At 69.2% G+C, this 57671-nt stretch carries 48 protein-coding genes and 4 tRNA genes (2 of these 52 cut by a window edge); 19 read left to right on the forward strand and 33 right to left on the reverse strand.

Annotation, left to right across the window (positions count from 1 at the left end):
* Positions 1 to 468 carry the start of a DUF2637 domain-containing protein gene (locus ABIA32_RS07465; protein WP_370093058.1) on the reverse strand. It extends 816 nt beyond the left edge of the window, so 468 of the gene's 1284 nt are visible here — the first part of the coding sequence; it begins with the start codon at positions 466 to 468; its stop codon lies beyond the left edge, outside the window.
* A 248-nt stretch (positions 469 to 716) separates the two neighbouring features.
* On the opposite strand from ABIA32_RS07465, the gene ABIA32_RS07470 reads away from it, so the two are divergent.
* The gene (locus ABIA32_RS07470) at positions 717 to 2078 is read left to right on the forward strand and encodes a DUF2786 domain-containing protein (RefSeq protein WP_370093059.1); all 1362 of its coding nucleotides are present in this window, start codon (positions 717 to 719) and stop codon (positions 2076 to 2078) included.
* A 195-nt stretch (positions 2079 to 2273) separates the two neighbouring features.
* Here the strand turns inward: ABIA32_RS07470 and ABIA32_RS07475 are convergent, their stop codons facing one another.
* The 10 genes from ABIA32_RS07475 to ABIA32_RS07520 form a co-directional block, all read right to left on the reverse strand.
* Positions 2274 to 6173 (reverse strand): DNA-directed RNA polymerase subunit beta', encoded by a 3900-nt coding sequence (locus ABIA32_RS07475; RefSeq protein ID WP_370093060.1) that lies wholly within the window; start codon positions 6171 to 6173, stop codon positions 2274 to 2276.
* Positions 6174 to 6282: 109 nt separating this feature from the next.
* Positions 6283 to 9756, reverse strand: coding sequence for a DNA-directed RNA polymerase subunit beta (gene rpoB, locus ABIA32_RS07480; protein ID WP_370093061.1), 3474 nt, complete (start codon positions 9754 to 9756; stop codon positions 6283 to 6285).
* Between the two features lie 683 nt (positions 9757 to 10439).
* Positions 10440 to 10823, reverse strand: coding sequence for a 50S ribosomal protein L7/L12 (rplL, locus tag ABIA32_RS07485; protein WP_370093062.1), 384 nt, complete (start codon positions 10821 to 10823; stop codon positions 10440 to 10442).
* A 79-nt stretch (positions 10824 to 10902) separates the two neighbouring features.
* Positions 10903 to 11475 carry a 50S ribosomal protein L10 gene (gene rplJ, locus ABIA32_RS07490; protein ID WP_370093063.1) on the reverse strand — a complete coding sequence of 191 codons (573 nt, stop codon included), beginning with the start codon at positions 11473 to 11475 and terminating at the stop codon, positions 10903 to 10905.
* A gap of 371 nt (positions 11476 to 11846) precedes the next feature.
* Complete coding sequence (locus ABIA32_RS07495) at positions 11847 to 12692, reverse strand: hypothetical protein (protein ID WP_370093064.1); 846 nt, start codon at positions 12690 to 12692, stop codon at positions 11847 to 11849.
* Between the two features lie 158 nt (positions 12693 to 12850).
* Positions 12851 to 13573: a 50S ribosomal protein L1 gene (gene rplA / locus ABIA32_RS07500; protein WP_370093065.1), complete on the reverse strand. Its 723-nt coding sequence runs from the start codon at positions 13571 to 13573 to the stop codon at positions 12851 to 12853.
* A gap of 95 nt (positions 13574 to 13668) precedes the next feature.
* Positions 13669 to 14103: a 50S ribosomal protein L11 gene (rplK, locus tag ABIA32_RS07505; protein WP_042451720.1), complete on the reverse strand. Its 435-nt coding sequence runs from the start codon at positions 14101 to 14103 to the stop codon at positions 13669 to 13671.
* 320 nt (positions 14104 to 14423) lie between these two features.
* Positions 14424 to 15281 carry a transcription termination/antitermination protein NusG gene (gene nusG, locus ABIA32_RS07510; protein WP_370093066.1) on the reverse strand — a complete coding sequence of 286 codons (858 nt, stop codon included), beginning with the start codon at positions 15279 to 15281 and terminating at the stop codon, positions 14424 to 14426.
* 368 nt (positions 15282 to 15649) lie between these two features.
* Entirely contained in the window at positions 15650 to 15982 is a 333-nt protein-coding gene (secE, locus tag ABIA32_RS07515) for a preprotein translocase subunit SecE (RefSeq protein WP_370093067.1), read from the reverse strand.
* Positions 15983 to 16094: 112 nt separating this feature from the next.
* Positions 16095 to 16167 (reverse strand) — tRNA-Trp (locus ABIA32_RS07520).
* A 211-nt stretch (positions 16168 to 16378) separates the two neighbouring features.
* Here ABIA32_RS07520 and ABIA32_RS07525 point away from each other — a divergent pair.
* Together ABIA32_RS07525 and ABIA32_RS07530 are read left to right on the forward strand one after the other, a co-directional pair.
* The gene (locus ABIA32_RS07525; RefSeq protein ID WP_370093068.1) at positions 16379 to 17623 is read left to right on the forward strand and encodes a pyridoxal phosphate-dependent aminotransferase; all 1245 of its coding nucleotides are present in this window, start codon (positions 16379 to 16381) and stop codon (positions 17621 to 17623) included.
* Between the two features lie 206 nt (positions 17624 to 17829).
* On the forward strand, positions 17830 to 18897 hold the full coding sequence (locus ABIA32_RS07530; RefSeq protein ID WP_370093069.1) for an adenosine deaminase: 1068 nt from the start codon (positions 17830 to 17832) through the stop codon (positions 18895 to 18897).
* A gap of 117 nt (positions 18898 to 19014) precedes the next feature.
* Here the strand turns inward: ABIA32_RS07530 and ABIA32_RS07535 are convergent, their stop codons facing one another.
* From ABIA32_RS07535 to ABIA32_RS07570, 8 genes are all read right to left on the reverse strand, one after another.
* Positions 19015 to 20073 (reverse strand): UDP-N-acetylmuramate dehydrogenase, encoded by a 1059-nt coding sequence (locus tag ABIA32_RS07535; RefSeq protein WP_370093070.1) that lies wholly within the window; start codon positions 20071 to 20073, stop codon positions 19015 to 19017.
* Between the two features lie 192 nt (positions 20074 to 20265).
* Positions 20266 to 21723, reverse strand: coding sequence for a DHA2 family efflux MFS transporter permease subunit (locus ABIA32_RS07540; protein WP_370093071.1), 1458 nt, complete (start codon positions 21721 to 21723; stop codon positions 20266 to 20268).
* An 84-nt stretch (positions 21724 to 21807) separates the two neighbouring features.
* Positions 21808 to 22368, reverse strand: a complete 561-nt coding sequence (locus ABIA32_RS07545) for a TetR/AcrR family transcriptional regulator (RefSeq protein ID WP_370093072.1) — start codon at positions 22366 to 22368, stop codon at positions 21808 to 21810.
* A gap of 56 nt (positions 22369 to 22424) precedes the next feature.
* Positions 22425 to 22853: a MaoC family dehydratase gene (locus ABIA32_RS07550; RefSeq protein ID WP_370093073.1), complete on the reverse strand. Its 429-nt coding sequence runs from the start codon at positions 22851 to 22853 to the stop codon at positions 22425 to 22427.
* Positions 22854 to 22860: 7 nt separating this feature from the next.
* On the reverse strand, positions 22861 to 23331 hold the full coding sequence (locus ABIA32_RS07555; RefSeq protein ID WP_370093074.1) for a MaoC family dehydratase N-terminal domain-containing protein: 471 nt from the start codon (positions 23329 to 23331) through the stop codon (positions 22861 to 22863).
* Positions 23332 to 23477: 146 nt separating this feature from the next.
* Positions 23478 to 23642 carry a 50S ribosomal protein L33 gene (gene rpmG / locus ABIA32_RS07560; protein ID WP_004571794.1) on the reverse strand — a complete coding sequence of 55 codons (165 nt, stop codon included), beginning with the start codon at positions 23640 to 23642 and terminating at the stop codon, positions 23478 to 23480.
* 84 nt (positions 23643 to 23726) lie between these two features.
* A tRNA-Met gene (locus ABIA32_RS07565) sits at positions 23727 to 23802 on the reverse strand.
* 46 nt (positions 23803 to 23848) lie between these two features.
* Positions 23849 to 23921 (reverse strand) — tRNA-Thr (locus tag ABIA32_RS07570).
* 180 nt (positions 23922 to 24101) lie between these two features.
* Between ABIA32_RS07570 and ABIA32_RS07575 the strand changes: the two genes are divergently transcribed.
* Complete coding sequence (locus ABIA32_RS07575; protein ID WP_370093075.1) at positions 24102 to 25286, forward strand: hydrolase; 1185 nt, start codon at positions 24102 to 24104, stop codon at positions 25284 to 25286.
* A 135-nt stretch (positions 25287 to 25421) separates the two neighbouring features.
* Here the strand turns inward: ABIA32_RS07575 and ABIA32_RS07580 are convergent, their stop codons facing one another.
* Entirely contained in the window at positions 25422 to 25940 is a 519-nt protein-coding gene (locus ABIA32_RS07580) for a GNAT family N-acetyltransferase (RefSeq protein WP_370093076.1), read from the reverse strand.
* A 181-nt stretch (positions 25941 to 26121) separates the two neighbouring features.
* Here ABIA32_RS07580 and ABIA32_RS07585 point away from each other — a divergent pair, with 181 nt between their 5' ends.
* Positions 26122 to 26742: a PadR family transcriptional regulator gene (locus ABIA32_RS07585; RefSeq protein ID WP_370093077.1), complete on the forward strand. Its 621-nt coding sequence runs from the start codon at positions 26122 to 26124 to the stop codon at positions 26740 to 26742.
* Between the two features lie 122 nt (positions 26743 to 26864).
* On the forward strand, positions 26865 to 27473 hold the full coding sequence (locus ABIA32_RS07590) for a DNA-binding response regulator (protein WP_370093078.1): 609 nt from the start codon (positions 26865 to 26867) through the stop codon (positions 27471 to 27473).
* Positions 27474 to 27490: 17 nt separating this feature from the next.
* Here ABIA32_RS07590 and ABIA32_RS07595 read toward each other — a convergent pair whose 3' ends face one another.
* From ABIA32_RS07595 to ABIA32_RS07610, 4 genes are all read right to left on the reverse strand, one after another.
* The gene (locus ABIA32_RS07595; RefSeq protein ID WP_370093080.1) at positions 27491 to 28729 is read right to left on the reverse strand and encodes a sensor histidine kinase; all 1239 of its coding nucleotides are present in this window, start codon (positions 28727 to 28729) and stop codon (positions 27491 to 27493) included.
* A 144-nt stretch (positions 28730 to 28873) separates the two neighbouring features.
* Entirely contained in the window at positions 28874 to 31372 is a 2499-nt protein-coding gene (locus ABIA32_RS07600) for a TOMM precursor leader peptide-binding protein (RefSeq protein ID WP_370093081.1), read from the reverse strand.
* Positions 31369 to 31638: a hypothetical protein gene (locus ABIA32_RS07605; protein WP_370093083.1), complete on the reverse strand. Its 270-nt coding sequence runs from the start codon at positions 31636 to 31638 to the stop codon at positions 31369 to 31371. The genes ABIA32_RS07600 and ABIA32_RS07605 overlap by 4 nt, the downstream gene beginning before the upstream one ends.
* Before the next feature lie 133 nt (positions 31639 to 31771).
* Positions 31772 to 32668, reverse strand: coding sequence for a BTAD domain-containing putative transcriptional regulator (locus ABIA32_RS07610; RefSeq protein ID WP_370093084.1), 897 nt, complete (start codon positions 32666 to 32668; stop codon positions 31772 to 31774).
* 286 nt (positions 32669 to 32954) lie between these two features.
* Between ABIA32_RS07610 and ABIA32_RS07615 the strand changes: the two genes are divergently transcribed.
* On the forward strand, positions 32955 to 34106 hold the full coding sequence (locus ABIA32_RS07615) for an acyltransferase family protein (protein WP_370093085.1): 1152 nt from the start codon (positions 32955 to 32957) through the stop codon (positions 34104 to 34106).
* 137 nt (positions 34107 to 34243) lie between these two features.
* On the opposite strand, the gene ABIA32_RS07620 is transcribed toward ABIA32_RS07615, so the two are convergent.
* Positions 34244 to 34324 (reverse strand) — tRNA-Tyr (locus ABIA32_RS07620).
* A 174-nt stretch (positions 34325 to 34498) separates the two neighbouring features.
* Between ABIA32_RS07620 and ABIA32_RS07625 the strand changes: the two genes are divergently transcribed.
* Entirely contained in the window at positions 34499 to 34987 is a 489-nt protein-coding gene (locus ABIA32_RS07625) for a YajQ family cyclic di-GMP-binding protein (RefSeq protein WP_370093086.1), read from the forward strand.
* 31 nt (positions 34988 to 35018) lie between these two features.
* Here the strand turns inward: ABIA32_RS07625 and ABIA32_RS07630 are convergent, their stop codons facing one another.
* Positions 35019 to 36326 (reverse strand): tyrosine-type recombinase/integrase, encoded by a 1308-nt coding sequence (locus tag ABIA32_RS07630; RefSeq protein WP_370093087.1) that lies wholly within the window; start codon positions 36324 to 36326, stop codon positions 35019 to 35021.
* A 436-nt stretch (positions 36327 to 36762) separates the two neighbouring features.
* Between ABIA32_RS07630 and ABIA32_RS07635 the strand changes: the two genes are divergently transcribed.
* The 7 genes from ABIA32_RS07635 to ABIA32_RS07665 all read left to right on the forward strand — a co-directional run bounded on the left by ABIA32_RS07635 (position 36763) and on the right by ABIA32_RS07665 (position 43371).
* Positions 36763 to 36963 carry a helix-turn-helix transcriptional regulator gene (locus ABIA32_RS07635; protein WP_370093088.1) on the forward strand — a complete coding sequence of 67 codons (201 nt, stop codon included), beginning with the start codon at positions 36763 to 36765 and terminating at the stop codon, positions 36961 to 36963.
* Positions 36964 to 37382: 419 nt separating this feature from the next.
* Positions 37383 to 37610 carry a helix-turn-helix transcriptional regulator gene (locus tag ABIA32_RS07640; RefSeq protein ID WP_370093089.1) on the forward strand — a complete coding sequence of 76 codons (228 nt, stop codon included), beginning with the start codon at positions 37383 to 37385 and terminating at the stop codon, positions 37608 to 37610.
* A 214-nt stretch (positions 37611 to 37824) separates the two neighbouring features.
* Positions 37825 to 38316: a DnaB-like helicase N-terminal domain-containing protein gene (locus ABIA32_RS07645; protein WP_370093090.1), complete on the forward strand. Its 492-nt coding sequence runs from the start codon at positions 37825 to 37827 to the stop codon at positions 38314 to 38316.
* Positions 38317 to 38485: 169 nt separating this feature from the next.
* Positions 38486 to 40021, forward strand: coding sequence for a DUF3631 domain-containing protein (locus tag ABIA32_RS07650; RefSeq protein ID WP_370093091.1), 1536 nt, complete (start codon positions 38486 to 38488; stop codon positions 40019 to 40021).
* Between the two features lie 278 nt (positions 40022 to 40299).
* On the forward strand, positions 40300 to 40971 hold the full coding sequence (locus tag ABIA32_RS07655) for a hypothetical protein (RefSeq protein WP_370093092.1): 672 nt from the start codon (positions 40300 to 40302) through the stop codon (positions 40969 to 40971).
* 14 nt (positions 40972 to 40985) lie between these two features.
* A complete protein-coding gene (locus ABIA32_RS07660) occupies positions 40986 to 42659 on the forward strand; it encodes a mobilization protein (protein WP_370093093.1) in 1674 nt (557 codons plus the stop codon).
* 91 nt (positions 42660 to 42750) lie between these two features.
* Positions 42751 to 43371, forward strand: coding sequence for a hypothetical protein (locus ABIA32_RS07665; RefSeq protein ID WP_370093094.1), 621 nt, complete (start codon positions 42751 to 42753; stop codon positions 43369 to 43371).
* Between the two features lie 165 nt (positions 43372 to 43536).
* Here ABIA32_RS07665 and ABIA32_RS07670 read toward each other — a convergent pair whose 3' ends face one another.
* Entirely contained in the window at positions 43537 to 44670 is a 1134-nt protein-coding gene (locus ABIA32_RS07670; RefSeq protein ID WP_370093095.1) for a hypothetical protein, read from the reverse strand.
* An 850-nt stretch (positions 44671 to 45520) separates the two neighbouring features.
* On the opposite strand from ABIA32_RS07670, the gene ABIA32_RS07675 reads away from it, so the two are divergent.
* From ABIA32_RS07675 to ABIA32_RS07685, 3 genes are all read left to right on the forward strand, one after another.
* Positions 45521 to 51844 carry an RHS repeat-associated core domain-containing protein gene (locus ABIA32_RS07675; protein ID WP_370093096.1) on the forward strand — a complete coding sequence of 2108 codons (6324 nt, stop codon included), beginning with the start codon at positions 45521 to 45523 and terminating at the stop codon, positions 51842 to 51844.
* 76 nt (positions 51845 to 51920) lie between these two features.
* Positions 51921 to 52145, forward strand: a complete 225-nt coding sequence (locus ABIA32_RS07680; RefSeq protein ID WP_370093097.1) for a hypothetical protein — start codon at positions 51921 to 51923, stop codon at positions 52143 to 52145.
* A gap of 21 nt (positions 52146 to 52166) precedes the next feature.
* Positions 52167 to 52511, forward strand: coding sequence for a hypothetical protein (locus ABIA32_RS07685; RefSeq protein ID WP_370093099.1), 345 nt, complete (start codon positions 52167 to 52169; stop codon positions 52509 to 52511).
* A 406-nt stretch (positions 52512 to 52917) separates the two neighbouring features.
* Here the strand turns inward: ABIA32_RS07685 and ABIA32_RS07690 are convergent, their stop codons facing one another.
* The 6 genes from ABIA32_RS07690 to ABIA32_RS07715 form a co-directional block, all read right to left on the reverse strand.
* Complete coding sequence (locus ABIA32_RS07690) at positions 52918 to 53619, reverse strand: hypothetical protein (protein WP_370093101.1); 702 nt, start codon at positions 53617 to 53619, stop codon at positions 52918 to 52920.
* A gap of 53 nt (positions 53620 to 53672) precedes the next feature.
* A complete protein-coding gene (locus tag ABIA32_RS07695) occupies positions 53673 to 54527 on the reverse strand; it encodes a hypothetical protein (protein WP_370093103.1) in 855 nt (284 codons plus the stop codon).
* On the reverse strand, positions 54511 to 55407 hold the full coding sequence (locus ABIA32_RS07700; RefSeq protein WP_370093105.1) for an aldo/keto reductase: 897 nt from the start codon (positions 55405 to 55407) through the stop codon (positions 54511 to 54513). Before ABIA32_RS07700 ends, ABIA32_RS07695 begins: the two co-directional genes overlap by 17 nt.
* Positions 55404 to 56591: a cupin domain-containing protein gene (locus ABIA32_RS07705; protein ID WP_370093107.1), complete on the reverse strand. Its 1188-nt coding sequence runs from the start codon at positions 56589 to 56591 to the stop codon at positions 55404 to 55406. Before ABIA32_RS07705 ends, ABIA32_RS07700 begins: the two co-directional genes overlap by 4 nt.
* Positions 56592 to 56602: 11 nt before the next feature.
* A complete protein-coding gene (locus ABIA32_RS07710) occupies positions 56603 to 56743 on the reverse strand; it encodes a hypothetical protein (protein WP_370093109.1) in 141 nt (46 codons plus the stop codon).
* A 173-nt stretch (positions 56744 to 56916) separates the two neighbouring features.
* The gene (locus ABIA32_RS07715) at positions 56917 to 57411 is read right to left on the reverse strand and encodes an ATP-binding protein (protein WP_370093111.1); all 495 of its coding nucleotides are present in this window, start codon (positions 57409 to 57411) and stop codon (positions 56917 to 56919) included.
* Positions 57412 to 57615: 204 nt separating this feature from the next.
* Here ABIA32_RS07715 and ABIA32_RS07720 point away from each other — a divergent pair, with 204 nt between their 5' ends.
* Positions 57616 to 57671, forward strand: the start of a protein-coding gene (locus ABIA32_RS07720; RefSeq protein ID WP_370093113.1) for a helix-turn-helix transcriptional regulator. The gene runs 1246 nt beyond the window's last position; 56 of the gene's 1302 nt are visible here — the first part of the coding sequence; the start codon lies at positions 57616 to 57618; its stop codon lies beyond the right edge, outside the window.

Raw genomic sequence — 57671 nt, forward strand, 5'->3', positions numbered from 1 at the left:
GAAGGTCGGCAACGGGGAGAGGATCCAGCGCAGCAGGCGGACCGACTCCATGTAGCGGTCCGCGGTGATGTCCGCGATCCGTCCCACCGCATGCCGGGCCGCCTCGACCACCACGATGAAGAGCAGCGGGATGATCGCGTGCATCCCCATCGCGAGCGGGTCGCCCCAGGACGACGCGGCGTTGAAGACGATCGTGCCCGCCGTGAGCAGCCAGGCCGACTGGCGCAGCAGCGGGAACGGGATGCGCAACCAGGTGAGCACCAGGTCCAGCGCCAGCAGCACCGCGATGCCGACGTCGACCCCGATCGGGAAGACGTAGGCGAACATCCCGAAGCCCTTGCGGGCGGCGAGGTCGCGTACGGCGGAGTAGGAACCGGCGAAGCCGATTCCGGCGATGATGAACGCACCGGTGGCCACCGCGCCAAGGAGAACGCGGTGGGCCTTGGTTATCACGGGGCGGTCGGCCATGGGGCGTGCTCGCTTCGTGGTGATCGTGCTGACCGTGGGACCCCGGGGGTTCGGGGCGGGGACAGCTTGCCACAAAGGTGTGTCGGACAAGTGATCAACTTGGGCGTGATCGGCAACGAGCGGTCCATGTGTGCGAATTGTGACCTGCAGCGCTCCTTTCGGGCACATTCGCGAGGGCTTCGCCGAGCGGCTGGGACACTTGACGGGACGGTCACTGCGACGGTCGCCACCGAGCGTGAGGCAGCACGATGAGCAAGAGCAACCAGCAGCGCCGTGCGCGGAAGAAGCACGAGCGCGCGGCCCACGAGCGCCGCGCCGCGCAGCACGCCGGGGCCTCCTCGGCCGCGCCGCCGCCGCAGGGGGCGCCGGTGGCCGCCCTGGTCTCCCTCGCCGTGCACGAGGCCGCGGCCGCGCATCAGGAGAGCGCAGAGGTGGTCATCGAGGACTGGGCCTCCCGGCTGGCCGCGCGCGAGACCGAGCGCGGCCAGGTCGACCGCGAGCTGCTGAACCGAGGCGAGGAGCTGCTCTCGACGCTGTGGGTGCGAGCGTTCTGGCGTCCGGCGGATCTGGTCCGGCTGACGCGCCGCCAGCTCAAGCCCTCCCATGTCGCCCTGGCCGTCGATCTGATCGCGGCCGAGGCCCGGCGCTACTCCCCCGCCTCCTTCGACCGCCGCTGGGCCGACCAGCTGCGCGAGATCGAGGCCGTCGTGCGCTGGGAGCGCGACGAGGCCTGGCTGGACGAGGCCGCCGTGCGGCTGCGGCTGGACCGCTTCTCGGTGCTGAACTGCCTGCTGGAGCTGCTGCGGGTCTGGTCCCACGCCTCGGTGCTGACCCAGGTCGGCCCGGTGCCCGGCCGCTCCGCCGCGCCCCGGACGGCCCTGACCGAGCCGGTGGCCGGCGAGCCCAAGCTGCTGGCGCGCATCCGCGCCCTGCTGGCCAAGGCCGAGTCGACGGAGTACGCCGAGGAGGCGGAGGCGTTCACCTCCAAGGCACAGGAGTTGATGACCCGTCACAGCATCGACGAGGCCCTGCTCGCGGCCCGCAGCGGCCGCGCGGACGCGCCGGGCGCCTGCCGGATCGGCATCGACAACCCCTACGAGAACGCCAAGGCGCTGCTGCTCGACGCGGTGGCGCAGGCGAACCGGGCCCGGTCGATCTGGGACAAGCAGAACGGCTTCTGCACGGTCGTGGGCTTCGAGAGCGACCTGGACGCGATCGAGCTGCTCTTCACCTCACTGCTGGTGCAGGCGGTCGCCGCGATGAACAGCAGCGAGGTGCAGCGCACCGGCCGCAGCCGCTCGTTCCGGCAGTCCTTCCTGGTGGCCTACGCCTCCCGGATCCGCGAACGACTCAACGCCGCGACGGCCAAGGCCACCGCCGAGGCCACCACCCCGGTCGCCGACGCCGAGGTCACCGCCGCCGCAGGCGAGCTCCTCCCGGTCCTGGCCGCCCGCGAGGAGGCCGTCGAGCAGCAGACGGCCACCCTCTTCCCCCGGATCACCACCGGCCGCGCGATCCGCGCCACCGACTGGGAGGGCTGGCAGCAGGGCCAGGCCGCCGCCGACCGCGCCCGCCTCCACGGCCACGAGCCGGCGCTGGAGCGGTTTTAAGGGGCGCGGGGAACTGCGCGAGAAACCATCCTGTGCGGATGGCTCTGCGCGTTGAGGACCATCCGCATGCCGGTGGCCTGTCGGGCAGTTCCCCGCGCCCTGGAGGTGCAACCTCGGATAGTGCAGAAAGCGCCGCAGGGCGGCTGCTCTCCCCCGGGAAGGGGATCGCAGCCGCCCTGCGGCGTTGGAGCGCTATCAGCCCGTGTAGGGGCCGTAGTCGTAGTCGTCCAGCGGGACGGCCTGGCCGGAGCCGGCGCCGAAGGGCGAGTAGTCCATGTCGTCGTAGCCGACGGCGGAGTACATCGCAGCCTTCGCCTCCTCCGTGGGCTCCACCCGGATGTTGCGGTAGCGGGGCAGACCCGTACCGGCCGGGATGAGCTTTCCGAGGATGACGTTCTCCTTGAGGCCCAGCAGCGGGTCGGACTTGGCGTGGATCGCCGCGTCCGTCAGGACCCTGGTCGTCTCCTGGAAGGAGGCGGCCGACAGCCAGGACTCGGTGGCCAGCGAGGCCTTGGTGATACCCATCAGCTGCGGACGGCCGGAGGCGGGGTGACCGCCCTCGGAGACCACACGACGGTTCTCGACCTCGAAGCGACCGCGCTCGACGAGCTCGCCCGGGAGCAGCTCGGCGTCGCCCGACTCGATGATCGTCACGCGGCGGAGCATCTGCCGGATGATGATCTCGATGTGCTTGTCGTGGATCGACACACCCTGGTTGTTGTAGACCTTCTGGACTTCTTCGACCAGGTGCACCTGCACGGCGCGCTGACCCATGATGCGCAGCACGTCGTGCGGGTTGATCGTGCCCGCGGTCATCTTCTCGCCGACGGCGACCGCGGAGCCCTCCTCGACCAGCAGCTTGACGCGCTTGGAGACGGGGTACGCGATCTCGTCAGTGCCGTCGTCCGGCGTGATGACGATCTTGCGGGTCTTCTCGGTGTCCTCGATGCGGACGCGACCGCCCGCCTCGCTGATCGGGGCCACACCACGCGGGTTTCGGGCCTCGAAGAGCTCGACGACACGGGGCAGACCCTGGGTGATGTCGTCACCGGCCACACCACCGGTGTGGAAGGTACGCATCGTCAGCTGGGTGCCGGGCTCACCGATGGACTGGGCGGCGATGATGCCGACCGCCTCACCGATGTCGACCAGCTTGCCGGTGGCCAGCGAACGGCCGTAGCACATGGCGCAGGTGCCGACGGCGGACTCACAGGTCAGGATCGAACGGATCTTGACCTCGGAGACGCCGACGCGGACCAGCTCGTCGATGAGCACGTCGCCCAGGTCGACCCCGGCGGGGGCGACGACAGAGCCGTCCACCACGATGTCCTCGGACAGCGTGCGGGCGTAGACGCTGGTCTCGACGTTGTCGACCTTGCGGAGGACGCCGTCGGCGCCCACCGTGGCGATCGGCAGCTTGAGACCGCGCTCCGTCTGGCAGTCCTCCTCGCGAATGATGACGTCCTGGGAGACGTCGACCAGACGACGGGTGAGGTAGCCGGAGTCGGCGGTACGCAGGGCGGTGTCGGCGAGACCCTTACGGGCACCGTGGGTGGAGATGAAGTACTCCAGCACGGACAGACCCTCACGGAACGACGCCTTGATGGGACGGGCGATCGTCTCGTTCTTGGCGTTCGACACCAGACCACGCATACCGGCGATCTGACGCATCTGCATCATGTTTCCACGAGCACCCGAGTCGACCATCATGAAGATGGGGTTCGTCTTCGGGAAGTTCGCGTTCATGGCCTCGGCAACCTCGTTGGTCGCCTTGGTCCAGATGGCGACGAGCTCCTGCTGACGCTCGTCACGGGTGATCAGACCGCGCTCGTACTGCTTCTGGACCTTCTCGGCCTGGGCCTCGTAGCCCTCCAGGATCTGCGGCTTCGACGGCGGAACGACGACGTCCGAGATCGAGACGGTGACACCCGAGCGCGTGGCCCAGTGGAAACCGGCAGCCTTGAGGTTGTCCAGGGTCGCCGCGACGACGACCTTGGGGTAGCGCTCGGCCAGGTCGTTGACGATCGCCGAGAGCTGCTTCTTGCCGACCTCGTAGTCGACGAACGGGTAGTCCTCGGGCAGCAGCTCGTTGAAGAGCGCGCGGCCCAGGGTCGTCCGCAGACGCAGCGGCTCGCCGTCCGTCCAGGTCGGCTTGCCGTCCTCGTCGACCGGCGGGGTCCAGCCACGGGGCGGGACGGTGCCGACCGGCAGGCGCAGGTCGATCGGGGCCTGGAGGTCGAGCTCCTTGGAGTCGAAGGCCATGACGGCCTCCGCGGTCGCGCCGAAGGCACGGCCGACGCCACGGAGCGTGTCCAGCTCGCGGTCCGAGGTCAGGAAGAACAGACCCAGCACCATGTCCTGGGTCGGCATCGTGACCGGGCGACCGTCGGCCGGCTTGAGGATGTTGTTCGAGGACAGCATCAGGATGCGGGCCTCGGCCTGCGCCTCCGCGGAGAGCGGCAGGTGGACGGCCATCTGGTCACCGTCGAAGTCCGCGTTGAACGCGGTGCAGACGAGCGGGTGGATCTGGATGGCCTTGCCCTCGACCAGCTGCGGCTCGAAGGCCTGGATGCCGAGGCGGTGCAGCGTGGGCGCACGGTTCAGCAGAACCGGGTGCTCAGCGATGACCTCTTCGAGGACGTCCCACACGACCGGGCGGGCACGCTCGACCATGCGCTTGGCCGACTTGATGTTCTGCGCGTGGTTCAGGTCGACCAGGCGCTTCATCACGAACGGCTTGAAGAGCTCCAGCGCCATGGCCTTCGGCAGACCACACTGGTGCAGCTTCAGCTGCGGGCCGACGACGATGACCGAACGGGCCGAGTAGTCGACGCGCTTGCCGAGCAGGTTCTGACGGAAACGACCCTGCTTGCCCTTGAGCATGTCGCTCAGGGACTTCAGCGGACGGTTACCCGGACCGGTGACCGGACGGCCACGACGGCCGTTGTCGAAGAGCGAGTCCACGGCCTCCTGGAGCATGCGCTTCTCGTTGTTCACGATGATCTCGGGCGCGCCGAGGTCGAGAAGCCGCTTCAGGCGGTTGTTGCGGTTGATGACGCGGCGGTACAGGTCGTTCAGGTCGGAGGTCGCGAAGCGGCCACCGTCCAGCTGCACCATCGGACGCAGGTCCGGCGGGATGACCGGGACGCAGTCCAGGACCATGCCGGCCGGCTTGTTGTTCGTCTGCAGGAAGGCGGAGACCACCTTGAGACGCTTCAGGGCGCGGGTCTTCTTCTGGCCCTTGCCCGTCTTGATGATCTCGCGGAGGCGCTCGGCCTCCTCCTCCAGGTCGAAGGACTCCAGGCGCTTCTGCAGCGCGGCAGCGCCCATCGAGCCCATGAAGTAGGTGCCGAAGCGGTCGCGCAGCTCGCGGTAGAGCAGCTCGTCACCCTCGAGGTCCTGGACCTTGAGGGACTTGAAGCGCGCCCACACCTCGTCGAGGCGGTCCAGCTCACGCTGGTTGCGGTCGCGCAGCTGCTTCATCTCGCGCTCGGCGCCCTCGCGCACCTTGCGGCGCACGTCGGCCTTGGCACCCTCGGCCTCGAGCTCGGCCAGGTCGGCCTCGAGCTTCTTGGCGCGGGCCTCCAGGTCGGAGTCACGGCGCTGCTCGATCTGCTGACGCTCCACGGAGACGTGCGCCTCCAGGGACGGCAGGTCGCGCGTGCGGCGCTCCTCGTCCACCCACGTGATCATGTAGGCGGCGAAGTAGATGACCTTCTCGAGGTCCTTGGGGGCAAGGTCCAGGAGGTAGCCGAGGCGTGACGGCACGCCCTTGAAGTACCAGATGTGCGTGACGGGCGCGGCCAGCTCGATGTGGCCCATCCGCTCACGACGCACCTTGGCGCGAGTGACCTCGACGCCGCAGCGCTCGCAGATGATGCCCTTGAAACGGACACGCTTGTACTTACCGCAGTAGCACTCCCAGTCCCGGGTCGGACCGAAGATCTTCTCGCAGAAGAGTCCGTCCTTTTCGGGCTTGAGGGTGCGGTAGTTGATGGTCTCGGGCTTCTTGACCTCGCCGTGGGACCACTGACGGATGTCGTCAGCGGTCGCCAGGCCGATTCGCAGCTCATCGAAGAAGTTGACGTCGAGCACGGGTCGTCAATCCCACCTTCGGGGTCGAAGTCTTACTGGTGGTCTGAGTAGGGGGTCCGGGGGCGGCGGGCCGGCCCGGCTCGGAAGACCCGAGCCGGCCCAACCCCTGTCAGACCTCTTCGACGCTGCTCGGCTCGCGCCGGGACAGGTCGATACCGAGCTCCTCCGCGGCGCGGAACACGTCCTCGTCGGAGTCACGCATCTCGATGGACATACCGTCGGACGACAGCACCTCCACGTTCAGGCAGAGCGACTGCATCTCCTTGATGAGGACCTTGAAGGACTCGGGGATGCCGGGCTCGGGGATGTTCTCGCCCTTGACGATGGCCTCGTAGACCTTCACACGGCCGAGAACGTCGTCGGACTTGATGGTGAGCAGCTCCTGCAGGGCGTAGGCAGCGCCGTACGCCTCGAGGGCCCACACCTCCATCTCACCGAAGCGCTGACCACCGAACTGCGCCTTACCGCCCAGCGGCTGCTGGGTGATCATCGAGTACGGGCCGGTCGAACGAGCGTGGAGCTTGTCGTCGACCAGGTGGTGCAGCTTGAGGATGTACATGTAGCCGACCGAGATCGGCATCGGGAACGGCTCACCGGAGCGGCCGTCGAACATCCGCGCCTTGCCGGAGGAGCCGACCAGACGGTCGCCGTCCCGGGTGAGCGTGGTGTGGTCGAGCAGACCGGTGATCTCGTCCTCGCGGGCGCCGTCGAAGACCGGGGTGGCCACGTTGGTGCCCGGGTCGGCCTTGTCGGCGCCGATCTTCTGCAGACGGCGGGCCCACTCCTCGCCGATGCCCGAGACGTCCCAGCCGGTCTTGGCGAGCCAGCCGAGGTGGGTCTCCAGCACCTGTCCCGGGTTCATTCGGGACGGGACGCCGAGGGGGTTGAGCACGATGTCGACCGGGGTGCCGTCCTCGAGGAACGGCATGTCCTCGACCGGAAGGATCTTGGAGATGACACCCTTGTTGCCGTGGCGGCCGGCGAGCTTGTCACCGTTGGTGATCTTGCGCTTCTGTGCCACATAGACGCGGACCAGCTGGTTCACGCCCGGGGGCAGCTCGTCGCCCTCTTCACGGTCGAAGACGCGGACGCCGATGACCTTGCCGGACTCACCGTGGGGAACCTTCAGCGAGGTGTCACGGACCTCACGGGCCTTCTCGCCGAAGATCGCGCGCAGCAGGCGCTCCTCCGGGGTCAGCTCGGTCTCACCCTTGGGCGTGACCTTGCCGACCAGGATGTCACCGGTGGTGACATCGGCGCCGATGCGGATGATGCCGCGCTCGTCGAGGTCCGCCAGGACCTCCTCGGAGACGTTCGGGATGTCCCGGGTGATCTCCTCGGGGCCGAGCTTGGTGTCACGGGCGTCGACCTCGTGCTCCTCGATGTGGATCGAGGAGAGGACGTCGTCCTGCACGAGGCGCTGCGACAGGATGATCGCGTCCTCGTAGTTGTGACCCTCCCACGGCATGAACGCCACGAGCAGGTTCTTGCCGAGGGCCATCTCGCCCTCGTCGGTGCACGGGCCGTCGGCCAGCACCTGGCCGACCTCGATGCGCGCGCCCTCGTCCACGATGACCTTCTGGTTGAAGGCCGTGCCCTGGTTGGAGCGGGTGAACTTGGCCACGCGATACGTGGTGTAGGTGCCGTCGTCGTTGGCGACCGTGATGTAGTCCGCGGAGACCTCCTGGACCACACCGGACTTCTCGGCCGAGATGACATCGGCGGCGTCGACCGCGGCGCGGTACTCCATGCCGGTGCCGACCAGCGGCGACTCGCTCTTCAGCAGCGGGACGGCCTGGCGCATCATGTTCGAGCCCATGAGCGCGCGGTTGGCGTCGTCGTGCTCGAGGAACGGGATCATGGCGGTCGCGACCGACACCATCTGGCGCGGCGAGACGTCCATGTAGTCGATCTCGACACCGGGGATGTAGTCGATCTCGCCGCCACGACGGCGGACCAGGACGCGGGCCTCAGCGAAGTGGTTGTCGTCCGTCAGCGGGGCGTTGGCCTGGGCGATGACGAAGCGATCCTCCTCGTCCGCGGTCAGGTAGTCGAGGTCGTCGGTGACGATGCCCTCGACGACCTTGCGGTACGGGGTCTCCACGAAGCCGAAGGCGTTGACCCGGCCGTAGGAGGCGAGCGAACCGATCAGACCGATGTTCGGGCCTTCCGGGGTCTCGATCGGGCACATACGTCCGTAGTGGGACGGGTGCACGTCGCGGACCTCGAAGCCGGCGCGCTCACGGGACAGACCACCGGGGCCCAGCGCGGAGAGACGACGCTTGTGGGTCAGCCCCGACAGCGGGTTCGTCTGGTCCATGAACTGGGACAGCTGGCTGGTGCCGAAGAACTCCTTGATGGAGGCGACGACCGGCCGGATGTTGATCAGGGTCTGCGGCGTGATCGCCTCGACGTCCTGGGTGGTCATGCGCTCGCGCACGACACGCTCCATACGGGCGAGACCCGTACGGACCTGGTTCTGGATCAGCTCGCCGACGTTGCGGAGACGACGGTTGCCGAAGTGGTCGATGTCGTCGTCCTCGATGACGATCGTCGTACCGTTCGGCGCGACCTGCTCGGTCTCACCCGCGTGGAGCTGCACCAGGTAGCGGATCGTCGCGATGATGTCGTCGACGGTCAGCACACCGGAGTCGAGCCCCTGGGCGACACCCAGCTTCTTGTTGATCTTGTACCGGCCGACCTTGGCCAGGTCGTAACGCTTCGGGTTGAAGTAGAGGTTCTCCAGAAGCGTCTGCGCGGCCTCGCGGGTGGGCGGCTCGCCCGGACGCAGCTTGCGGTAGATGTCGAGCAGCGCGTCGTCCTGGCCCTGGGTGTGGTCCTTCTCCAGGGTGGCGCGCATCGACTCGTACTGGCCGAACTCCTCCAGAATCTGCTCGGAGGTCCAGCCGAGGGCCTTGAGCAGGACGGTGACCGACTGCTTGCGCTTGCGGTCGATGCGGACACCGACCATGTCGCGCTTGTCGATCTCCATCTCCAGCCAGGCACCCCGGGAGGGGATCACCTTGGAGGTGTAGATGTCCTTGTCAGAGGTCTTGTCCAGGGTGGTGTCGAAGTAGACGCCAGGAGAACGGACCAGCTGGGACACGACGACACGCTCGGTGCCGTTGATGACGAAGGTGCCCTTGTTGGTCATCAGGGGGAAGTCACCCATGAAGACCGTCTGGGACTTGATCTCACCAGTTTCGTTGTTGGTGAACTCGGCCGTGACGAAGAGCGGGGCCGCGAACGTGAAGTCGCGGTCCTTGCACTCCTCGATCGAGTTCTTCGGGGGCTCGAACCGGTGGTCGCGGAAGGTCAGCGACATGGATCCGGAGAAGTCCTCGATCGGGGAGATCTCCTCGAAGATCTCCTCCAGACCGGACTTCGTCGGGACGTCGTGACCGTCTGCGAGGGCGGCGTCGACCCGCGCCTTCCAGGCGGCGTTACCGAGGAGCCAGTCAAAGCTCTCGGTCTGGAGCGCCAGGAGGTTCGGGACCTCCAGAGGCTCGCGGATCTTCGCGAAGGAAACACGGAGCGGGGCGGTGGATGCGGAGGTGTTCGAGGCGTTGCGCGAGGCGGCCAAGAGGGGGTCCTTCCGAGGGCTCGGACTCACTACGCGCGTACCGGGCCCACCCGTCTCACGGGTAGCATCCGCGCTCTCGCACTGGCCGCCTGCCAGGAAGTTTCTCCTGGTCAGAGCCGGTGCGCGGGCGGGGTGCCACCCCTGGTCGGGGTAGTGCGAACTCCGGGCGACGAGTCACGGAGCAGCTAAAAGGCAGCGCAAAGGGACAGTGTAGCCAGAAGGCACACTGCTGTCCAGTCCGGATTCGGAGACCGAATCGTCGAACTCCCTACCTCGCGGGCGGGCTCCTCTCGGAGCCGCCTCATTCCGTCCACAGAGGGCGGTCACTGCGTCACGTGGTGAATGCTTCCCACCACGAGGCAAATCCATGCCTTCTCGCTGTCGGCTTGCTGCCGACCTGCTGCCTGCTCGCTCAAGACCTCGCGTCCTGAGAATTGCGCGCCGCGTGCCGTTCGTCAAGGGCGTGGCCGCCGCCGGATCGGTTACGGACCGGCATCGCTGCTGCTCGGGACCGACGCTCCAGCAACGACGATCACCATACTCGCCTGCGCCGACAGTCGGCATCCCGTCTAGTCCAGATGGCCTGAAACGGACTATTCCGGACATACAAAAAACCGGGGCGATCACTCCTGAGAGTGATCGCCCCGGCTCAGTAGAGCGCTCGGGCGGAGGCCCGAAAGGTCTTACTTGACCTCGACAGCCGCACCGGCGGCCTTGAGGGACTCGGCAGCCTTCTCGGCAGCCTCCTTCGCGACCTTCTCCAGAACCGGCTTCGGCGCACCGTCGACCAGATCCTTGGCCTCCTTGAGGCCCAGGGAGGTCAGCTCACGCACGACCTTGATGACCTGGATCTTCTTGTCGCCGGCACCGGTGAGGATGACGTCGAACTCGTCCTGCTCCTCAGCGGCCTCGGCAACGGCGCCGGGGGCACCCGGGGCGGCAACGGCGACCGCGGCGGCGGCGGTGACGTCGAACTTGTCCTCGAAGGCCTTCACGAACTCGGAGAGCTCGATGAGGGTCATCTCCTCGAACTGCGCGAGCAGGTCGTCCTGGCTGAGCTTCGCCATGATGGCGTCCTTCCACTAAGTCGGCTGGTGCCGGATGTATTGACTACGGCGGGCGTGCACGGCCCGCTGCGAGAACGGATTACTCCGCGGCGGGAGCCTCGTCCTCGACGGCGGGGGCCGGCGTACCGGCACCGCCCTGCTCCTCGACCTTGGCACGAAGCGCCTCGACCGTACGGACCAGCTTGGACGGGAGAGCCTGGAAGAGCGAGGCAGCCTGAGACTGCTTGCCCTTCATGGCGCCCGCCAGCTTGGAGAGCAGCACCTCGCGGGACTCGAGGTCCGCGAGCTTCTTGATCTCGTCACCGGTCAGCGGCTTGCCGTCAAGCACACCGCCCTTGATGACGAGAGCGGGGTTGTCCTTGGCGAAGTCACGCAGAGCCTTGGCCGACTCCACCGGGTCACCGGCGACGAAGGCGACAGCCGTCGGACCCGCGAACAGGTCGTCCAGCGTCGTGATCCCGGCCTCATTGGCCGCAATCTTGGTCAGCGTGTTCTTCACCACGGCGTACTCGGCGTTCGCGCCGAGCGAGCGACGCAGCGTCTTCAGCTGCGCCACGGTCAGACCGCGGTACTCGGTCAGCACGGCCGCGTTCGAGCCGCGGAACTTGTCCGTGATCTCGGCAACGGCGGCAGCCTTGTCGGGCCTTGCCATAGGCTTACGCCTCCTTCCGTGATGTCGATGCGGGGCCGACCAATGAGTCGACCTGCTACGCCTATCGCGCTGGAAGGAAAGCTTTTGAAACTACGACGAGCCCCGGCGCAGGCGCACGGGGCTCGGACCTCCGCTCGACGCCGTGTGAGACACGGTGGAACGGGGGGACAGATGTCCTCGAAACAACCTGCGCGGGCTGTCCGCAGCTTTCGCTGTGCGGATCCTTCGGCCCTGCGAACCCTTGCGGGCGCACGGGGACAACCAGCGGTCAGTGGCTTGTCTCGAAGATTACGTGACCGACCGCCCGCCGGGCAAATCGCCCGGCGGGCGGTGCGGGATCGGGCTGCAATCAGGCCCGGATCAGGCCTTGATCAGGCCTTGGCGCCCTTCATCAGGGTGGCGAAGTCGACCGTGTCGGAAGCCGGCGGCGGGGTGATCGTGACCGGCGTGGCGGAGTAGTTGCTGTAGTCCACCGTCGCGTCGATCGAGACCGAGGCCGTGGACGGGGTGGACTGGTGGATCCGCACCGGCCGGTTCTGACCGTCGACCCACAGGTCCAGGCTCATCGAGGTGACGCCGAGCTGGGTGTCCTGCTGGACCACGGACTTCAGGTTCTCGTCCCCGTTGGCGGCGAGCTTGCTGATGTCGACCGTGCCGGAGTAGTGCGTGGCCTGCACGCCGTCCACCGTCTCCTGGCCGACCCGGTGGATGTCGGGCGACTGGGTGAACAGCTTGATCTGGGTGGCCGGGTCGTTGCCCGAGCTCTTGTTCATCTGCGTGGCCATGGCCTTGCCGGCCGCGCCCAGGGCGGTGAAGTCCATCTTCATCCAGTGCTTGCCGCCCATCTGGGCGGCTCCGGACGCACCGACGTTCATGTACATCGTGGTGCCGGACATCATCATGTGGACGGAGTCGGTGCCGAGCTGGCTGAACTGCGTGCTCTTCATCGTCATGTCCATCGCGAGGGGCTTCCAGGACAGGGCCCCGTCGCCCGTGATGTCCATGGCCTTGCCCTTGGCGCTGATCTTCTCCGTCAGCGCGACGTGCGCGGACGTGTAGTTCTGGGTTGCCTTCGTGGTCAGCGACATCGCGTCGGCGACGCTGACCAGCGGGACGGCGGCGCCCTCCGCGGCCTGCTTGGCGGCGGAACAGGCGGAGACGGCGCCCAGGGCGAGCGCGACGGTGGTCGCGGCGACGAGCGTGCGGGTATGACGCATGTGGGTTCCCCCTAGGAAGACTCTGTGCGGCAAACGACGCTACACCGGTGCCCGGACAAAGAAACGGGCCGGTACCCGCTCCCGAAGGAACTGGTACCGGCCTGTTTCAAAGAGACTGCTGAACCGGTGCGAACCTGGCTCGTCGGACGGCAAGACCGTCAGACGTTGGCCGGGTCCTCCTCCGTGAGGAGGTTGCGGGTGCGGTTCGGGTCGACCATGATGCCGGGGCCCATCGTGGTGCTGATGGCGACCTTCTTGATGTAACGGCCCTTGGCGGCGGACGGCTTGGCCCGGAGGACCTCCTCCAGCGCCGCGGCGTAGTTCTCCACCAGCTTCTCGGTGTCGAACGACGTCTTGCCGATGATCAGGTGCAGGTTCGAGTGCTTGTCGACGCGGAACTCGATCTTGCCGCCCTTGATCTCGGTCACGGCCTTGGCCACGTCCGGGGTCACGGTGCCGGTCTTCGGGTTCGGCATCAGGCCACGGGGGCCGAGCACGCGGCCGAGGCGGCCGACCTTGCCCATGAGGTCCGGGGTGGCGACGACGGCGTCGAAGTCCAGACGACCCTTGGCGACCTCGTCGATCAGCTCGTCGGCGCCGACGATGTCGGCGCCCGCAGCCTCCGCGGCCGCGGCACGGTCACCGGTCGCGAAGACCAGGACCCGGGCGGTCTTGCCGGTGCCGTGCGGGAGGTTCACGGTGCTGCGGACCATCTGGTCGGCCTTGCGCGGGTCGACACCCAGACGCATGGCGACCTCGACGGTCGAGTCGAACTTGGTGGTGGAGGTCTCCTTGGCGAGGCGGATGGCCTCGAGGGGGGCGTACAGACGCTCGCGGTCGACCTTGGCGGCCGCGGCAGTCAGAGCCTTGCTGCGCTTCACTGCTGCTCCTACATGTGATTCTGGCGTGGAGTCGTGGTGCTACGGGCCGCGCAGGCCCTACCACGGGAAAAGCTCTGTCGAGCCTGAGCCGGAGCTCAGCCCTCGACGGTGATGCCCATCGAACGAGCGGTACCGGCGATGATGCGCTCGGCCATCTCGATGTCGTTCGCGTTGAGGTCGGGCATCTTGGTGGTGGCGATCTCGCGGACCTGGGCAGCCGTGATCTTGGCAACCTTGGTCTTGTGCGGCTCGCCGGAGCCCTTCTCCACGCCCGCGGCCTTCAGGATGAGGCGAGCGGCCGGCGGAGTCTTGGTGATGAAGGTGAAGGAACGGTCTTCGTAGACCGTGATCTCCACCGGGATCACCATGCCACGCTGCGACTCGGTGGCCGCGTTGTAGGCCTTGCAGAACTCCATGATGTTGACGCCGTGCTGACCCAGCGCGGGGCCGACGGGCGGCGCGGGGTTGGCCGCACCAGCGTTGATCTGGAGCTTGATAAGCCCCGTGACCTTCTTCTTCTTGGGAGGCATGCTCTCTCCGGGTCCTTACGAGAGGTGTTCCCGACCGGCACGCGTGAGCGCGACGGCGGGGCCTTGGATGTCCGTGTGTCGTTCGCGGCGGCTCAGAGAGCCAGCAACCCGCAGTGAACACACATCGAACCAGAATAGCCCGAGACCCCCGCCAGCCCGAAATCCGCGCCGCGCCCTCCCCCGGGTGGGGCGCTGAGCCGGTAATGCTCCGGGTCATCGGGCGCGGGGCCGAGCTCGTGCAGCTCAATGGCCAAGGAAACGCGAAAGCCCCGCACTCATCGTGAGTGCGGGGCCTCGCGGCTGTCAGACGATCGGACGGATCAGTCGTTCTTGGCGATCTGGTCGAAGGAGAGCTCGACCGGGGTCTCGCGGCCGAAGATCTCGACGAGACCCTTGACCTTCTTGGAGTCCGGGTTGATCTCGTTGATCGTCGCCTGCAGCGTGGCGAACGGGCCGTCGGTGACCGTGACCGAGTCGCCGACCGCGAAGTCCAGAACCTGGACCTCGGACGGGCGGACCGTGCTCGGCCTGCCGGCCTCCTTGGCCGCGGCGCGCTCGACGTCGGGCGCGAGCATCTTGACGACCTCGTCCAGCGTCAGCGGGTACGGGTCGTAGGCGTTGCCGACGAAGCCGGTGACGCCGGGGGTGTTGCGGACGACGCCCCAGGACTCGTTCGTCAGGTCCATGCGCACCAGCACGTAGCCGGGGAGCTTGTTCTGGCGGATGGTCTTGCGGTCGCCGTTCTTGATCTGGACGACCTCTTCCTGCGGCACCTCGGCCTGGTAGATGTAGTCCTCGACGTTGAGCGAGACGGCGCGCTGCTCCAGGTTCGCCTTCACGCGGTTCTCGTAACCGGCGTAGGTGTGGATGACATACCACTCGCCCGGCGCGACCCGCAGCTCCTCACGGAAGGCGGCCACGGGGTCGATCTCCACGCCGTCGTCCTCGGTGACCGCGGACTCGGCCTCCTCGAAGGCCTCGACGGCAGAGGACTCGTCGGCGGAGACCACGTTCATGGCCTCCTCCTCCGCGGAGCGACCGGCCGCTTCCTCGGCAGCCTCGACCTCGTCGACGTCGGAATCGGCGTTGTCGACGATCTCCTCGACGGAGTCGTCGCCCCACGCCTGCTCTTCGGCCTCCAGGGCCTCAGGGGCGTCGTACGAGTGGGACTCAGACACGTTGGCTGCTTCTTCCTGCTTGTTAACGGTCGGTGGACTCAACGATACCGACACAACCTTGACTTCCGCTCCCGGGCTCTGAAGGCCAGGGATTCCTCCTATGATCGGCCCGCCGTCCCGGTGGCTTCCTGCTTCTACGCGCGCTGCCGGGGCGACCGGTCCCACCTGCGCTCGACAGGCTGCGACCGCCGGTCCGGCGGCCTCGGCGACGGTGCCCGCCGCGCTCACCACAGGGTCGGAAGAGACCCGCGCGCGCCCGGCCGGTCCGACAGTCGGTCCGACGGCCGGACTACCGGTCGCTCCAATGGCGGAGCGCCCGGACACGACGTGTCCGGGCGCTCGGCGCTGCAGTTTGGACGGAGCGGGCCTCAGCCGAAGACGATCGAGGCGAGCTTCACGAAGCCGGTGTCGAGGCCGTAGACGAGAGCCATGATCACGAGCACGAAGACGATGACCACCGTGGTGTACGAGGTCAGGTCGCTGCGGGAGGGCCAGACGACCTTGCGCAGCTCGGTGATGATCTGGCGGTAGAAGAGCGCGGTGCGGGCGAAGACGTTCGGGCCCTTGTCGCGCTTGGCGCGGCCGCCCTTGCCCTCCGGGTCGCCGGCCTTGCGGGCGCGCTTCCGGTCGCGACGGGACAGATCGTCTCCGTCACCGGAGCCGCTCTCAGGTGTGGCGGTGGAGCCTACGGTCTCCGTCACGTGTCCCTCACCTGATAATCCGGGTACCAGTAGGGGCACTCGCGAATGTGCGAGGCCCCTGATTGCTCTGCTGACGCTACCGCCTGTGCCGAGATTTCGACAGGGCGGACAGCAGGGCCGGAGGGACTTGAACCCCCAACAACCGGTTTTGGAGACCGGTGCTCTACCAATTGAGCTACGACCCTTTGAGTCCGTGGGTGCGGACTCGGACCCAACCTACAACATACCGGCGTCCGCATCAGCGTCCGGGCGGCGTGCCGTCGGTGGGCTTCCAACGAGGGTTGAGTGTAGGGGGTAGCAGGCGTTCGCGTCGAATGAGTTCCGCAGCTCGGGCCCGTTCGGGTCGCATAGCGGAACGCCGCGTCCCCCGTTTCGGCCTTCTGCGAGCATGCAGCCATGAGCGCTGGATCCCCCACCCCTGACGCAAACATCCGTCCCTCCGACCGCCGGGTCTCGGCCCGCATCGGCGCCATCGCGGAGTCCGCGACGCTGGCCGTGGACGCCAAGGCGAAGGCCCTCAAGGCCGCCGGACGCCCGGTCATCGGCTTCGGCGCGGGCGAGCCGGACTTCCCGACGCCGCAGTACATCGTCGAGGCGGCCGTGGCCGCCTGCCGTGACCCGAAGAACCACCGCTACACCCCGGCCGGCGGCCTGCCCGAGCTCAAGGAGGCGATCGCGGCGAAGACGCTGCGCGACTCCGGCTGGGCGGTCGACGCCTCGCAGGTGCTGGTCACCAACGGCGGCAAGCAGGCGATCTACGAGGCCTTCGCAGCGATCCTCGACCCGGGCGACGAGGTCATCGTGCCCGCGCCCTACTGGACCACCTACCCCGAGTCGATCCAGCTCGCGGGCGGCGTGGCGGTGGAGGTCGCGGCGGACGAGACGACCGGTTACAAGGTCTCGGTGGAGCAGCTGGAGGCGGCCCGCACGGAGCGGACGAAGGTGCTGCTCTTCGTCTCCCCCTCGAACCCGACCGGCGCGGTCTACACCCGCGCCGAGGTCGAGGCGGTCGGCCGCTGGGCGGCCGAGCACGGTCTCTGGGTGCTGACGGACGAGATCTACGAGCACCTGGTCTACGGCGACGCGCAGTTCGTCTCACTGCCGGTGGCGGTGCCGCAGCTGGCCGACAAGTGCATCGTGGTCAACGGCGTGGCCAAGACCTACGCGATGACGGGTTGGCGGGTCGGCTGGGTGATCGGCCCCAAGGACGTCATCAAGGCGGCGACCAACCTCCAGTCGCACGCGACGTCCAACGTGAGCAACGTCGCCCAGCGGGCGGCCCTGGCGGCAGTGGCCGGGGACCTGTCCGCCGTGGACGAGATGAAGACCGCGTTCGACCGGCGGCGGCAGACGATCGTGCGGATGCTGAACGAGATCCCGGGCGTGCTCTGCCCGGAGCCCGAGGGCGCGTTCTACGCCTACCCGTCGGTCAAGGCCGTGCTCGGCAAGGAGCTGCGCGGGCAGCGTCCGGCCACCTCGGCGGAGCTGGCGACGCTGATCCTGGACGAGGCCGAGGTCGCGGTCGTCCCCGGCGAGGCCTTCGGCACCCCGGGCTACCTGCGCCTGTCGTACGCCCTGGGCGACGAGGACCTGATCGAGGGCGTCACCCGCCTCCAGAAGCTGCTCGCCGAGGCGCGGTAGCCCTGCGGGCAGCGGCCGGGCCTCGGGGCCGAGCCCGGCCCGGACCCGGCGTCGGCCCCGCACCGGGCTGTCGGGCGCCTGGGCTCCCCACCGTGGCGCGCGCCGGGCGCTGCCGCCGCACTTCCCGGAGGCCCTGCTGATCACTCGATCGGGGGGCCTCCGATTGTTGTTTCCCTTCCGGGCGGCTGATGCGCAAGGATCTGTGGATGGAACAGGTACTCGCCCCGTCCCGTCCCTCCGGCGCGTCCGCCGGGCCCGCCTCGCGTCGTGACGTGCGGTTGCTGCCCAAGGCGCATCTGCACCTGCACTTCACCGGTTCCATGCGTCCGGCCACACTGTTGGAGCTCGCGGACAAGCACGGCGTGCGGCTGCCGGAGGCGCTGAGCTCGGGCGAGCGGCCGCAGCTGCGGGCGACGGACGAGCGGGGCTGGTTCCGGTTCCAGCGGCTCTACGACGCGGCGCGCTCGGTGCTGCGGGACGAGGACGACATCCGGCGACTCGTCCACGAGGCCGCCGAGGACGAGCGGGCGGACGGCTCGGGCTGGCTGGAGATCCAGGTCGACCCGACCTCTTACGCACCGCGCCTGGGCGGGCTGATCCCGGCGCTGGAGCTGGTGCTCGACGCGGTCGACGAGGCGTCGCGTGCTTCCGGCGTGGGCATCCGCGTGCTGGTCGCGGCGAACCGGATGAAGCACCCGCTGGACGCCCGCACCCTCGCCAGGCTCGCGGTCCGCTTCGCCGACAAGGGCGTGGTCGGCTTCGGGCTCTCCAACGACGAACGGCGCGGCCTGGCACGGGACTTCGACCGCGCCTTCCGGATCGCCACCGAGGGCGGACTGCTGGCAGCGCCGCACGGGGGTGAGCTGGCCGGTCCGGAGAGCGTCCGTTCCTGCCTGGACGACCTGGGCGCACGCCGCATTGGCCACGGCGTCCGCGCGGCGGAGAGCCCGGCGCTGATGCGGCGACTGGCGGAGGAGCAGATCACCTGCGAGGTCTGCCCGGCCTCGAACGTGGCCCTGGGCGTCTACGAGCGGCCGGAGGACGTACCGCTGCGGCGCCTCTTCGAGGCAGGCGTGCCGATTGCGCTGGGCGCGGACGACCCCCTGCTGTTCGGCTCGCGCCTGGCCGCGCAGTACGCGCTGGCGCGCGAGCGGCACGGCTTCACGGACGAGGAGCTGGCCGAGCTGGCGCGCCAGAGCGTGCGCGCTTCCCACGCACCGGAGGATGTCCAGACCCGCCTGCTGTCCGGCGTGGATGCCTGGCTGAAAGGCTGAGTTGCAACTCCTTTAGGGGCGCGAGGAACTGCGCGACAAGCCACCCCAGGAGGTGGAGCACCGAACGAGCAGGGCCATCCGCGCAGGGTGGCTACTCGCGCCCGTAAGGAGTTGCAACTACAGCGACGTGCCGATCATGACGGGCTCATTGATCAGCGTGACGCCGAACGCCGCGTGGACGCCGGACTGGATCTCGCGCGCCAGCGCGAGGAGGTCCGCCGCCGTGGCTGCGCCCCGGTTGGTGAGAGCAAGGGTGTGCTTCGAGGAGAGGCGCGCCGGGCCGGAGCCGTAGCCCTTGGTGAAGCCGGCCTGGTCGATCAGCCAGGCCGCCGAGGTCTTCACGCGGCCCTCGCCTGCCGGGAAGGCCGGCGGCCGGGCCTCGGCGCCCAGCCGCCGTTGGACCCGGTCCAGGAACGCGGCGTGCTCGGCGTCGGTGAGGACCGGGTTGGTGAAGAAGGAGCCGGCCGACCAGGTGTCGTGGTCCTCAGGGTCCAGCACCATGCCCTTGCCGGAACGCAGCTTCAGCACCGTTTCGCGCGCCGCGCCCAGCTCCGCGCGCTCCCCCGGTTCGACGCCCAGGGCGCGCGCGGCCTCCGCGTAGCGGACCGGGGTGGACGCACCGGCCGCGTCCTCCAGCGCGAAGGTGACGCGCAGCACGACGTAGCGGTCCGGCGCCGCCTTGAAACGGCTGTGGCGGTAGCCGAAGCCGCAGTCCACGGCGGCGAGCGTGACGGTCTCGCGGGCCTCGCGGTCGTAGGCGACGACCTCGGTGACGGTGTCGGCCACCTCCTGGCCGTACGCGCCGACGTTCTGCACCGGCGTGGCGCCGGCCGAGCCGGGGATGCCGGCCAGGAACTCGATGCCGGCCAGGCCGTGGTCGAGCACGACCCGGTCGACCGCCTCGGACCAGACCTCGCCGGCGGCCAGGGTGAGCCGGGTGCCGTCGAGTGCGAAGCCCTTGGTCGCGATGCGCAGGACGGTTCCGGGGAAGCCCTCGTCCCCGATCACCAGGTTGCTGCCGCCGCCGACGACGAGCAGCGGCTCCCCCGCCTCGTCCGCGGCGCGGACGACGGCGACGATGTCCGCGTCGGTCGCGGCCGTCACGAGTCGGGCGGCGGGGCCGCCGATGCGGAGCGTGGTCAGCGGGGCCAGGGGCGCGTCATGGAGTTCCTGCACGGGGACAAGCGTACGGGCCCGCCGCACACCAGCCCCGCGCCGTCGCGGCGATGCGGGTGCTGATGCCGCTGCTGCCCCGGAACGACAGGGACCGCACGCACACAAACCAAGATCGCGAAATGCTTCACGTGAAGCATTTCGCGATCTTGGTTCGGTCGTTGACCCACTGTCCGGACCGGCCCGTTCCGAGGCTCAGGCCACCGGCTCGGTGAGCGCGGTCCCCGCCCCCTGGTCGCGCAGGGCGGCGTCGGAGGTCTGCGACGATTCCACGGACTGAAGCCGCGTCTTCGCGTACCGGGGGGCGATGAGGATGGCCGCCGTGGCCGCCGCGATCACGCTCGCACCGACCCAGAGCGCGGGAGTGAGGCCGTCCACGAAGCTCTGGCCGCTGCCGTAGCCGCCGTGCGCGGTGAAGACCGAGGTCAGCACAGCCACGCCGAGCGCGCCGCCGACCTCACGCAGCGCGTTGTTCGCACCGGAGGCGACGCCCTGCTCCTCCGGGCGCACCGAGCCCATCAGCATCGTGGCGACCGGGGCGAAGAAGAGCGCCATACCCGTGCCGGAGAGGACCAGCGCCGGGATCTGGCTGACGTAGCTCATGTGCGCGGCGACAATCACCGCGAACCAGCCGAGCCCGATCGCCTGCATGGCCAGTCCGGTCGCGATCACGATCCGACCGCCGATCCGACCGGCCAGGATGCCCGCCAGCGGGGCGACCAGCATCGGCATGCCCGTCCACGGCAGCATCCGGACACCGGCGCTCATCGGGCTGTAGCCCTGGACGTTCTGCAGGAACTGGCTGAGCAGGAAGATCGAGCCGAACATGCCCAGCGACATCAGCATCGACGCGAGGTTCACCGCCGTGAAGGCACGGCTGCGGAAGAGGCGGAGCGGCAACAGTGGGTGCGCGGTACGGGCCTCCCAGGCGACGAAGGCGATCAGTAGCGCCGCACCGACGACGAGACCGGTGAGGACCGTTGCACTGGTCCAGCCGTCCTCGTTGCCGCGGATCAGCGCGTAGACGATGCCGAAGAGACCCGCACTGGCCAGCGCCGTGCCGGTGACGTCCAGTCGGCTGTTGGGACCGAACGACTCACTCAGCCGCAGCCGGGCCAGCGGCAGCAGGGCCAGACCGATCGGCACGTTGAGCGCGAAGATCCACTGCCAGGAGAGGTGTTCGACCACCGTTCCGCCGATCAGCGGGCCGAGCGCGACAGCCATGCCGTTGACCGCACCCCAGGCGCCGAAGGCCAGGCCGCGCTTGGCGACCGGGACGGCTGCGGTGAGCAGGGTCAGGCTGACGGGTGCGAGCAGCGCCGCACCGACTCCCTGGGCGGCGCGGGCCGCGACCAGCGCGCCGATGCTCGGGGCGAGGGCGGCGGCCAGCGAGGAGAGGGTGAACAGGCCGAGACCGGCGATGAAGAGACGGCGGCGGCCGAAGCGGTCACCGAGCGCCGCGCCGAGCATCAGCAGCACGGCGAAGGTCAGCGTGTAAGCGTTGACCGTCCACTCGAGGTCGGTGATGCCGCCGCCGAGGTGGGCCCGGATGGACGGCAGGGCGGTCGTGACGACCAGGTTGTCCAGCGCGGCCATGAACCCCGCGGTGCTGGTGATGACGAAGGCCCAGATGGCCGGATTGCCTTTGCGCATGATTCCCCCAGGCGCGAATGAAGTGATCAATCAATAACTTTTGCGGCCAAAAGAACCCGGCTGATGCGGCGGTGAGCCGCAGGGTCAACAGCTGGGTTCCGGCCCGAATCCCTGCCACAGGCGGTGCCCCATCGGGAAGCCCATGGCGACCAGTGCGTTGATCAGCATGCCGTGCGCGAAGAACCGGCCGACCTCTTCCGGGGTCGCCCCCGACGCCACCGCGACCGAGTCCCACAGATCCGTCCACATCTCGCGGACGGCCTCGCCGACCTCGAGATCCCCCGCTGCCTCGGCAGCCGCAGTGGAGACGTACATCTGCATCTGCAGGAGGAGCCTGCTGCGGTCCTCGATCAGCTCGAAGTAGGCCACGCCCATCGCATCGAGCGCCTCCTGACCGTGCTTGCCCTCGGCGGCACGGAGGAAGGACTCCTTGATCTCCGCCGTGCAGCGTCGGACGGCGGCCTCGAAGAGTGCGCGCTTGTTCTCGAAGAGCCGGAAGAGATACGGCTGCGACACCCCGACCCGACGAGCGATCGCCTGGGTCGAGGTGCCGTTGTAGCCGGTCTCGGCGAACTCGATCATCGCGGCGCGGACGACGCTCTCGCGTCGCTCCTCCGCGCTCATTCGCATGCTCGTCTTCGCCATGGTTCAAAGTTAGTGGCTGATTACTAACTTCGTCAAGGGGAAATGTGAGCCTGCTCTCAGCCCAGCTGGACGACGGCCCGTGCCATGCCCAGCACCTTCTGGCCCGCACTGGAGGCGACCAGGTCGACGCGGACCCGGCGGTCGTCCAGCTTGGCCGCCACCTTTCCGGTGACCTCGATCACCGCGCCGGTGTCATCGTTCGCGACCACCACGGGCTTGGTGAAGCGGACGCCGTACTCGACGACGGCACCCGGGTCGACCGCCCAGTCGGTGACCACGCGGATCGCCTCGGCCATGGTGAACATGCCGTGGGCGATCACGTCCGGCAGGCCGACGGCCTTGGCGAAGGCCTCGTTCCAGTGGATCGGGTTGAAGTCACCGGAGGCGCCCGCGTACTGGACCAGGGTGGCCCGGGTCACCGGGAAGGACTGGGCCGGCAGCTCCGCGCCGACCTCGACCTCGTCGTAGTTGATGCTCGCGCTCATCGCTGCCTCACTCCCCCGCCGTGGTCGGCTCGGCCTCGGCGGCCCGCGCGACCAGCATCATGTGGGCGGTCACCACGTGCTCGCCGCTCTCCTCGTGCACCTCGCCGCGGACCGACAGGACGTCGTTGCCCGCCAGCGACTTGATCGACTCGATCACGCAGGTGACGCTCAGTCGGTCACCGGCACGGACCGGGCGGCTGTAGACGAAGCGCTGGTCGCCGTGGACGACCCGGCTGAAGTCCAGGCCGAGCTCCGGGTCCTCGACCACCTGGGCGGCAGCCCGGTAGGTGATCACGAACGGGAAGGTCGGCGGCGCGATGACGTCAGGATGCCCCAGCGCCTTGGCCGCCTCGGGGTCGGTGTACGCGGGGTTGGCGTCCCGGACCGCCTCGGCGAACTCGCGGATCTTCTCGCGGCCGACCTCGTAGGCCGCGGTGGGCGGATAGGACCGCCCGATGAAGGAGGGGTCCAGTGGCATGCGTGGCTCCTGACGTCCGTTCGTGCGACGGGTTCAATCCTGCTACGGCCTGCGGAAGACGTGACGAAGGCCGCCCCCGATATGGGGACGGCCTTCGCATTGTGCTCTCAGATCGAAACCCGACCCATGCGATGAAGCTGCAGGGGTCAGCGAGTCTCGCGGTGCGCGGTGTGTGCGTTGCAGCGGGGGCAGTGCTTCTTCATCTCAAGACGATCCGGGTCGTTACGCCGGTTCTTCTTGGTGATGTAGTTCCGCTCCTTGCACTCCACGCACGCCAGCGTGATCTTCGGACGGACATCAGTGGCGGCCACGGGAGTGCCTTCCTCGGACAGACAACGTTACAGACAGACAAGAGTAGCCGATCGGGCCAGTGACCCGGAAATCGGCTACGGGTGTGGTAGCGGTGACCGGACTTGAACCGGTGACACAGCGATTATGAGCCGCTTGCTCTACCAACTGAGCTACACCGCCACGACGATCGCGCGCCCTGCCGTGCGACAGAGAACCCTCTCATCCGAGCCCCCATGCGGAATCGAACCGCAGACCTTCTCCTTACCATGGAGACGCTCTACCGACTGAGCTATAGGGGCGAACGGGGAAGACATTACACGGTCCCCAGCCCAACCGTGAAATCCGTTTGGCGCCGGTCCGGTACGACTTTTGCGACCGGCCCCGCCGGTCCGCACGCGCCTCCCCAACCGCCCGTGCGCCGCGCCATAGGCTCACAGCCTGCGATCTTGGCGATCGCGTCGGGAAGGAGCGGCCGGGCCATGGGGACTGGGGCGGGGACCGGAACGGCCGGGTCGACGGCGTTGCTGCTGTCCGGGGCGCGGCTGGCGGACGGCCGGAGCGTGGACGTGCGGATCTCCGGCGAACGCATCGAGGCGGTCGGCACGGTCGGCAGCCTGAGTGCGCCCGAGCGCCTGGATCTGAGCGGCTATCTGCTGGTGCCGTCCCCGGTGGAGCCGCACGCGCACCTCGACGAAGCCTTCACGGCGGGCGGGCCGGGCGCTGCTCCGACGGCCGCGACCGGGGAGGAGCTGCGCCGCCGGATCACCGAGGCCGCGCTGACCAGCCTCGGGTACGGCGCGACGGCCGTCCGCAGCCAGATCCTGGTCGACGGCGAGGCTGGACTGCGCCGCCTGGAGGGCGCGCTGCAGGCGGCCCGCGACCTCCGTGGCCTGGTGGACCTTCAGGTCGCCGCGATGCCCGGACCGTTGACGGGCAGCGGCGGACACGAAGCGCGTGAGCTCCTCCGCGAGGCGCTGCGCGCCGGAGCGCACGCCCTCGGCGGGCGCCCCGCACAGGACCCGGACCCGGCCGGTCACCTCGGCACGCTGCTGGCGCTGGCGCGCGAGTACGGCCGCCCCCTCGACCTGCACGCGAACGCGGACCTGGCGGGGGAGCTGCCGGAGTCGGGCCCGGACGCGATGCTGTGCCTCGACGGCGGGGTGACTCCGCGACAGCTGGAGGCGCTGCTCAGAGCCGGGACCGGCGTCGTGGTGCTGCCCCAGAGCGGCCGCTGCGCGGGCAGGCCGACCCCGATCGGCGGCTACGACCCGGCGGCGGTGCAGGCGCTGGCCGCCGTCGGCGTCCCGCTGGCCGCGGGGAGCGGCGCGCTGCGTGACGCGTGCTGCCCGGTCGGCCGCGCGGACCCGCTGGAGGCGGCCTTCCTACTGGCCGCGACGGCGGGCCTGGCGGCGGACGCCGCGTACGACGCCGTCAGCGCCACGGCGCGCACCCTGCTCGGCCTCGCGGCGGTCCGCGTGGAGGCCGGCTACCCCGCCGAGCTGCTCGCGGTGCGCGGGGACACCCTCACCGCGGCGCTGGCCGGCGGCCACAGCCGGGTCGTCGTCCACGGCGGCCGGGTCGTCTCCCGCACCAGCGCGGTCCGCGAGTACGCGGAGACCACGGCCGCCGCCGTCCCCCGCCAGGTCCGCCCGGGGCCGACGTAGCGGCCAGTTGCAGCTCCTGAGGGGCGCGAGGAACTGCGCGACAAGCCACCCACGCAGCTGGCAGGCCGAACGAGCAGGGCCATCCGCACAGGGTGGTTACTCGCGCAGTTCCTCGCGCCCCTGAGGAGCTGCGACTCACTCGCCTGCCGAGAGCGGTCGCCAGTAATGGACCAGGAGTTCGCCCCAGTCGTCTATCTTCACGCGGCCCGTGCGGCGGAAGCCGAGCGCTCGGTAGAGGCGGTTGGCGCGGAGGTTGTCCGCGTGGGTCCAGAGCTGGGCCTCGGAGAACTCCTGGGTCCGGCCCTCCGCGAGGAGCTGCTCGATCAGGCGGCGGCCGACCCGCTGGCCCCAGCGGTCCGGGGCGACGCTGAGCAGGCTGAGGTGGAGCAGCCCCGCCTGTGGTGGGCCCGCGCCGTCCTCGGTGAGCCCCTGGACGCCGAGGATCGTGCCGACGATGCCGCTGCCCGGTCGGCCCTCCTCGCGGGCGAGCAGCAGCAGCGCGCCGGGCGCGGCCATCCGCGCGTGCGCCAGGCGGACGTGGTCGCGTGGGAGCGGTCGGCCGTTGCGCCGGATCAGGTGCGAGTGCTGCCAGACGCCGAGGGCCTCGTCGACCTCCTCGGCTGTGGCCGGGCCCACCGCCAACGTGCCGCCCATTGGGCCCTCCTAGAGCTTTGAGTCCCCGTGTCCCATTCGCCCGTGGCCAAGCTTTCTACCACGCACAGCGGCGGGCGTCAGTACGCGGGCGACAAAGGGCGCCTCCGCTCACGCGGAGGCTGCAACTAGTTCTCAATCAACTAGTGACGCTGAGATTAGCCGGAAGCGTACGATGACGGCCATGAGCACCCCACTGCGCAGTTCGCCCCTCTACCTGACCGTGCTGTCGCTGCTGCACTACCAGCCGCTGCACCCGTACGGGATCCAGCGCCTGATCAAGCAGTGGGGCAAGGACCAGGTCGTCAACGTCAGCCAGCGGGCGAGTCTCTACCGGGCCATCGACCGGCTGCTCGCGGCCGAACTCATCGCGGTGCGCGAGACCGAGCGCGACCAGCAGTACCCCGAGCGCACGGTCTACGAGGTCACCGACGCCGGCCGCACGGTCGCCAGGGAGTGGCTGGTGGAGATGCTGGCCATGCCGAAGCAGGAGTTCCCCGAGTTCCCCGCCGCCCTCTCGCTGCTGCTGATGCTCGACCCGGACGAGGCACTGGGGGTGTTCGAGCAGCGGACGGAGCGGGTGCGGACCGCGCTGCGCGAGCTCGACGCGATCATGGCCGTGGAGGCCGAGCACCGGCTGCCGCGGGTGACCATGCTGGAGACGGAGTACCAGCGGATGGTGACGGAGGCTCAACTTCGCTGGCTGGAATCCGTCGTGGCCGACCTCCGAGCCGGACGACTGTCCTGGAGCCCCGAGGAACTGCTCCCGTTCGCAGAGCCGGACGGCACCCCCGAAGACACCTGAGAGACCGAGCCCGTCAGGCCAACTACCTGCTGAGACAGGCATTTTGGCGCCGACTCCGACCATGCGAACACGGGTACTATGTTCGTACGCCGGGGCGGGGCTGGAGAACACGGGGGAGTTCGATGGTGCGCATCCTGCTGGCCGAGGACATGCACATGGTCCGGGGCGCCCTGGCCGCACTGCTCCGACTGGAGCCGGACTTCCAGATCGTGGCGGAGGTCGAGCGCGGCGACGCGGTCGTCGCCGCCGCACTCGAGTGCAAACCGGACGTCGCCATTCTCGACGTGGGACTGCCCGGCATCGACGGCCTGCACGCGGCGGCCCTGCTCCACGAGGCGCTGCCCGGCTGCCGGACGCTGATCCTCACCAGCATGGGCAAGGCCGGTACCCTGCACCGGGCCCTGGCCGCCCAGGTCTCCGGCTTCTTACTCAAGGACGCGCCGCCGGCCCTGCTCGCCGAGGCGGTCCGCCGGGTCGCCGCGGGCGAGCGGATGCTCGATGCGCAGCTGGCCCTGGTCGCCTTCGACAGCGTGGAGGGACCGCTGACCGAGCGCGAGACGGAGGTGCTCCGGCTGGCCGCGGGCGGCGCGGACGCGGGCGAGATCGCGTCCGCGCTCTACCTGTCCGTCGGCACGGTGCGCAACTACCTCACCGCGATCGTCACCAAGCTCGGCGCACGCAACCGCCTCGACGCGATCCGCATCGCGCGCGAGGACGGCTGGCTCATCTGAGCGCCGGCTCAGCCGATCTACCCGGACGGCGGGAGCGGGGCGGGCAGGAGCGGGACCGGCGGGAGCGGGGCGACGGCCCGCAGGAAGAACCAGCGGTCGTCCTCCACCTCCCACGCCAGCCGGCCGCCCACCTCGGCCAGCCGCACCGTCAGGTTCTGCAGCCCGCTGCCGCTGCCCTGGCCGGGCGGGGCGACCACGCCGTCGTTGGCGATGGTGAGCCTGATCAGGCCGTCCTCCAGGCAGGTCGCGATCAGGCACTGCTCGGCCTTGCTGTGCCGGAGCAGGTTGGTGACCGCCTCGCGGAGCACCGTGGCGAGGATGGTGTCCAGCTCCCCCTTCGGTGGGCGCACCCCCAGATCGACCTGGGCGCGGATCCCTGCAGCCCTGAGCACCGATCCCGCCGCTTCGACCTCCTCGGCCAGCGACATCTGCCGGTACCCGCGGGAGACCGCCCGCACATCGGTGAGCGCCTGTCGGGAGACGAGCAGGATGTCGTCCAGCTCGTTCAACGCGTCCAACGGACTGCCCTCGACCAGTCGTTTGGTCAGCTCGCTCTTGAGCACGATGGCGGACAGGCTGTAGCCGAGCAGGTCGTGCAGGTCCCTGGCGAAGCGAAGCCGTTCCCTGACCACGGCCACCCTGGCCAACTCCTCCTGGCTGGCCTGCACCTGGACGACCAGCAGCGAGAGCCGGGTGAGACCCCAGAGGGTCAGACTGGCCAGCGTGGTGGAGACGACGATGTAGACGTCCGAAAGGTACGACCAGCCCTCCAGCGGTCCGCTGACGCCGGCCGCGGCGACGACCAGGCCGAAGAGCGTCCAGCCCCAGCGCGGGCGTAACAGCAGCAGGCCGCTGGCGCCGAGGAACCCGGCCATGCCGCCCCAGAAGATCCCGAACACGAGCGGCGGCGTGTAGGTCAGCACCCCCTGCAGCACCAGGCTCCAGGGCATCAGCCTGCCTCTGAGGTGCTCCAACCGGCGGTCCGAGTGCAGTAATTGGATCAGGGCGATGAGCAGGAAGCTGCCGCCGCCGATCAGAATCCGCCGCCAGCCCACGCCGCCGGCCACGAGGGTGGTGATGCCCATCACCGCGTACCCGGCGACCATCAGGGCCACCAGGCTGTCGGCGACCACCGGGGAGGGTGCGCCACGGCCGAGGTTGCCGAGCGCAGCCGCGCCCACGTCCGCATCGGGCTCCCCGCCCCCGGGAACGGACTGCTGCGCCTGACTGATGAGCCGGTCTATGGAACTGGTCACCAGGCCCCTTTCGCGCACCACCTGCGATCAAGAGCCACCAGCGTACGCGCCGAGTGTTGCCCGAAGGTGACTTGCGCGCGTACGACGAGACGGTCTCCAGCGCCGCTCAAGGCCGGAGGTCACGGCTGCGGGCCGGTCGCGCTCTCAGATGAACACCGGTATCGGGTTGAGGTCCTGATACTCCGTCGGCTGCTCCAGTCGACGGAGGGCGACCGGCACGTCGAAGAGCCGGCCGGGGGCGAAGCGGGCCCAGAAGTGGCGCAGCCCGGGGACGATCACCTTCACCACCGGCAGGCCGAGGTCCGGGCGGGTCTGGTCGAGCACCAGGGTCTCCAGACCCAGCGCGGCGAGCCGGGAGACGATCAGCTCCACGTCGTCGAGGAGATCGTCGTGGCGGAGCGCGTCGAAGTCCTGCGGCCGGGCCGGTCGCGCCGTGGGGTCGGGCAGCAGCCAGCGCTGGCTGCGTACCGTCTCCCGCGACCACCAGTGCAGCAGTTCGGGGTCGTCCAGCCGGTAGCCGCCGCCGTCGGCGGTGACCTCGGAGACGGCGGGCAGCAACTGGTTCATCTCGGTGAGCGCGCGGCTGAGCGCCACGGCCGGGTCGAGGTGTGCGCCGAAGCCCAGCATGATGTCCTGCGCGGGCTTGTCGAAGCGCCGGGAGAGCGCGGCGAAGACGGGGACGCCGAGGTCCGAGGTCAGATCCAGCACCCATACCCGACGATTCATCAGGCCGTAGCTCTTCAGCAGCTGTTCGGTCCACGGATCGGCGAAGGCGCCCAGGTCGACCGCCCGCTGGCGGGTCCTGTTGTACCACCACAGCGCCACGGCGTCCCGCTCCACCAGCTCCAGCAGTCCCTGCAGCACGGCGTCCTCCAGGCTGCTGCCGGCCGCGTTGCCGTTGGAGCAGGCGAAGAGGGACTCCCGGCCGGCCACCGGAGGGACGTGCTCGTGCACCGGCTTGAAGTAGAGCAGCCCGGTCGGCAGCAGCCGCTGCCGACTGTCGGTCAGCGACCAGACCGGCGTCCAGTCGACCGGGGTCTCCGCCTCGAACGGCTCAGGGACCCGGTGGTAGGCCGAACTGTGCCGGTTCCAGTCGGCGCGGGCACGGTACTGCCGCTCGTCGAAGAGCAGGCAGCCGCGTGGGTCGACGGCGGCGTCGCCGAGACCGCGAAGGGTGTCCCGGACGCGGGGCTCGTCGCCGTGCAGGGTGGCCGAGTAGCGCTCCACCGCTTCGCAGAGCGCTCCGACCTCGGCGTCCAGGCGGGTGGCTCCCTTGCCACCGCTGTTCTGGCGCAGCCCGGAGCGGAGCTGCCGCAGATTCCCGCCGCCGAGGGCCAGGTTGTGCCCGGAGGAGTAGCTGTGCAGGCCGGCCGGGCTGCCCGGCACCGGCCGGATGTCGGCGACGACCCCGGTGACCGGGCTCACCAGATGCCCGAACCGCTGCTGGACCTCCTCCGGCGAGCAGGCCCGATGCCCGCCCGAGGCCCGTGAGACCTTGGCCCGGGAGCGCAGCTCGACCCGGCGGCCCGCCTGCGCGGCCATCAGCCCGGTGTCCCCGCAACTCGGGCACTGCGGCCGGCGGCGCACCTCGTGGTGGCGGGTGACCAAGGTCAGCGTGTCCAGTTCCAGCACGGCGTCCTGCCCCGGATGGCGGTAGCCGGCCAGCCACTTGACCGCCTCGTGCACCAGCAGTTGGGCGCCGGCGCCGCTACTGGTCGGCAGGTACGCGGGCGGGCGCAGCACCGGACCGTCCAGGCCGAGCGCCCGCCGCACGGGCGCTTCGGCGGCACGGTGCGCTGAGATCCGGTGGGCGAGACAGTTCCAGCACGGGCCGGCGACGGGCACGTCGGGTCCATCGGGCGCGCCGGACTTGCCCGGCCCGTCCGTCGCGCCGCGGCCGTCAGGCGCGTCCGGCCAGTCCGGCCCGTCCGCCCCGGAGCGGCCGTAGCGCCCATCCGGCTCGTCGCGTCCGCCAGGTCGGAAGACCGGGCCGATCCAGACCGCCGAACCGGTCAGCCGGGCTGGCAGCCAGGGCCGGCCCGCGGCGCGGTGCTCGGCGTCCAACGCCGCGAGCTCCGGGCGCAGGTAGTCGTCCGTGACGACGATGGTCAGGCGCGGCGCTGCGGCCTCGACGGCCTCAGCGGCCCCAGAGGCCGCCGCAGCCTCAGCGGCTGCGAGCGTCACGACGTCGAGGCCGCCCGCCCGGCAGGCGGCGAGTACCGCGTCCGTCGGCGCCCGGCCGATCCGGCGCAACCCCACCCGCGCGCCGGCCAGCTGATCGGCGGTCTGCTGCCCGTCCAGACCGGCCAGGTCCCAGTACGCCTCGGCGGGCTCCACGGCCGGCCGGTTGCGGTAGCCGATCAGGCTCGCCTTGGCGAGGCGACCGATCGCCCGGCCCGCCTCCTCGGCCGGCAGGTGCGCGGTCGCGTCGCGGAGCACCGTGGGCAGGTCCCTGGTCCCGTCGAGCAGCGGGACCAGCGCCTCGACGGCTGCGCCCTGGAGCGCGGTGATCCCTCCCTCAGACAGCAGGTAGACAGCGTCCCCGGCCACCGGCTCTGCCCGCAGATGACTGCGGAAGCCCAGCAGCCGGGGCTTCTGGGCTTCCGCGGCGGTGGCCCGCCTCTCGCGCGAGAGGTCGGTCACAGCAGGACGGGGTCCCTGGTCGAGTCGGGACGCCTGGTGCTGGTGTCCTCCGGGTCCACGCCGCACACGGCGCAGGGCGGAAAGCAGGCCCGGGCTGCCTGGAGCGGCGCGCCCTCCAGCGCTTCGATCAGCAGGTAGTCGGCCGAGGGCGACGACGCGGACAGGGATGAGAGCGCGGCCAGTGCGTCCTCGGGGAAATCCGGTTCCAGGCAGGTCCGTGCGATGAGCTCCGCGAGCTGCAGCTCGCTCTGGGGCCCTTGGTTCATACGAGCCTCCTCCGGGGAAGGGAGAGTCGGCCGCATCCCCGTGACCACGGGGCGCGATGTACTGGCGGCTCGATTTTCGAACGAAAGGCGTTGACGAAGGAAGTGAATCTGTCATGACCTCATCGTGATTTGCTCATGATCCCCGCAGCTGCCGGGGCCTGGCGTCCGCGCCGCGCCCGCCGTCGAGCACCGGGAATCGGGGCGGCGGCACGACCGCGCTCGGAGTCCAGAACCCCACCCGCGCCCGCAGCTCGTTGACGGGATCGAGCGACGGGTCCGAGGCCAGCACCGCATGCCGCAGCCGCTGCACGGGGCCGGACGGCTCCAGCCCCAGCTCGTCGAGGAGCGAGGCGCAGAGCCGGCGGTAGACCTCCAGGGCGCGGGCCGACATGCCGCAACGGTGGAGCGCCAGCATGAACTGCGCGTGCAGGTTCTCGTGCAACGGGTACTGCGCGGTCAGCCCGGCGAGCTCACCCAGGATCTCGTGATGCCGGTTGAGCTGAAGGTCCGCGTCCAGGCGCCGCTCCAGTGCGGCGCGACGGGTCTCCTCGAGGCGGGCCGCCTCGACCTCCAGGCGGCTGCCCCGCGGCAGGTCGATCAGGGCCGGACCGCGCCAGAGCCCGAGTGCCTGACGCAGCAGACGCGAGGCGCCCTCCGCGTCACCGGCGTCGAAGGCGGCGTACCCCTGAACGGTGAACTCGTCGAAGCGACAGGCGTCGACGTCCTGCGGCTCGGCCAGCAGCAGGTAGCCCGCGCTCCGGGTGACCAGCACGTCCTTGGCCTGCCGACCGGATCCGGCCAACGCGACGGAGAGCGAGCGGCGCAACTGGAGGATGTAGGTCTGGAGTGTGGTGGTGGCGCTGCGTGGCGGTCGCGATCCCCAGAGCTCCTCCATCATGGCGACCACCGGCACCATCTGACGCATGTTCAGCGCCAGCAGCGCGAGCAGCTGCCGCGGCTTGCCGGCCGAGGGCACGATGGAGTGCTCGCCCTCGGCCGCTTCCAACGGTCCCAGCACCTTGATGTCCATGCCACACCGTCCCCATCCACGGCACCTGCCTCGACTCCCCCGCCCAGGGAAGCCCGTTTCGGGAGAAGCCGACAACAAGGCTCCCACCGGGGTGAGGGGCGGGAACAGTGAGAAGTTCACGACCTGGAAGGGTTTTCGTCAGCGCGGAGGCGCTCGCGTCCGCGTCGCACGGGAAGGACGGCGGGCCTGGGCGGCCGGTTCCCGTCGACCTTTGAGTACCCTGTGCTCTGGCCGCCGGCCCAGGGAAGGCACGTGCGCGTTCCTCACAAGCTACCCGGAGACTCGCATGCGCAGGCTCACCCATGCCGAATTCCTGGCCCTTCGAAGGTTCGACGCCCTCGACGGGCTGCGTGCCGTCGCCGCGGTGATCGTCGTCTTCTTCCACTGCGGCGGGGCACAGAGCCGATTCCTCTCCGGCTGGATCGGCGTGCACATCTTTTTCGTCGTGTCCGGGTTCCTGATCACCACGCTGATGCTGCGCGAGCACGACCGGAACGGTCGGATCTCGCTGCGGAACTTCTACCTCCGCCGGATCTTCCGGATCATGCCGCTGTACTACCTGGTCCTGGCGTTGAGTGTGCTCGCGGCCTACGGCCAGGGCGGTCACTGGACCGCGATGAAGGAGCACCTGCCGCACTTCCTGCTCTTCATGAACGAGTACCACATCCCGCCGGGGGTGCCCTACCTGCACACGTGGACCATAGGCATCGAGTGGAAGTTCTACCTGGTCTGGCCGCTGTTGCTGGTGGCAGCCAGCAGGGTCTCCGCCCGCCTGCGCATCCCGCTGGCCGTCGCCGCCGTCGCACTGGTCCTGATCCCCTACGGTCAGACCTGGGTGGGGATGGGAGTGCACTATGCGGTCCTCCTCATCGGCGCCCTACTCGCCCTGGTTCTCCACACCGCACGCGGATTCGCCCTGCTCAGCCCGCTGACCCATCCGGCGGTCGGAGTGGCCGTGGCCGTGGGCTTCCTGGTCCTGCACGCGAACATTCCCAGCCTGGTCGCCTACTTCCACGGTGAGCAGCCCACCGTCCTTCTCTACGGCCTCGGCGTCGCACTGCTGCTCCCGAGCCTGCTGGGGCCCGGCCCCGGCCGCTGGCTGCTCTCACGGCGCCCCCTGGTCCTGGTCGGCGAGCGCTCCTACGGCCTCTACCTGGTCCAGGCCTTGGCCGCGACCGTCGTCCCCGTCCTCGCACCGTCCATCCCACGCGGCACCCCGCTCTTCGCCGGCGCGGCGGCGCTGGTCTCCCTGGCCATCGCCGACCTGCTGTACGCGCGGGTGGAGACCCCGATGATCGGCGTGGGGCGACAGCTGATCAAGAAGCTCGACCGAGCCCGCGCAGTCCCGACCGACGGCGCCGACCGCCACGGCAGCCTGCCGACCCCGGGCGAACCGCGGGGCGACGAGGCTGTGGCGAACGTCCTTTCATCCAGGTAACAGCGAACGGCGGGAGCGGGTCTGGGCGCGCGTCCACTGCGCGTCCAGGCCCAGCTGGTCCGGCACTGGACGAGCACTGAAAGAACGAGAGCCCCTGGCCGGCGTTTCCGCTGACCAGGGGCTCTTTCGTTTCCACGTGGCGGGTGCAGGGTTCGAACCTGCGTAGCTTGCGCGACAGATTTACAGTCTGCTCCCTTTGGCCGCTCGGGCAACCCGCCAGGGATGGTGTCTCGCGGTCTCCCGCTCGACGTCGTAAACCATACCCGATGGTGGGGGGTGCTTCGCCACTTGGTTGATCAGTGTGGGGGCGGGCAGCAGGCCGAGTGGGTGGCTAGGCTGGTTCGGCCGCCGTTCGCGGGCGGGAACCGAATCACCAAGGAGACTCAAGGATCATGGCCGACTCCAGTTTCGACATCGTTTCGAAGGTCGAGCGGCAGGAGGTCGACAACGCGCTCAACCAGACCGGTCGCGAGATCGCCACGCGCTTCGACTTCAAGAACGTCGGTGCCTCCATCGAGTGGTCCGGCGACAAGATCGAGATGCGGGCCAACGGCGAGGAGCGGGTCAAGGCCATCCTCGACGTGTTCCAGGGCAAGCTGGTCAAGCGTGGGATCTCGCTCAAGTCGCTGGACGCGGGTGAGCCGCAGCTGTCGGGCAAGGAGTACAAGATCTTCGCGACGATCGAGGAAGGCATCTCCCAGGAGAACGCCAAGAAGGTCGCGAAGATCATCCGCGACGAGGGCCCCAAGGGCGTGAAGGCTCAGGTCCAGGGCGAAGAGCTCCGGGTCACCTCCAAGAGCCGCGATGACCTGCAGGCCATCCAGGCGCTGCTGAAGGGCAAGGATCTGGACTTCGCGATCCAGTTCGTGAACTACCGCTAGAACACTGCTCTGACCTGCACAAATGTAGGCTCTAGGCAGCTACAGGGCACAACGAGGGCACTCCGGTGAGGACCGACTCCACCGCCGCCCTCGTTGTGTCCTCGTCGTTCGGCCAGAGGTGCGTATAGATGTCGAGGGTGATCGACGGCTTGGAGTGACCGAGCCGCACCTGCACGGTCTTCACGCTCTCGCGGTGCTTGATCAGCACCGAGGCGTAGAAGTGGCGAAGGTCGTGCATCCCGGACCCGGCCGGCACCTGCTCCAAGACCGGCTCGCTGCCCTCCGGCCGACCACGCCGCTCCCACCTCTTGACCGCACCTTCGTATGCCTCGCGAAGCGCCTTGTCAGCGACCTTCTCGACGTTGGCCCACACGGATGCCCAGGACGCTCGTCGTATGGCCTCGCTGCGCTCGTTGGTGAAGACGAGTAGCGCCTTGCGGCGCTTCGGCTTCCGGGGGTTCGTGCGGTCCTCGACGTCGACCCGCCGGGCCGGGTGCTGCTTCAGGTGGGCCGCCAACGCGTCCATGGCAGTCTTGGCCACTGGGACCGTCCGGTAGCTCTCGTGCGTCTTCGGCTCCGCCAGGTACGGCTCGCCGACATCCGGGCTGATGAGCTGCTGACGCACCCGCACAGTCCCTGCCCTGAAGTCGAGGTCGCCCACCTCCATGCCGAAGAGCTCGCCCTGCCGCAGACCTGAGGCCGCGGCGAGAAGCAGCATGGCCCGGTACCAGCCAGGCGGCGCGTTCACTATTGCCGCCACCACGTTGACGGTGAGAGGCACGATCTCCCTCCGTCGAACGGCCGGGAGCTTTACTCCACGGCAGGGATTGAATCCGACCTGACGGTCCAGCTCGGCGAGCCGGAATGTGGCGGTGATGTAGCTCCAGGTCACTTTCAGGGTCGACGGCGCCAGATGACCAGCGCGGTCCTTCACCCACGCCTGGAGGTCCGACGTCCGGATGGACGCGATCGGGTAGTCCCCGAGTATCGGCAGGATGTGGAGGCGGAGGGCCCGCTCGACGCGCTCAACCGTCGAGGCGTCGTGGACGGCCACCTCACGCCAGCGCTCGGCAACCTCCCGGAACGTCTCCTTGCCGACCGCCGGGTCAACGAACTTGCCCGTCGTGATGTGGTGCGACAGCTCGGCCGCACGGCGGTCGGCATCGACCTTCCGCCCGAAGGGCTCCTTCCTCGGCGTGCCGACGGGGTCGCGGTAGCGCACCTGCCACCGCATACCGATGCCGTGCTCGGCAGACGCAACCTTGCCCTTGTGCTCGGGACACTCCGCCTCGCCCTTCTTAGGGCGGGACTTGTGCCATCGGTCGTAAACGCTGGCCAAGGGGTCTCTCCTTCGATTGCTGGATGAGGCAGTTGGGCTCTCGGCTGCCGTGTAGAGGGTGGCCTACGTGCTGTTGATCTAAGTCGAGACGCAGCGGCGCGTCAATCAGTTCTCCTACAAATGGTGAAGACTTTTAAGCACCACCAGGATTGCCGTGTCGGATTGAGTCGGGGAATGCCGTGTGGTGTCGCACAATACGTGCGCCTGCGCGCATTACGTGCTGCCTGACCTGTGGTGATGACCGCACATGATGCGCGCGATAGGGCGATGTGGCAAACAAATCTCAGCAACCCGGAAATTCTTGCCTTTTCGCCAGTGTGCTGCTTAGGGTCTTCGCCAGGTGGTCGCCGGCATGGTTTATCGGCGGCGCCTGCTGTTGTCCCATGCGTCGTTTGGAGAGTTCGTGGTTCGTCCTGCCCCCCATTCCCGCGGAGGTTTGCGTGGGGAGTCCGACCGGCGTCCGCTGTTGAGCGCGGAGGAGCTGGCGGAGTTCCTGCAGGTGCCGATCAGTACGGTCTACGTGTGGAACCACCGCCGTCAGGGGCCGCGCGCGCACAAGGTCGGCCGTCACCTGCGCTACCGCTGGGCGGAGGTGGAGGCATGGCTGGAAGACCAGGCCGTAGTCAGGGCCGCGTGATCGTGGCGGTCGTGGGGTTCAGGGTGGGCCGGGCGCTACCAACGGCGGCCTGAGATCCCGTCGGTAGGGGGTGGGCTGGCCGGCCCTGCCCCCGCCGAGGCGGGCACATCGCACCCTACGACCGCTCCCCGGCCGTGCCAAATCAGCAGCGATGCAAGGCCCGTGGGACACACCGAAAGGTAACGATTCGGCGCGTGTCAGATCGTCCCAGTCAAGGCGATCAGTGCTCACTAGTGTCGGATTTTCCCACGCTTACTTCCGATCAACTCGGGCATCCGGGATCTTCGGGACTCTGGTCAGCGGTTTTCGCTGTTTGGCGCGGCCGGGATCTTCGGGCATCGTGTGCGTCCCACCGGTGATCACCGCCAAGCGGCGGTCGCCGGATTGGGCTCTGCTGTCGATCCATGAAGGGGGAACCGATGCGCCGAACCACCGGCCGCACCAACCGAGATACCGCCGCTGACCGGCGTCCGCTGTTGAGCGCGGAGGAGCTGGCGGAGTTCCTGCAGGTGCCGATCAGCACGGTCTACGTGTGGAACCACCGCCGTCAGGGGCCGCCCGCGCACAAGGTCGGGCGTCACCTGCGCTACCGCTGGGCGGAGGTGGAGGCATGGCTGGAAGACCAGGCAGTCGACCGCGCGGCCTGACCGCGACACCGGACATGGAGAAGGCCATCGGTGCTACCAACACCGACGGCCCGAGAACTCTCCAGCAAGCGACAACTCACTGATCACCCAGGCGGGATGGCTGGCCGGCCATGCCCCGCTCGGTAGAGATGAGGTTCACGTGCACCCTACGGCCCCACCGCTCGAACGCCAAGCCCATGCCGGGACGTGGTCGTGGTCGCGGCCTCCACAGGCTGTGGATGCCGAACGCGCCGTGCTCGCCGCGTGCCTGCACAGCACCGAGGCCCTCGACACCACCAGCGGGCTACTCGGGGAGGAGGACTTCGCTACACCGGCTCACGGGCTGGTGTGGACCGCGATGTGCGCACTCCACCAGGCCGGTGAGCCGGTCGACCCGGTAACGGTGACCCACCGGCTGCGCCGGGACCGGGTGCTGCACCAGGCGGGCGGTCCGGGATACGTGTCCGGACTGGCAAGCGCGGTCCACTCGGTCGCGGCGGTGGACCACTACGCGGTGATCGTGGCCGAGCAGGCGTGGTCCGCGCGCCTGCACACGCTCGGCAAGTGGCTGATCCAGGCCACCGTCCACGGCCACGACCCTGCCCAGGTCCACGCCCAGGCCCTCAACCGGCTCGGCGCCCTGGCCACCGGAAGGACGTTGTCCGGGGAATGTCCCCGCGCCCAGGTCGCGGCGGTCCGTCCGCTGCACCGCCGACCGGCCTCCTGACCACCGGGGCTCCCTGCGGTCCATTTCTCCACCTGGCGGTCCGTCCTGCCCTGAACCCGGCGCTACCAACGCCGTAGGGCGGACCGCCCCTCTCTCGCAAGCGACATCTCACTGGTGTGCGCGGTGGCCGCCGCAGCACGCCCTGATCACCGGAAGGCGGTTCTCCGTCTTGAACCCTGACGACCTGTTGAAGCAGGCCGACCAGCCCCGTCCCGTCGTCGACGGGCAGCTCGACCTCATTCCCGCCGGGACCTCCGGCCCCTCGGCCGAATCCCCGGACGCGGTTCCGGCGGCCCCGACTGCCGGTCCGGATCCGGTTCCGGACGGGGCCGTGCTGCTGGACGAGCTACGGGTGGTGCTGGCCCGGTATGTGGTGCTGCCCGACGAGCACGCCCTGAACGCGGTCACGCTGTGGATCGCGGCCTCGCACCTGCAGCAGTCCTTCCAGCACGCCCCGCGCCTGGCGATCACCGGGCCGCAAAAGCGGTGCGGCAAGTCGCGGCTGCTGGACGTGGTCGAGGCGACCTGCCACCGCCCGATCATGACCGTTAACGCCTCGGTGGCGGCAATCTACCGCTCCATCGGCGACAACCCGCCCACCCTGCTGGTCGACGAGGCTGACACCATCTTCGGCCCCAAGGCCGCGGGTGACGCCGAGGCGCTACGCGGCATCCTCAATGGCGGCCACCAGCGCAAGCGCGACACCTTGCGGATCAACGGCAAGAGCATGGAGCTGGAGACCCACAAGACGTTCTCCATGGCCGCCCTCGCCGGGATCGGGGACCTGCCCGACACCGTGATGGACCGCTCGGTCGTGGTCCGCATGCGCCGCCGCTCCGCCGCCGAGTCGGTCGAGTCGTTCCGGACCCGCGACTCCGACGCCCTCCAGCCGCTGCGCGAACGCCTCGCCGCCTGGGCGCAGTCGATCGCCGACCGGGCGGGCGACATGGATCCGGCGATGCCGGTGGAGGACCGTGCGGCCGACACCTGGGAGCCGCTGGTCATCGTCGCCGACCTCGCCGACGGCACTTGGCCCGACCTGGCCCGTCAGGCGTGCCGGGTCATCACCGCCCGCGAGTCGGACCGGCCGGGGCTGGAGGACTACCCGATGCAGCTCCTGATCGACGTCCACGGCGCGTTCGCGAGCGTGGGCCACCCGGAGCTGATGCCGACCAAGCAGCTGATCGTGCTGCTGTGCTCGGACGAGGAGAGCCCGTGGCCCACTTATGGGCCCCGCAGCGGCGGGCTGACGCCGCGCTACCTGCAGATGCTGCTGCGGGACTTCGACATCAGCTCGAAGAACTACCGCTTCGAGGGCCGGGGGCAGGCCAAGGGCTTCGCCCGCACCCAGTTCCTCGACGCCTGGGCCCGCTACTGCCCCAGCGTCCTCAAGGGTGCCGAAAGCGCCACGGCACGCTCAGCTTCTGAACAGCCGCTGGCGCTGGCCGAGCCCGACAGGGCGGGGCACGAGCCGCGCACCGGCCCGGAGGCGGCCGATAGGCCGCTGCCCGAACCGGCCCCGCAGGCTTCCGCGGTGAGCGGGGAGCGGGAGGTGTCGGCTGAGATGGCCGCCACCCGGGACCGCCTGGCCGCCGCAACCCATCGCAGCCAGGCGATCGGCACCATCGGCCGCACGCCGGGCGCGAGTCCTGCGCCCACGTACCGGCCGCCGACCACGGACGGCGGACCGCGACGAGGCCGGTAACCCCGCCCACCCCTCCTTGCGCGTGTACTCGTCGCACTCGTCGCACCGCAGGTCAGGGGCGTTACGAGAGCGGTTACCGGGACGAGTGCAGTCGTCCCGGCAACAGGCCGATTGTCGCCTGCCGTGCGCTCTCCCGATGGCCGTCGGGCGGATCTGGGACGGCTGCACTCGTCCCAGATGCGGCACTCGTAACCCGTCTGACCTGCGGTGCGACGAGTGCAACGAGTGTTGCCGCCCCCACCCCGAGACCCCCTCCATCCAACGTCTGGAGCACATCCATGGCCACCAGCCAGCAGCCCGACCGCACTCCCCTGACCGCTACCGGTGACCGCGCCAACCAGGCTGACCGGGGTGACCAGGCCACGGACCTCGGTGACCGGGGCGCTGACCTCGGTGACGGGGCGGTGACCGGCGCCGGTCACGGTGACGGTTGGACGGATGACCGGGAGACCCCGAACGGGGGAGCAAGTAGCGGGGTAAGGAGTCCTTACCCCGGCGCCGCCCCGGTCGGGGCTGCGGGCTCGGCCGGGGTGGCCGAGCAAGTGACCGGCCCGGGGGTGCCGTTCCTGGAGCGCGCGCGCCGCCGCAAGCGCGAGAAGCAGCAGCGCGAGAACCGTACGCATCCGCGGTTCAGCGACGCCGAATGGGCCGCAGTCACCGCCGCCGCCAAGGCGAACGACTGCAAGGCGGGCACGTTCACCGCGCTCGCCACCCTGCTCGCGGCCAGCCACGACGACCCCCGCGCCGCCGTCGCCGACTTCCGCGCCGGCATCCAGCGCCTGGACGAGGCCACGACCGCGCTGGACCAGGTCGGCAGCCTCCTCAACCAGTGGACGCGCTACCTCCACCAGGGCGGCACGTTCACCGACGCGCACGCGCGGCTGCTGGAGCGGATCGACAAGGCCGTCGACCGCGTCGAGACCACCGCCGTCCGCCTCGTCCGGGACTAAAGGAGCCAGCGCGCGTGATCGTCAAACCCATCCGCACCCGCAGCTACGCCTACAAGGCGGTGGCCTACCTGTTCGGGCCCGGCCGCACCAACGAGCACACCGACCCGCACCTGGTCGCCGCCTGGATCGACCGAGCCCCCGACCCCGGCCGCCACCCCGACCGGGACACGATCGGCAAGCTCGCCGCCCGCCTCGACATCCCCATCAAGGCCCTGCGCCCCGACCAGCGACCGGAGGTGAAGTACCTGCACATCCCCATCCGCACCGCACCCGGCGACCGGCACCTCGCCGACGCCGAATGGGCCACCGTCGCCCGCCGCGTCCTCACCGCCGGCGGCCTCCTCATCGACGGCGACACCCAAGGCCCCCGCTGGATCGCGGTCCGGCACGCCGACGACCACATTCACCTCCTCGTCGGCCTGGTCCGCCAGGACGGCCGCGCACCCGAGCAGCCGAAGTACTGGATCAACAAGATGCGCCGCGAGGTCGACCGCATCGAGGAAGACCTCCACCTCAACCTGGTCCGGCGCGGCGACGGCACCGCAGCCAAGCGCCCCGGACACAAGGAGCACTTCAAAGCCACTCGCACCAACCAGGCCCCAGAGAGCGTCCGGCTGCGCAGCGCAGTCCGCGAAGCCCTCGCAGCCTCCGCCTCGGTGGACGAGCTGGTCACCCACCTCGCCGGACACGGCGTGTTCGCCAACGTGGCCCGCAAGCCCTCCGGCGACATCCGCGGCATCACCTTCGCCCACCAACCCGATAACGGCGGCGAGCCGGTGTGGTTCTCCGGCAGCCGCCTCGCCCCCGATCTCTCCCTCCCGAAGATCCTCACCCGCCTCGCCGCAGCCGAGCACTTCACCACCGGCTACCAGCCTGCCGACCCGTGGCGACACGCCGCCCGCCACCTCGACCGCTACCCGCGCGCCCTCAACCACGGCACCGACCAGGAGGCCGCCGACCACATCCACGCCCTGGGCGCCCTCCTCGACGCCACCACCCAGACCGCACCCGAGCCCGCCCGTGCCGAACTGCGAGCCGCAGCCAGCACGTTCGAACGCGCCACCCGATCCCGGAAGGAGGCCGACTACCAGGCCGGGCGCGCCCTGCGCGAGCTCGCCTACCAGATCACCCACACCCACGGCACCGGCGACGCGGTCACCTGGCTGCTCTGCGTCATGATCGATGCAGTCATCGTCACCGCCCGCTGGCACCAGGCCCACCGCAACCAGCAGCAGGAATCCGCCGCCCGCCAAGCCCTCACCCACCTCCGTGCCGCCTACCAGCGGACCGCTGCCCAGCCGCTCGCTCGCCTGACCCACCAGGCCCCCGACCGGCGCATCACCACCCGCTGGGAGACCTGGATCCACGCCCAGGCACCCGATCTGGCCGAGCGGATCACCACCGACCCCCACTGGCCCGCCCTGCTCGTGACCCTGGGCCGAGCCGACGCCAGCGGCAGCGGCCCGGTCGCCCTGAGCGACGACGACAGGAAGGACCTGAGCCAGACCGACAACCCCGCCGCCCTGCTCCTGTGGCGGCTCCAGGACCAGCAGGCCGACCGCATCACCACCCGGACCCGAAGCGCGCTCGCTCGCAGCACCCAGGCGACCGCTCGACCCGCCACCGCATCCGCAGCGGTCGCACCGACGACGCCGGGCGCGTCGCCGGACCGCGCCCGCCGCCGCTGAACCACCCCGGCAGCACCGCCCCCGGCCCGCCACCTGGGCGAGCCCATCCCGATTGCACGAGCTACCTCAGCCCAACGTTCAGGAGGCCCTCATGTCCAAGCCCGAGCTGCGCGGCGACGTCATCGACCTGCTCCTCGACTGCGACTTCAACCTCTGGCCTGACACCGACACCTATGCCCACCTCAGCGACGGGCGGCCCTTCACCCGCACCGAGATGGGCAAGGTGCTCACCGCCGAAGCCGCGGAGCACGACGCCGCCCGCCACAGCGCCGAGCTCATGCGGGAATACGAGGTCGAACGCTCCGTGAAGGGCGAGCCCGGCGCGAAGAACGGGCGGGCCAAGGCCATGCGGCGTCTCGACGCCCTCGCCGACCGCTACATCGACGACCTCCCCGGGGACCTCATCCACGAGGACGACCTCCTGGCCGCCATGACCAAGAAGAACCGCGCCAAGTATAAGCGGCTCGCCCTAGTCGCACTCACCCACCCTGGCGCGCAGGCATACCGGGCCAAGCAGGCCGCCGCAGCCGCCGAGGTCATCAAGCTCTCCACCGGGCTGCTCGGCCGCTACGTCACGAAGGTCGAGTGGTACAGCGGCACCATCCCGGACACCGACACCCTCGAAGCCCGCCTCAGCGACGAGGACCGCACCCACTACGACCGGCTCCGAAAGCTCTACCAGCACTACTACTTCGGCGAGCAGGATGAGTAGCACGGCCACTTACCAGCGCCAACAGCCGGGTCCCGGCAAGAGGTGGGTTTCTTCCCAATGGCGTTGACGTAAAGGCGGCTTGGGTCACCGGAGGCGTTTATGAGCGGCGATCCCATGGTCCAGCGGACCATCGGGACCCGTCGGCTGAGGTTCAGGTCAGGCCGTTCAAAGCTGCATCAGCAGCACAACGAGGCCGACCAGCACCGCCATCATCCCACCGTAGCCGTAGGCAATGCCGATGATGCCCACGACGGCGCGCTGCCACAGTCGCGGGCCGGTATACGGGGCGGCTGGCTGCGGCAGCGCGGGCGGCAGGAGCGGAGCCGCAGCGGCCTCCGGGAACAGCTCACTCCAACGGCGGCACAGCATCTGCGCCTTGGCCGAGAACTCGCTGTCCCAGAGCAGCGCCCCTCCCCGCGGTGCGGCAAGCAGCAGGGTGCGGCCGGTGGCGTCCACCATCGCGATGCGGTGGGTGCGGCGGACGGACACCAGTTGCAGGGCGCGGACCTCCGCCCAAGGCAGGGCGGTACGCCGACCGAACAGGTCGCGCGAGACAAGCTGTTCCCTGTCGGCGATGGTCCGGACGAACCAGAACCGGGAGGCGCAGCCGAGGATGAGCAGGCCGACAAGCCAGCCCAGCAGATGCTCGGCCGTCGAGCTGCCGCGGTCATGGGAGCTGCCCACCACCACCTCGATGGCGACCAGCGCCATCGGAAATGATGGATAGATCCGCTGCAGAACGGAAGGGCTGAGGCGGAAGCTATCCGCCAGCGGCTCGTCTTCCTCGTCCTCCGACCAGGGCACGCCGCCGCCGGCCAACCAGTGGGCGTGGATGGTGCCGAGCTTCTCATCGAAGCGGCGGTCCCAAGCGAGGAAGCCGGTGCAAGGCTGGCGCAGCGGGATCCGCGTGCCGTCGTGGAGGTAAAGCACGGCCCGGCGGCCTGTGCCAAGCGCGAAAGGCTCCGCCGCTACCTCGGCGATCTTGCTCCATGGCACCGTCCGCCGGCGGAACCGGTAGATCACGGCGGCCTCCGGGGTGAGGACGATGCCAACCCAGAAAGAGAGCCACCAGTTTTGAAGAGCCAGCAGCGCGAATGGCCACATTACGGTCAGGCGCTCTGACAACGGCTCACCCGGGATCGGCCAGGTGACGGCGTCTGTCACGAGAAGGGCCGCCATCAGCGCGTAGCAGCCGAGGCCGAACGTGGCCTGCCAGGTCGGTGCTCGGTAGCGCATCGCCAACGCTCTGCCCAACGGTCCCTGCTCCGACTCGGCGAACGGCTGCCCGGCGGCGCTCATGATCCCTGCTCTCTTGCTCTGTTCATACGACTAGCGGCCGAGATCATGTCGCCACCGAGCGTCCCTGTGCAACAGACAAACCAGCTTCCTCGGCGGCTCAATGCCTAACAGTGCCTAAGTTACTCACAAGTAGGGGGACTGATCCCCACCCATGACTGACGCACAAATGACCCCAGGTTGGACTAGGCGCGAGCGGGGCCGTGGCCCCGGCCAAGAAGAGGTCGAGGCGGTAGCGGTCAAGCTGCGCACGGATCGCCTCATCGGCCCAGTGAGCTCCACGATCCGAGGGAGCGGTCCAGCCGATGTCGAGGGCAGCCAGGCCCAGCGGGTTATCGACCGGAAGCGGTTCGTGCCGTTCGACCCCGCCAAGGGAGTGCGCGAGGTGGCTTGGGTCAGTACACAACGCCCCCGAAGCCGCTCACCCTCCCCTTGATACCGGTTCAGGACGCGGCATCATTCGGAGCCCGTTGGTCCGGTTTGCCCATGGCGACTCCGGCGGGCTTGGCGAGGTTCGCCCGCATGTTCCATCACACTTCGGCATCCCTTGTCTGCGAAGTTCCTGACAGCGGCCGACATGACGCCTTGCCAGATGACGAAGATATAGATATTCAAAGCGGACTATGTGCCTCCGATAGTTACTCAAAGTCACCGCTGGAACGACTCTGCATGGCCAAGGAAGTCTGCCTGAGATGATCATCTGCACAGGTGGGAGCCATTGCTTCGCATACGAGGTGGGATGATCGCGCGGCTGTGCACGTAACCGAAGCATGCACTGCCTGTCATGATTCCTCGTTGGACTGGAAGCATCTTGTTCTCACGCAGATTCACAGGCGGACTGATAAGCCCGCCCTTGACCCGGTCGGCCGCGCTCGCGGTGACAGCGGCGCTGCTTGCCGCCGGCACCGCCGTGATCGCACCGGCGACGGCGGCGAAGGCCGACACCAACTCCTCCTCGACTACGACGGTGACCTCGCGGCCGGACGCCTACGCGGCGATGATGGCCGCGAAGAAGCAGGGCTCCGCGGTGGAGGTGCTGGACGACCGCACCGACGCCTCCCAGACCTTCGCCAACCCCGACGGCACCTTCACGTACAACACGTTCGCGCAGCCCAAGTGGGTCAAGCAGGCCGGGGCGTGGAAAGACCTGGACCCCACCCTGGTCAAGGGCAGCAACGGCGCTTGGTCACCCGCGCTCTCGGAGTCCTCGCTGGTGCTCTCCGGTGGCGGCACCGGGCCGCTGGCGACGATGACGGTTGACGGCAAGCAACTCGGCCTGACCTGGCCGAGCGCGCTGCCCACCCCGACCGCCTCGGGCGCCACCCTCACCTACCCGAACGTGCTCGCGTCCGGGGTGGACCTGCAGGTCACCGCGACCGCGGCTGGCGGGGTCGAAGAGACCCTGGTCATCAAGAACGCCACCGCGGCCGCCGACCCGGCGCTCGCGGACCTGACCCAGACGGTCAACTCCAGCAACGGCACGGTCGTGTCCGCGGACGCGGGCGGGAACCTGACCGACACCACCACGAGCGGCAGCCTGCTGGTCAACGCGCCAGCCCCGGTCATGTGGGACTCGGCCACCACCACGGATGCCACCGCGACACCGTCGGACAGCCCCACCCCCACCCCCACCGCGAGCGCCACCGCGGGCGGCACCCAGGCCGGAGGCCTGGCCCGGGTTATGGTGGCCAGCCTGGCTGCACCCGGCACCCACTCCACTGCACACACCTCCGGCTCCCATGCCCACCAGCGGCGGGTGAAGGCCACCTTCACGAACCACAAGCTGCACCTGGCCGCAGACACCTCGCTGCTGACCGCGAAGAGCACCGTGTACCCGGTGTTTGAGGATCCCGCGTTCGTACCGCACCCGACCTCCGGTGCCACGCTGCACTGGGACGAGGTCCAGCAGGCCTACCCGACCACCTCGAACTACGACGCCGCACCCGGCTCAGGTCTCGCGGTCGGCTACCAGGGCTTCTCCTCCCCGACCGGCATCGAGCGCACCTACTACAACCTGAGCGTGCCGTCCTCGATCTACGGCTCCACGGTCATCTCGGCGTCGCTGAACACCACGGTCACCTACGCCGCCGCGTCAGGTTCAAACACCGACACCGTCAACGTGTACTCGACGTGCGCGATCACCGCGTCGACGACGTGGAACGCGCAGCCGTGCCACGACAGCTCGGTCAACCCGAACTACCCCAACCCGGTCGTCGCCAAGAGCTTCACCACCACCAGCCAGAGCCCCAACCTGGCGGTGTCCTTCAATGTCCAGCCCTCGATGCAGCTGCTCGCGAACGGCAGCCACAACAACTGGACTGTCGGCCTGTACAACTCCACCGAGACCAACGACGTCAACCTGATCCGCTTCGCGGACAACCCAACGTTCTCCATCACCTACAACAACCCGCCGGCCACCCCGACGAACCTGTCGGTGAGCCCGTCCAACGTCGTCGGCTCGACGACATACACCTCCACCGGCAAGCCGACCCTGTCCGCGTCCGCCACGGACGCCAACAGTGACACGGTGCAGTACAGCTACCAGATCCTTTCTGGAAGCACCGTCAAAGCCTCCGGCACTACCGCCTTTGTGAACTCCGGCACGGCCGCCACCTGGGCGCCCTCCACGGCGCTCGCTGACGGCGCGTACACGTGGCAGGTCCGCGCCTACGACGGCCACGATTACTCGGCCTGGACCACCGCCAAGGCGTTTACCATCGACTCCACCACCCCGGCCGCGCCGACGGTGAACTGCCCCAGTTACCCGGCCAACACATGGACCGCTGCAATCTCCGGCGGGGTCACCTGCACCCTCTCCGACACCGCCACCGACCTGTCCGGCTATGCCCCCAGCCTGGACAGCGGCATCATGCCGCTGCAGAGCTCGACGAGCCTGGCGATCAACCCGGGCAACGGCCTGCACACCCTGACCGTGAAGGCGGTCAACAACGCTGGCACCGCCAGCGCTGCGACCACCTACGTCTTCGGTGTCGGCGGCGCCGCCCTGGTCACCCCAGTTGACCAGCAGACGACCTCCAACACGGTCCAGCTCCAGGCGTCCTCACCACCAGGCACCGTCAGCGCCCAGTTCTACTACCGCGTCGGCACCAACGGCTCGTTCGTCCCGGTGCCCGTCGGTGACGTCACCAACAGTGGGGCATCGGTGACCTGGCCGGTTGCCGTGCAGAACGTCTACACGACCGGAACTCTGTATGGGCCTCACGCCATGTTCGTGATGGGCGGCTCCGGGACCGTGACCTCCGAGGTCACCCCGCTGCTGACCTGGAACATGGCGCACAGCCTGAACACCGACGGCCTCGTTCAGGTCGAAGCGGTCTTCACCGACTCCAACAACAACACCGTCACCACCCCCGCGGTCAACGTCACCCTCGACCGCCTCGGAACGGGCACGGACTTCGGAACCACCCAGGCCGGCCCCGTCACCGTGGGCCTGCAGTCCGGCAACGCCTCCGTCAGCGCCAACGACGTGAACATCTCCAGCTACGGCAGCGGCCTGTCCGTCGACCGCACCTTCAACTCCCTCAACCCGACCGTGAACACCGGCTTCGGCCCCGGCTGGACCACCAGCCTTCCGACCTCCGGCAACTCCTGGGCCTCGGTCACCGACGACGGCACCTACGCACAGCTCACCGGCCAGGACGGCTCGAAGCTGACGTTCGCCGCCGGAGCCGCCAGCAACGGGACCACCCCGTATACCGGTCAGGGCCCCGCCGCGGTCAGCGGCCTGACCCTGACCAAGAACTCGACCGGGTTCACCCTCACGGACACCAGTGGCGTCCAGGTCACCTTCGCTCTGCCTACCGGCGGCGTCGGTGGCCTGTACCTGCCCACCACGGTCACCCAGCCCGGCTCAGCCAAGTCCACCGGCTACATCTACGACCCGAACAACGGCCCCACCCAGGGCAAGCTGATGCTGATGGTCGCCCCCAACGCGGCCACCAGCACCCCGAACACCACCGCCTGCCCGTACCCGGCCACCAACGCGAGCTGGGCCGCCGGCTGCCGCGGCCTGCAGTTCGGCTACGACAGCACCACCGGGAACATCAACGAGGTCGACCTCCTCACCACCGACGGCACCACCCTGACCACGACCCCTGTCGCCAAGTACACCTACGACGCCTCCGGCCGCCTGGCCACCGAGTGGGACCCGCGGATCAGCCCGGCGCTGGCCACCACCTACAGCTACGACGAGAACGGCACCGCTGACCCGGACAACGGGCGCCTGACCCAGATCAGCCCCGCCCAGTCCACCGTCGGCACCCTCGCCCCGTGGGTGCTCGCCTACAACGACACCGCCACCAGCGCGGACTACGGCAAGCTCGCCTCCGTCACCCGCACCCACAACGCGGCCAACGGCGGCGGCACGGCCAAGACCGTGGTCGCCTACAGCGTCCCGCTCACCACCGCCGCAGGCGGACCGGCGAACATGGACTGGCAGACCACCGCCACCTGGGGACAGACCGACGTCCCCGCCTCCGCGGTCGCGATCTTCCCGGCCGACCACGCCCCCACCAGCACCCCGCCCACGGACTGGACCTACGCCCAGATCCTCTACTACGACGCCAACGGCAAGCAGGTGAACACCGCCAGCTACAACAACGGCTGGAACATCGCCACCACGGAGTACGACAAGTACGGCAACACCGTTCGCTCGCTGACAGCTGGCAACAGGGCTACCGCGCTCGCCGCGGGCAGCACCTCCGCTACCGTCGCGGCCCAGCTCGACACCCAGAGCGTCTACAGCAGTGACGGCACTGGGCTCACCGACACCTACGGCCCCGCCCACCAGGCCATGGCCGCCGGCAGTATCCAGACCATCCGCACCCACGTTCACCAGGTCTACGACCAGGGCGCGCCAAACAGCGACAAGGACGCCAACGGCAACCCCTACCACCTCGTCACCAGCCAGACCGTGACCGCCAGTCTCGGCAGCTCGGTACCCGGCAGTAGCGACGTCGACGGCCGCACCACTCAGTCGATCTACAACAACGGCAGCGACAACGAGGGCTGGACCCTTCGGACGGCACTGCAGACCGTCACCGACCCCGGTACTGGCCACCTCAACATCACCAAGACCATCGCGTACAACGAGAACTCGGGGCTGTACGGAGGCGAACCTCTGCAGATCTCCAGCAGCCAGCCCAGCGACACCGCAGGCACCGGCACTGGCACCACCAAGACCGTCTACTACACCGCCGGCAGCAACAGCGCCGACTCCGCCTGCGGCAACCAGCCCGCCTGGACCGACCTGATCTGCAAGACCGAGCCGGCCGCTCAGCCCGGCACCGCCGGACTGGCCAGCCTCCCGGTCACCCAGTTCACGTACAACACGTACCTGTCGCCGCTGACCACGACGCGGACCTACACGGCCGCCGACGGAAGCACGTCCACTAGAACGACGACGGCCAGCTATGACGGCGCCAACCGCCAGATCCAGAGCGGCATCACCACCACCGGCACCGGGATGGGCGCGGCAGTTGCTCCCACCAAGACCGTCTACGACGTAGGTACCGGCCTGGCAACGGACACGCAGAGCCTCGACAGCGGTGGCGCTGTCACAGCCGACCTGAAGACCACCTACGACGACTGGGGCCAGGCCAGCACCTACACCGATGGGTCGGGTCAGGTCACCAGCTACGCCTACGACCTGGCCGGCCGGCCAGTCAGCCGCAGCGACAGCACCGACACCGTAACCCTTGTCTACAACGGCGGCAGCAACCACACGGGACAGCTCACCGGGGAGACGGACACCAAGGCCGGCAGCTTCAGCTACTCCTACGGCGCGAACGGCAGTCTCAGCAGCTGGACCTACCCCGGCGGCACAACCGGCACACTCACCGTCGACTCCACCGGAACCAACACCACTGAGACTTACACCAACAGCAGCTGGAGCAACCCGCTCAGCGACAGCATCGTCAGGGACGCCACCGACGACTGGGTCAGCCGCACAACCCTGGCCTCCAACCAGTCCTACGTTTTTGACGCCGCAGACCGACTGAGCACGGTTGCGGACACGCAGGCCGGGCAGTGCACCACCCGCACGTACTCCTACGATGCAAACTCCAACCGAACCGGCCTGACCAGCGGCGCGCCCAACGCCGACGGCACGTGCCAGACCACTACGACATCCACCAACTCGCACACCTACGACAGCGCTGACCGGATCACCGACACCGGCTTCGCCTACGACACCCAGGGAAACGTCACCACAACTCCCTCGGCCTACGCAGGCGGCATCGGCGACCTGTCCGCCACCTACTTCTCCAACAACATGGTGGCCAGCCAGACCCAGGCAGGCGACACGATCACCTGGGCTCTGGACCCCGAGGGCAACCGCACGCTGACTCAGACCGACAGCAGCACCGGGTCAACCACCACGAACCACTTCGCGGACAACTCGGACAGCCCCGACCTGATCACCGACGCAACTGGTGGTTGGACTCGCCTCGTGACCGGGCCTATCGGACTGCTCGCACAGGTGACCGCGACGGCGACAATGTTCGAGCTCCGTGACCTGCACGGGAACGTGCTGGCGGACATCAACGCCAGCGACAACTCCGTCGCCGCGACCCACACCTACAGTGAGTTCGGCGCCGCCGAGACCGGGCCGGCCCAGAAGTACGGTTGGCTGGGAGTCGACCTTCGCTCCGGCGGAGCCCTCGGCGGGCAGGTACTCATGGGCGCACGGGTCTACAACCCGTACACCGGAAGGTTCAGTCAGGTCGACCCCGTGACGGGCGGCAGCGCGAACAGCTACGACTACACCAACCAGAACCCGATCAACCAATACGACCTGACCGGCCAGTACTCCGAGTGGTGCAGCTGGGACAGCGGCATCCGCTGGGGCGGTTGGTACGACACCTGGAGTGGGTGGCAGGCCAGCTGGTGGAAGTCCTGGATAATCAAGGTCATGCAGGGATGGGAGAACATCTTCCCTGCGGAGGTCCAGATCGACGGCCTCCAGACCAGGTGGGGCTATCAGGTCCAGTTCTGGGTCGAGATCTACGGCGGACAATGGCATCGCTCGCGCCAGACATACTACTGGTACCAGTCCAGGTGCGAATTCGCCTTCACGCTGTTCTGGTGGGGCCCCACCTACCACCACACGTGGTATGAGTCGCCGTACATCTACGAATCGTCCTCGTACTACTACTAGGAATCGGCAGTAGCACCGGGGGTGTGGCCTCACACGCGGGGCCACACCCCCCTGCACCAAGGGAGTTCGCCGCATCATGACAGAGCACCTGCTCAAAATCGCCGTCGGCGTCGTCACCGTCATTTGCTCCAGCATCGCAGCATCGAAGATTGCACCCCGAAGGGGTGCCAACGCGGCGGACTGGAGCTTCATAGCCATCTTTCTCGGCCCGGCAGCGATCGTCCTGCTCCTCCTCTTCGGAGGGAAGGGGCGCAAGGCCCGTCAACAACGAGCGGGCCTGAATCGTGAAGCCTCGGACTGACGTCTGACGGAGTCGCGACGGGTGGGACAATCCTCGGCCCCACCCGGGGAGGTCCACCTCCACTGGAACTCATCGCCCGACGACGTCACCGAACAATGGAATGTGCAACTACTTTGGGGGCTGGCTGCCGTGCTGGGAATGGTGCTGAAACGCATAGCGGAAAGCTGGAAGCGCCACGGCGCGCCATCGATGCCGATGAGCGTCGGGCTGGCAACTGCCGTCGGCGTCACATCCCAGATCCAGTCCTCGCCGGTATTGCACGGGGTCATCTTTGCCGGCGTCGCGTGGGGGATAGCCACAGTCCTGTGGGCCGCTGCCAAGTTCTCCCGCTGCGTCCGTACCTGGGCGAATACCCGTCGCACCTGATCACGTGACACTCTCCCCGGGTGGGGCTATAGCACCGCGAAAGCGGACCACGGCCCCACCTGGGCTATTTCTCCCCCGTCTCCTGGGTTCTCCCACGCACGGTGCGCGGAAATGGGTAGGGCCCATGCCCGACAGGGCGGCCAGCACGGTGAGTACGACGCCCGAGGGATCGTGCGCCTTACCGGACCAGCCGACCTTCGGGCGCCATGAACATCAACCGGCACCCGTCTCACGCAGGCAGGCGCCGAGCGCCGCCCTCCCTGCCGAGTCTGTTTCGGGACGACTGCACTCGTCCCGGATCCGGCACTCGTACTCCGTCTGACCTGCGGTGCAACGAGTACAACGAGTGTTTCCACCCCCACCCCAAAACCCCCTCCACCGGCTGCACGCGCCCAGGCTCGGCGGCTCACTCGCAGCCGAGAAGGCCACAATCCTGGGACCTGCCAGGGGTGCTGGCACCGCCGCTGGCCATCAGCTGCCGCAGCGTCGGCGAGCAGCGCAGGCGCATGGAGGTCTTCCACGCGTCGTACGCATCGTGGTCCTCCCGCTCCTGGAGGAGGTGCTTGATCCAGGTGTGCACGACACGGTCCTCACGGGAGAGGCCGCTGCGGATCTCATGCACGACCGTGAGCGCGAGCCGATAGTCCGACAGCGGGACGAAGTTCAGGTCCACCCGAGTACCGCCCTCCAGGTAGCCGAAAAGATGGCGCGCCTCACCGGTCGGCCCGGGGCGAGTCTTGCGGTAGACCGCCCTCCCCGTCAGCAGGACCTCCAGCTGTCCCAGGTTCACGCAGCTCGCGGGCATCGGGGCGTACAGGTCGATGTCCGAGCACCCGAGCGCCGTCCCCGCGTACGACGACCCCATCGGGTGCGGGCGGCTCCCCGTCCACACCGTGCACGACGACCGCGCGGCCTCCTGGACGGCCCGAAGACGCGCGCGGTCGACAGCCACCGTCTCGTAAAAACGCGAGGCCAAGCGCCGCTCGCCAGGAGCGAGGTGACCAAGGTCAACCCAGCCCACCGCGAGAACCGCGTTCAGGTCGCTCGTGCATGTGGACGGGCACAGGCCCTCGGCGATGGGCTGACACGGAGGGTGCTGGTGGCGCATGTCCGAGAGAGTACGTGCACGTCCGGCCTGGCCGGACAGCGGGGCCGACCCGGCTACCCCAGCGCGGCGTCTTCTGCTTCTCGCAGGATCGCCAGCCGGGCCCGGAGGGGCTCGGCGAGGTCGAGATTGTCACCTCGGCTGTTGGTCTGCAGGAGCTGGGTGATCACCGCGAGTTCGGCGAAGCGACCCGAGGGCGTGTCGAGCTGGTCGGAGAGGTGGTGCCGGACGGCCGCCGCGACGTCGGGGACGAGGAGGCTGTAGGTGTGGAGCATGGCTGCGTCGTAGCCCGCCGGCGCCAGGCCCCACCCCTCCCAGTCGAGCATGTGTAGCTCTGGAGCGGTGAGGTTGGCCCAGTGCAGGTCACCGTGAGCGGCGACCCAGGCGACTCCGTCCTGGCTGGGCGTGAAGCCCAGGTGCTCCGGCATGGCCCGCTCCAGGTACTCCTGGCGCAGCGCGACTCGGGTGGTGGGGACCTCGCCGACCGCGTCGAGCGCGATCACCAACCCAAGCCACCACTCTCCCGAGAGGCGCGGAGTCGAGCGCAGAACGGGACCGTCCGTGGTGATCGTCGTGTCCGTGACGACGTCGTAGAGCTCGGCCAGGTAGGCATCCTCGGCGTCCGTCCAGGTGGAGGAGGCGCGAAGTCGCGGGCGAGGGACGCTCGCGGGCATGGCCAGTTCTGCCTGGGTGGGGCCTTCCCAGAGCTTGCCGCCGGCCTTGTCGGCCGATGCCGAGACGAGGCGGAGCCAGCGCTCGCCGTCCTCGGTGGTGACGCGCCTGCTGAGGGTGCGTCCGCGCCAGCCCCATGAATCGCCCTCGCCGACGACACAGGCCCTGAAGGTGCGCGCGGCGTTGACATGGGCTTTGCGCATGCGGTCGGCAGTGGCGGGGTCAGGTTCCGAGTACATCTGTGATCCTCTGGAGTTGGTCCCTGCTCAACACAGGGCCGTCGAGCGCGGTTACGGCCTGGTGCCAGTGTTCCTGGCTGCCGGTGCTGATGAGTACCCGGCGCACGCCCGGCGCGGACCCGACTACGGCGAGCGCAGCCTGGGCCGGGCTGCTTCCCGGCGCGATCAGGTCGATCAGTTCCGGGGTGAACAGCTCGGGGACCTGGCCGCCGTGCAGCGGCGCGGAAGCAAAGACGGCCAGGCCCGCAGCGCGGGCGTCAGCGAGGACACCGCTTCCTTCGAGCGCCTGAGCGATCGGGGCGAGGCGCACGATGGAGAGCGGGAGTTGGACGGCGCGAAGGCGGTGGTCGGCTCCTCCGGCGCGGAAAGCGGCACCCAAGAGGGTGGGGATGTCGAACAGGCCGCTGCTGAACCCGCTCCAGGTGGCGACGCCGTAGGCACGCAGTTGTCCGTCGGCGCAGGCTTCCTCCAGCACGGTGAACGCCGTGTACAGCAGCTCGTTGACGTGCTCGGGCAAGCAGTGGTGCTCGGGGTTGTGGAGGAAGACGAGGTCGGGCATCCGGCCGAGCCGACGGCAGCTGCGCGCGATCTGCCAGCACAGGTACTCCGGCTTGAGGCTGTGGCCTTCGGCGGCTTCGGCCTGGGTCAGGACGCCAGCCGCGACGGCGGCGGCCCTGTCGGCCTCGGCGATGAAGCCGACCTTGGTGGAGACTCGAACTCGGGAGTGGCGAGCCAGGACAGGGGCGAGGGCTGCCTCGGCATGGCCTGCAGAGTAGTTGGGGGCGGTGTCGAGCCAGTCGGCGCCGCACCGCGCCGCCATCGCGGCGGCCCGGCGGACGTCGGGGCAGCGGTAGGTGCCCAGCCCCATACGGGTTCTCACAGGTTGCCCCCGAGGGCGGCGGCGTTCCCGTTGACCAGTTCGGCGACGACCCCGGCCGTCTGGGCGAGGGTGAGGCCCGCGCGGGCGGCCAGGAGGGCGAGGCGGTGCTGTCGGCCGTCGGCGAGCTGCTCCAGGAGCGGCAGCACGGGGGCAGCGAACGTCCAGTCCTCTCCCCCGGCGACCAGGTGGACGTTCCCGTCTCTGTCCGCGGACAGGGCCGGACGCGACGGCAACAGGCGGACCAGCAGGTCCGGCTGGGGCGGCACGCCGTTGACGAACGGCAGGGAGGGCGCGAGCCGCGCAGCCTCGGTCGCGTCGCGGGACGCCGCGAAGCGGGCGACGAGGTCGGGGCTCTCCAGCTCCTCCAGGAGGAGCTTGCGCAGCTCCTCGACGAAGGTGCGTTGCTCGTCGTAGCCAGCCAGGAATGGCACCTCGGCGCGGATGCCCTCATGTGCGCGCAGGGTCTCCGACAACCAGTTGATCAGGTCCGCGCCGCTGTGGGACTGCAGTCCGCAAGTGACGTGGAGGGAGTGCTGGCCCTCGGACGCGGCAACCGCGTGCCACCAGCCTCGCGGCAGGTAGAGCACGTCGCCGGCGGCCAGGACCAGGTCCGCCACGGGCTCGCTCGGGGGCGGTTCGGGTGCCTCGACGTCGCGGTGCATGGGTGCGTTGCGGGTGGGACCGTACAGGCGCCAGCGCTTGGCGCCGTCGAGCTGGACGACGACCACGTCGTGGTCGTCCCAGTGGGTGCCGAAGCCCTCGGTCCCGGTCCAGGAGGCGTAGAGGTTGATCTGGCAGGAAGTGCGCAGCCAGCGCTCCAGCTGGGCGGCAAGGTGGTGCAAGCCGGAGTGGAGCTCGTCGACGGCGTCGAGCACCAGCGTTGCTCCGGCGGCGAGTTGCTCGTGCAGGGCGTCGGGCTGGAGGCGCTGCCAGACGGTGCTGCGGCGGGTGACGACGGGCCGGGTGTAGCGGTGGGTGGGGACGGGTTCGCCGTCAGCGGCGAGGCGGAACCGTGGGGCTTCAAGCCGGTGCCGGGCCAGGATCGAGTTCAGATCGTCCCAGCTGATCAGCCCGGCGACGGACGCGGCATCGCCGCGCGCGACCAGGTAGGTGCGGCCGAACGCCTGGGCGAGGAAGTCGTCCCCGCCCAGGCGCTGGGCCACCGAGAAGGGCTCGGTGGTCATGGGATCAGCCGTCAGTCGTTGCTGTCGCTGACGCCGGTGGAGCCGCCGTCGGACGGCTGCTCGGCCCGCGAGCGGACGGCGGCGACCCGGGTGCGGGCGATGAGCAGGCCGTCGTTCTCCAACTCGGTGGCGCTGGTGAGGTGCTCGTGCATCGCAGACCTCCTGCGTGACAGTGCGGACCGGGCCGGTTGCCTGGTCCATCGGGTTGTGTGCGGCGGGTCCCGTCGCGGGGGAGCGTGAAACCGGGAGCCACCGCGGTGGTGCGGGAGCCCAGGCCCGGGCTCCGTTCCCTGGCCCGCGTCGCGATCGGGCCAGGAGCTGGGGGTCAGGTGCTGCCTTTCGGGGTGAAGTCGGCGGCCATCGGCGCGGCCACGCGCACGAGGGCGGTGAGCCGTTCCTCGCCATCGAGGCGGGAGTCTGGGCCGACCTCGAACCAGACCCGCTTGCCAGCGGGGTCGGGTTCGGCTCCCCAGGCGGCGGCGAGGGCGGCCACAAGGAGCAGTCCGCGCCCGTGCGGCTCCGTCGGGTCGAGTCCCCTCGGCGTGGGCAGTTCGGGGTCGGTGTCGGTGACCACGACGCGCAGGCGCTCCCCGGTCCACAGGACCAGGACCGCGCAGGCCGCACCCGTGTGCCGAGCGGCGTTGGTGATGACCTCTGCCGAGAGCAGGGCCACGTCTCGGCGGGCGGCATCGGTCAGCGGCAACTCCTGCCCGATCACCAGGTCCGAGATCGTCCGGCGTGCAGCGGACACCGCGTCTGCGGCGGGCTCCACGCGGAAGCCCGGACCGAGCTGGCTCGGCGGAGGGGCAAGAACGGACATGGCTGGCCTTTCGAGGAGGAGCGTGCACCGACTTCCGCCGGCCTTCTCTCGCCCCGGGCGCTCCCGGGTGTCTCCACCAAACCGCTCTCAAGCGCGCCGAACCACGGCAGAATTGATGCGCACAGGACGCATCCGTGCTGCAAACCGACCGCTGAGCTGGGACGTCGCGCTCCAGGCGAATCCAGCTCGCCGAGGAGGACGTGCATGGCGACCAGGAGGCCCAGGCTCATCGAGCGCCGAAAGGCGGTCGGGCACACCCA

Source organism: Streptacidiphilus sp. MAP12-20 (genome assembly GCF_041262525.1).
Lineage (GTDB): Bacteria > Actinomycetota > Actinomycetes > Streptomycetales > Streptomycetaceae > Streptacidiphilus.

Excerpts from the sequence above, each read along its gene's own strand:
- ABIA32_RS07470 (WP_370093059.1), top strand. The coding sequence starts at position 717 with ATGAGCAAGAGCAACCAGCAGCGCCGTGCGCGGAAGAAGCACGAGCGC.
- rplL (WP_370093062.1), bottom strand. The coding sequence starts at position 10,823 with ATGGCGAAGCTCAGCCAGGACGACCTGCTCGCGCAGTTCGAGGAGATG.
- rplJ (WP_370093063.1), bottom strand. The coding sequence starts at position 11,475 with ATGGCAAGGCCCGACAAGGCTGCCGCCGTTGCCGAGATCACGGACAAG.
- ABIA32_RS07495 (WP_370093064.1), bottom strand. The coding sequence starts at position 12,692 with ATGCGTCATACCCGCACGCTCGTCGCCGCGACCACCGTCGCGCTCGCC.
- rplK (WP_042451720.1), bottom strand. The coding sequence starts at position 14,103 with ATGCCTCCCAAGAAGAAGAAGGTCACGGGGCTTATCAAGCTCCAGATC.
- ABIA32_RS07525 (WP_370093068.1), top strand. The coding sequence starts at position 16,379 with ATGAGCGCTGGATCCCCCACCCCTGACGCAAACATCCGTCCCTCCGAC.
- ABIA32_RS07530 (WP_370093069.1), top strand. The coding sequence starts at position 17,830 with ATGGAACAGGTACTCGCCCCGTCCCGTCCCTCCGGCGCGTCCGCCGGG.
- ABIA32_RS07540 (WP_370093071.1), bottom strand. The coding sequence starts at position 21,723 with ATGCGCAAAGGCAATCCGGCCATCTGGGCCTTCGTCATCACCAGCACC.
- ABIA32_RS07545 (WP_370093072.1), bottom strand. The coding sequence starts at position 22,368 with ATGGCGAAGACGAGCATGCGAATGAGCGCGGAGGAGCGACGCGAGAGC.
- ABIA32_RS07550 (WP_370093073.1), bottom strand. The coding sequence starts at position 22,853 with ATGAGCGCGAGCATCAACTACGACGAGGTCGAGGTCGGCGCGGAGCTG.
- ABIA32_RS07555 (WP_370093074.1), bottom strand. The coding sequence starts at position 23,331 with ATGCCACTGGACCCCTCCTTCATCGGGCGGTCCTATCCGCCCACCGCG.
- ABIA32_RS07575 (WP_370093075.1), top strand. The coding sequence starts at position 24,102 with ATGGGGACTGGGGCGGGGACCGGAACGGCCGGGTCGACGGCGTTGCTG.
- ABIA32_RS07580 (WP_370093076.1), bottom strand. The coding sequence starts at position 25,940 with ATGGGCGGCACGTTGGCGGTGGGCCCGGCCACAGCCGAGGAGGTCGAC.
- ABIA32_RS07585 (WP_370093077.1), top strand. The coding sequence starts at position 26,122 with ATGAGCACCCCACTGCGCAGTTCGCCCCTCTACCTGACCGTGCTGTCG.
- ABIA32_RS07590 (WP_370093078.1), top strand. The coding sequence starts at position 26,865 with ATGGTGCGCATCCTGCTGGCCGAGGACATGCACATGGTCCGGGGCGCC.
- ABIA32_RS07605 (WP_370093083.1), bottom strand. The coding sequence starts at position 31,638 with ATGAACCAAGGGCCCCAGAGCGAGCTGCAGCTCGCGGAGCTCATCGCA.
- ABIA32_RS07610 (WP_370093084.1), bottom strand. The coding sequence starts at position 32,668 with ATGGACATCAAGGTGCTGGGACCGTTGGAAGCGGCCGAGGGCGAGCAC.
- ABIA32_RS07615 (WP_370093085.1), top strand. The coding sequence starts at position 32,955 with ATGCGCAGGCTCACCCATGCCGAATTCCTGGCCCTTCGAAGGTTCGAC.
- ABIA32_RS07625 (WP_370093086.1), top strand. The coding sequence starts at position 34,499 with ATGGCCGACTCCAGTTTCGACATCGTTTCGAAGGTCGAGCGGCAGGAG.
- ABIA32_RS07640 (WP_370093089.1), top strand. The coding sequence starts at position 37,383 with ATGCGCCGAACCACCGGCCGCACCAACCGAGATACCGCCGCTGACCGG.
- ABIA32_RS07655 (WP_370093092.1), top strand. The coding sequence starts at position 40,300 with ATGGCCACCAGCCAGCAGCCCGACCGCACTCCCCTGACCGCTACCGGT.
- ABIA32_RS07665 (WP_370093094.1), top strand. The coding sequence starts at position 42,751 with ATGTCCAAGCCCGAGCTGCGCGGCGACGTCATCGACCTGCTCCTCGAC.
- ABIA32_RS07670 (WP_370093095.1), bottom strand. The coding sequence starts at position 44,670 with ATGAGCGCCGCCGGGCAGCCGTTCGCCGAGTCGGAGCAGGGACCGTTG.
- ABIA32_RS07680 (WP_370093097.1), top strand. The coding sequence starts at position 51,921 with ATGACAGAGCACCTGCTCAAAATCGCCGTCGGCGTCGTCACCGTCATT.
- ABIA32_RS07690 (WP_370093101.1), bottom strand. The coding sequence starts at position 53,619 with ATGCGCCACCAGCACCCTCCGTGTCAGCCCATCGCCGAGGGCCTGTGC.
- ABIA32_RS07695 (WP_370093103.1), bottom strand. The coding sequence starts at position 54,527 with ATGTACTCGGAACCTGACCCCGCCACTGCCGACCGCATGCGCAAAGCC.
- ABIA32_RS07705 (WP_370093107.1), bottom strand. The coding sequence starts at position 56,591 with ATGACCACCGAGCCCTTCTCGGTGGCCCAGCGCCTGGGCGGGGACGAC.
- ABIA32_RS07710 (WP_370093109.1), bottom strand. The coding sequence starts at position 56,743 with ATGCACGAGCACCTCACCAGCGCCACCGAGTTGGAGAACGACGGCCTG.
- ABIA32_RS07715 (WP_370093111.1), bottom strand. The coding sequence starts at position 57,411 with ATGTCCGTTCTTGCCCCTCCGCCGAGCCAGCTCGGTCCGGGCTTCCGC.